Origin of the sequence: Streptomyces albiflavescens, assembly GCF_014645835.1 — a bacterium.
GTDB classification, from domain to species: Bacteria; Actinomycetota; Actinomycetes; order Streptomycetales; family Streptomycetaceae; genus Streptomyces; species Streptomyces albiflavescens.
Map to the genome: position 1 here is coordinate 115,344 of NZ_BMMM01000016.1, position 56,423 is coordinate 171,766.

A 56,423-nucleotide genomic window follows, 5' to 3' on the forward strand; every position below is an offset into this window, starting at 1 on the left:
CCAGCTCCTCCTGCTCGTCGACCTCGAACCCGTCACGGGCCCTGATCACCGGCTTCCTGGCGGGCGCCGGCGGGGCCGTCAGCGGCGTCCTGGCCAGTCCCCAGCGCTTGGCCGCGGCGGCCCGCCGGGCCTGTGCGAGGCGGAGCTTGGCGGCGTACGAGTAGAGGGCGCGGGCCTGGGGCGCCTTCAGCACCTGCTGACCCGGGGCCGGCCGGACGCCCTCACCGTCGGAGCAGCCTGAGACGAGGGCCGCGAGGGCGAGCACGGCGACCGCACCGCGGGAAGCGACTCCACCGCGGAGACCGGCTCGACCAGGGCGAAGCCCCATCCCCTTCGCCCTGTTTTTGTAATTTTGTCGTACGGGTCGCATGGTGCCGGATCCTCCCAGGTCACGCCCTCACCAGGCCCCGACACCGCCGCCGGAAAGCGCACCATCCACCGACTGGCCCACAATGGCCCGGTGAACGACCTCTCCTTCGCCTCCCTGCTCACGCCCGAGGGCCGCGCCCTGCTCGACGAGGTGCGCGGCACCGAACCGGCGCAGGAGCTGGCCGTCGCCACCCGGCTGCGCCGCGAGCACCCGGCCGAGCTGGTTTCGGCGGCCCTCGGGCAGGCGCGGCTGCGGCAGCGGGCGGCGGCGAAGTTCGGGGCCGAGGACGCGGAGCGGATGTTCTTCACCCCGCACGGGGTCGAGCAGTCGACGCGGACCAGCGTGGCGACCCACCGCGCGGAGCGGTTCCGGGCGCTGGGTGTGCGTTCCGTCGCGGACCTCTGCTGCGGCATCGGCGGCGACGCGATCGCGATCGCCCGCGCGGGGATCCGGGTCCTCGCCGTCGACCGCGACCCGCTGACGGCGGCGGTCGCCCGCGCGAACGCCGACGCGCTCGGTCTCGCCGGCCTCATCGAGGTGCGCGAGGCGGATGTCGCGGAGGTGGACACCGCGGCGTACGACGCGGTCTTCGTGGACCCGGCCCGGCGCGGCGGCCGTGGCCGGATCTTCGACCCGGAGGCGTACTCGCCCCCGCTGTCCTGGGCGGTCGGAACGGCTCTGCAGGCGCCGCTCGCCGCGCTGAAGATCGCCCCCGGCATCCCCCACGAGGCGGTCCCCGCCGAGGCGGAGGCGGAGTGGATCTCGGACGGCGGGGATGTGAAGGAGGCCGTGCTGTGGTTCGGCACGGAACCCGGTCTGGTGCGGGCCACGCTGCTGCCGGGACCGCGCGAGCTGCGCGGGCGCGGACTCCCGAACCCCCGAGTCCGGCCAGTGGGGCGCTACTTGTACGAGCCCGACGGCGCCGTCATCCGCGCCCATCTGGTCGCGGAGGTGGCCGAGGAGCTCGACGGCGGGCTGATCGACGAGACCATCGCGTACATCACGGCGGACGAGCTGCGCCCGACGCCGTACGCGACCGCGTACGAGATCACCGATCAACTCCCCTTCAACGTGAAGAAGTTGAAGGCGCTGCTGCGGGAGCGGGAGGTCGGCGTCCTGACGGTGAAGAAGCGCGGGTCGCCCGTGGAGCCGGAGGAGCTGCGGCGCAAGGCCCTGCCCAAGGCGCACGGTCCCGGATCCGCGACGGTGTTTCTCACCCGGGTGGCGGGTGCCCCGACCATGCTGGTGGGGGCACCCGCGACACCGCCTACTGACGGTGGTCGGTCTTGAGCGGGACCAGGTCCGGCTCCGCGGCGGGCCGGAGCCCGGTGCCGGCGTGCGCCGACGGGGCCCCCGCGACCGGGCCGGCCGAGGAGTACGAACTCGTCGCCGCCGGTACGCCGTTGTAGTACGGCGTGTACGTCCACTGGCTGCTGCTCGCGCTGATCGCCGCGCCCGCGGAGTTCATCGCCGTCGTCGAGACCGAGCCGGTGCCGCCGAAGACCGCCAGGCCGTTGATGCTCGCGGCGTCCCACGAGTGGGCCGTTCACGGCCCCTCCAGCTCGCGCGCCCGGGCCGTCAGCAGCTCCCGCTCCCGCTCGTTCCGCGCCAGCGAGGCCGCGCGCTCGAACTCCGCCCGCGCCTCCGCCGTACGCCCGAGTCGGGCGAGCAGGTCCCCCCGGACGCTGGGCAACAGGTGGTAGTCGCGGAGCGCCGGTTCGTCGGCGAGGCCGTCGACGATGGTGAGCGCGGGCTCCGGGCCCTGCGCCATCGACACCGCGACGGCGCGGTTCAGCTCGACCACGGGGGAAGGAGAGCGGGCCGCCAGCAGGCCGTACAGGGTGGCGATCCGGCCCCAGTCCGTGTCCTCGTACGCGTACGCCTGCGCGTGGCACGCGGCGATGGCCGCCTGGAGGGCGTACGGGCCGGGAGCGCCCGTGGCGACGGCATTCGCCCGGCCGAGGGCGGCGAAGCCCCGGCGGATCAGCAAGCGGTTCCAGCGGCGGCGGTCCTGGTCCTTGAGGAGGACCGGCTCGCCGGACGGTCCGGTGCGGGCGGCCGCGCGGGACTCCTGCAGCTCCAACAGGGCGGCCAGCCCGTGCACTTCGGGTTCCTTGGGCATCAACTCGCCGAGCACACGCGCCAGTCGGAGCGCATCCTCGCACAGCGCGGGACGCAGCAGGTCGTCGCCCGCCGTGGCCGCGTAACCCTCGTTGAAGATCAGGTAGATGACCTCCAGTACGGACCCGAGGCGGGCTTCGCGCTCCGGGCCGTACGGGACCTCGAAGGCGACCCCCTTCGTCGCCAGCGTCCGCTTGGCCCGCACGATGCGCTGGGCGATCGTCGGCTCCGGGGCGAGGAAGGCACGGGCGATCTCGGGGGTGGTCAGGCCGCCCAGCAGACGCAGCGTGAGCGCGATGCGGGCCTCGGCGGACAGGACGGGGTGGCAGGCGGTGAAGACGAGCCGCAGCAGGTCGTCGTCGATGTCGTCCGGGTCGGCGGGTTCCTCGAACGGGGTGGTCGTGTCCAGGTCCCGTCCGATCTCCTCCAGCTTGCGCGCGTACCGCTCCCGGCGGCGCACGAGGTCGATCGCGCGGTGCTTGGCGGCGGCCGTCAGCCAGGCGCCCGGGTTGTCCGGCACACCGTCCCGCGGCCACTGTTCGAGGGCCGCGACCAGGGCGTCCTGCGCGAGCTCCTCGGCGATGCCGACGTCCCGGACGATCCGGGCCACGGCGGCGATGATGCGGGGCGACTCCATCCGGAACACGGTTTCGATGGTTCGGGCTGCGGCGACGGTGGGCTGCTGTTCCACAGCCCACCATCAGACACCCGGGGAGCCGCGAGGCCAAGCCGCGACTCAGCCCTCCGCGATCTCCCGCACCTCGGACGTGACCGTCCAGTGCTCCTCGTGGATCTTCAGGAAGCGCTTGGTCCACTCGATGGCCTCGGCCTTGTCCTTGGCCTGAATGATCGCGTAGCCGCCGACGACCTCCTTGGACTCGGTGAACGGGCCGTCGGTGACGCTCAGTTCACCCTTCTCCCAGTGGACACGGGTGCCCTGCGAGGAGGGGGTGAGCCCGGCGGTGTCGAGCAGCACGCCCGCCTTCGTCATCTCCTCGATCAGCTCACCCATCCGCTGCATCAGCTCGGGGCTGGGCCCCTCGGCGGGGGCGTTGCTCTCGTCGATCTGGACCAGCGACAGGTAGCGCGGCATGGTGGCTCCTTCGGTACGGCGGCCGGGTCGTTCCGGCCGTTCCGGGCGGAGTCTCTCCCCGCCTCTCACCCTTGCGTCGAACGGGCGACGCCTGTTTCGACACTGTCCCCGGATTTCTTCGAAGTTTCTTCCGGGAGGGTCGTTTCCGCAGGTCGGAGTGGTGATCCGGACAGCACGGCCGCCGCCGGGGCCGCCGTCGCCGGCCTCAGCAGCGCGAAGAGGTTCGCGGCGAGGACGGGCCCGGCAAGGACGTCCATCGGTCCCAGGTGCGCCGGCACCCGGAGAGGGTGAGTCGCTGTGGGGGAACCGACCACACCACCCTTGCCGTCCCGCTCACTTCAGCGACGCCCACAGCTCGCTCGCCTCCGGCTCGTTCGCCACCACCCGGTTGGGGTCCGACGGAGCCGTCACGACGGGCATCATCACCGTCTTGACGTCCTCGGACGACAGTCCCTTCAGGCTCTGGCCGAGCTTCATGAGTTCACCCAGCGAGTCGAGACCCGTGTCCGTCGTCAGGCTGCCCGTGACCGCGTTCGCGACCTGGTAGAGCTTGGCGGGGTCGGTGAGCAGATCGGTCGACGAGATCTGCCTCAACAGGGCCTTCACCAGCTTCTGTTGGAGGCCTATGCGCCCCAGATCACTGCCGTCGCCTATGCCGTGACGGGTGCGGGCCAGCGCCAGCGCCTTCGTGCCGTCGAGGTGGTGTTCGCCTGCCGTGAGGTGCAGGTGGCTCTTGTCGTCGTCGATGTCCTCGTCCGTCGTGACGGTGACGCCGCCGAGCGCGTCGACCAGATCCGCGAAGCCGGAGAAGTCGATCTCGATGTAGTGGTCCATGCGGACGTCGGTCAGGGACTCGACCGTCTTCACCGCACAGACCGGGCCGCCCACCGAGTACGCGCTGTTGAACATCGCGTGGTACGCCACCGAGGTCGTCCCGCCCGAGGACGTCGGGCACGACGGGCGGGTCACCAGGGTGTCCCGGGGAATGCTCACCACGGTCGCCTTCGTACGGCCCTCGTCGATGTGGACGACCATCGCCGTGTCCGAGCGGGCGCCGGAGCTGCTGCCGCCGCCGAGCTTCGCGTTCGCCTTGCCGCTGCGCGAGTCGGAGCCGAGGACCAGGATGTTCAGGGCGCCGCTGGGCAGCGGAGAGGCAGCGGCGGACGCGGACACCGACGGAGTCGACACGGCCCGCGCCGGGCGGTCGTCGCCCAGCGCGCTGTTGATGTCGACGCTCTTGATGTTGTGGTTCAGGTGCCAGTAGGCCCAGCCCGCCCCCGCAGCGGAGAGCACGAGGACGCCGGCGAGCGCGATGCCGGCGGCCTTCAGCAGGCCTCGCCGCCGCCGGCCACCGCGTCTCGCGGCGTCCTCCTTGCCGTCCCCGTGCTCGTCTTCAGCAGTCACGCGGAGGAACGTAAGTCCGAATTATGACGAGCAGGAACCTCTTCTCGTGTTTCCTTCGGAAAATCTCAGACTTCTCAGGCAGACCTCAGCCCAGCGTCACCGTGGGCACCGGATTGCTTCCGCTCCATGACGCGTTGAACCCGAACGTCACCGATCCGCCGTCCGGAACCGTTCCGTTGTAGGAGGCGTTCACGCACGTCACCGCGGCTCCGGACTGGGTGCAGGTGGCGTTCCAGGCCTGGGTGATCCGCTGGCTCGCGCCGTACGTCCAGCTCACCTTCCAGGAGGAGAGCGCCGCCCCCGAACAGGCGATCTTCACCTGCCCGGTGAACCCCGTGTTCCATTGACTGCCGACCTCGTACGTCGCCGCGCACCCGCCCGTGGAAGGAGGCGTCGAGGTACCCCCGAGCGAGGTCGCGATCGCGTAGTACGCCGGTTTCGGCGCGTAGTTCTCGTCGTACGGTGTCGCCGCGCCGTATCCCGAGAAGACGTCCGGGATCCAGGAGTCGGAGTCCGTGAAGCCCCAGACGGTGACGCCGTAGCACCTGGACACGGCCACGCACGCGTCGAACACGGCCTTGTAGTCGGCCGCCTGCTGGGTCGACTTCGCGCTGTCGGACGGGAGTTGCATACGAATGTCCAGCTCGCTGATCGCGACATCGACGCCGAGGTCGGCGAACCGCTGGATGTTCTGCCGGAGCGTGGCGGGGACCTGGCCGAGGATCAGATGGGCCTGGAGGCCGACGCCGTCGATGGGGACGCCGCGGTCCTTCAGCGACTTGACCAGGTTGTACAGGGCGGTCAACTTCGCGCCACTCTCGCCCCAGGACTCACGCTGGGGGCGCCCCCGTACTGCTGCGCACCACCAGACTCGTGGCCAGCTCCACCCTCGTGGCCGCCGACGCCCCCTGCGCCCGCCCCAGTTCGAGCACCAGCTTCGCCGCCGCCTCCGCCATCTCCGTGAGCGGCTGCCGCACGGTCGTCAGCGGCGGCCCGACCCAGCGCGCCACCGGCAGATCGTCGAACCCGACGACGCTCAGGTCCTCGGGGATGCGCAGCCCCAGCTCGCGCGCGGCCTCGTACAGGCCGAGCGCCTGCAGGTCGTTGCCCGCGAAGACGGCGGTGGGCCGGTCGGGCAGGCGGAGCAGCTCGAGTCCCGCCCGGTACCCGCTGTCGTGGTGGAAGTTCCCCGGCCGGATCAGCCCCGGGTCGACCGGCAGCCCCGCCGTCTCCAGCGCGGCGCGGTAGCCGTCGACCCGGGCACGGCTGCACATCATCCGCGAAGGCCCGCTGATCGCGCCGATCCGGGTGTGCCCCAGCTCGACGAGATGGCGGGTCGCGGCCAGCCCGCCGTGCCAGTTGGTGGCGCCGATGGACGGCACGTCGTCGCCGGGGTCGCCGGCCGGGTCCATCACCACGAACGGGATGGATCTGCTGGTCAGCAGCGCCCGTCCGGACTCGTCGAGCCCGGACAGCACCAGGATCACGCCGTGCGGGCGGCGCGCGGCGACCTGGTCGGCCCAGGTGCGGCCGGGGGTCAGCCGGCCCGCGCTCTCGGAGAGGACCACGCTCAGACCCTCGTCCCGGGCGACGTTCTCGACGCCCCGGATGACCTCCATCGCCCAGGCGCTCTCCAGCTCGTGGAAGACCAGGTCGATGACGGGCGAACGGGTCGCCTCGGCCCGGCGCCGCCGGTAGCCGTACGCACGCAGCAGCTCCTCGACACGGGTGCGGGTCGCCGGGGCCACATCGGCGCGGCCGTTGAGGACCTTCGAAACAGTCGGAGCCGACACGCCTGCCTCGCGGGCGATCTCGGCGAGCGTCGCGGTCTGCGTCGACCGCGCGGTCGAGCGCGCTGCCGTGCGTGTTCCCTGTGTTCCCATGGGTTTTGACGGCTTCGCGGGATTCATGGGCGTGATCGTAGCCCTGCGTCTGCACGCGTCGAACCCCCTTCGACGCCACATTCCTTCCAGAAGATTCGTCGGGCGGATCGAAACATTCGAGCCGCCGAGCCGCCCTTCGCCCGGGTTGAGGCTCCCTGCCCCCTGGAGCGGCCAAGCTCTGTCCTGGGGGCAGGGTCGTCTCACTTCAGCCGCACCTCGCAACGCATCCGCCGCTCCCGCCCCACCACCCGCTCCGCCCCGGTCAGCGTCACCGGCACCGCGTACCGGGCGTCACCCTCTGCGCTGGACACCGCCAGCCTCAGCTCCAGCTCCCCCGGTTCGACGATCCGGTCGCCGTCGGGTCCGGTGTACGCGGCCAGGTCAGCCGGGAACGTGAAGTGCACCTCCGCCGACGCCCCCGCCTCCAGCGGCACCCGTGCGTAGCCGACCAGACGGGCCACCGGGCGCGCCACCTTGCCCACCGGATCGTGGAGATAGAGCTGGACGACCTCGGTGCCGGCCCGCTCCCCCGTATTGCGGACGGTCAGCCGCAGTGTCGTCTCGCCGTCCGTCGGGAACGCGCTGTCGTCGACAGACGGCGGCTGCCAGGCGTACGACGTGTAGGACAGTCCGTGCCCGAACGGGAACAGCGGCGTCGGGTCGAGGGTGCTCGCCTCATGGCGCCGCCCGAGGGGTGGGGCGAGGTACGTCCACGGCTGCCCGGCGGGCTCGCGCGGCACGCTCACCGGGAGCCGCCCCGACGGGTTGACCCGGCCCGACAGGACCCCGGCCACCGCGGGGCCGCCCTCCTGGCCCGGGAAGAACGCCTGCAGTACCGCCGCGCACCGGTCCGCCCAGCGCCCGAGCGCGTACGGGCGGCCGGAGAGCAGCACCAGCACCACCGGTGTCCCGGAGGCCAGCGCCCTGTCCACCAACTCGCCCTGGCCTTCGGGCAGTTCCAGGTCGGCCGCGTCGCAGCCCTCGCCCGACGTACCGCGTCCGAACAGTCCCGAGCGATCGCCGACCGCGACCACGCACACGTCGCCCGCCGCCGGGTCGGCCGTGAAGTCCACGTCCGGCAGCTCCGTGCGCAGCGCGTCGAGCAGCGTCGGTATGGCGACTCCCGCCGGGACCTCGGGGTAGTCCAGCAGGACATGGCGGGGGAAGGTGTAGCAGCCGAGCATGGCCGCCGGGTCGTCGGCGAGGGGGCCGAGAACGGCGATCCGGCGCACATCGGGCGCGAGCGGCAGCGTGTCCCCGGGGTTGGCCAGCAGCACGACGGATTCCTCGGCCAACTGGCGTGCCAGCGCCCGCATAGGGGGCGGGTCGAGGTCGACAGGGGCGACTGCGGAGCCGGTGGCGGTCGCGGCGGACGCGGTCGCGGGCGGTGCCCAGTCCGGATCCAACAGGCCGAGTTCGCACTTCTGGGTGAGGACCCGCAGGGCGGCCCGGTTCACGAGTTCCTCGTCGAGGGGGCCGGCACCGTAGCAGCGCACCGCGGGGAGTTCGACGTCCACTCCCGCCGCGAGGGCGAGCGCGGCCGCTCCCGACGGGGAGTCCGTGAGTCCGTGCGCCGACTCCAGCAAGGACACGCCGAAGTAATCGGCGACAACTGTACCGGTGAACCCCCATTCCTCTCGCAGGAGTTGGGTGAGGAGCGGGTGATGCGCATGGGCGGGCAGACCGTCGAGGTCGTTGTAGGCGGCCATCACCGAGCGTGCGCCGCCCTCCCGGACGGCCATCTCGAACGGCGGCAGGATGACGTCCGCCAGTTCGCGCGGGCCGATCGACGCGGGCGCGTGGTTGCGGGCGCCGCGCGAGGCCGAATACCCGGCGAAGTGTTTGAGGGTGGCGACGACGCCCGCCGACTCCAGCCCCTGGACGTAGGCGGTGCCGACGGTCCCCACGAGGTAGGGGTCCTCGCCGATCGACTCCTCCGTGCGGCCCCAGCGGGGATCGCGTACGACGTCGAGGACGGGGGCGAGCCCTTGATGCACGCCGACCGATCGCATCGAGGCGCCGATCGCCGACGCCATCTCCTTCACCAGGGCCGGGTCGAAACTCGCGCCCCAGGCGAGCGGGGTCGGGAAGACGGTCGCCTGCCAGGCCGTGAAGCCGGTGAGGCATTCCTCGTGGGCGAGGGCGGGCAACCGGAAGCGGTTGGCGGAGCGGATGCGTTCCTGGAGGGAGGCCAGGCGGGCGGCGCCCTCGGCGGGGTCGACGGGCGCCGTGCCGAAGGGGCGGGTGAGCTGGCCGAGGCCGTGCGGGAGCAGTTCGGTGAGATCCACTTCCTCGGACAGGGCGTGCTGCAGCGGGGCCATGTCGCCGCCCGGGGTCTCGTTCGAGCCGGGCCAGACGCTGTAGAGCTGAGCGATCTTCTCCTGCGGTGTCATCCGGGCGAGCAGATCGGCGGCGCGGACGCCTGCGGGCAGAGCGGGGTCCTGCCAGGGGTGGGTCATGTAACTCCTCAAGTGGAGAGGGGGATCGGTCCCCGGAGATCGGTCAGCCCTTGGTCGCGCCGAGCGTGATGCCGCCGATCAGCTGCCGCTCGGCGACCACGTAGAAGGCGAGGGCGGGCACCATGGCGAGCACCAGGTAGGCGAAGATGCGAGCCACGTCGGAGGCGTACTGGCCTTGGAACTGCTGGATGCCGACCGGGATCGTCCACCAGGTGGGTTCGCTGAAGACGAGCAGCGGCAGCAGGAACTGGTTCCAGCTGCTCACGATCGCGAGGACGGAGACCGTGCCCAGCGCGGGCCGGGCCAGCGGCAGCAGGATGCGCCAGAAGAACCCGAAGCGGGTGCAGCCGTCGAGGGTCGCCGCCTCCTCCAACTCCCCCGGAATCTCCCGGAAGAAGCCGCGCAGGATGATGATCGTCACCGGCAGTCCGAAGGCCGCCTCGGGCAGGATCACACCCCACGGGTTGTCCAGCAGCCCGAAGGTGCGCAGCAGGATGAACAGCGGCAGGATCGCCACCGCGAACGGGAACATCAGCCCCATCGTGAACAGGGTGAACATCAACTCCCGCCCGCGGAAGGCGAACCGGGCGAGCGCGAACGCCGCCAGGGCGGCCGTCGCCACCGTCAGCGCGGTGGCGCCCACCGCGATGACCGTGCTGCTGCCGATGGACCGCCAGAACGAGCCCGAGCCGAGCAGCGAGGTGTAGTTCGAGGTCACCCACGGCGAGGGCAGCCCGAACGGGTTGGAGGAGAGCTGGTCGGTGGACTTGAAGCCGGAGATCAGGGCGTAGAGCAGCGGGGTGACCATGAAGACGCCGACCACCCAGAGGGTCACGTACACGGGGAGGCTGCGCAGCCGTCGCCGCCGCAGCCTGCTCTTCCGCAGCTCCGCCGCGGCGCCCTCCCGCGTCTCCGTCTCCGTCGTGGCGCTCATCGTTTTCCTCGCATGGTGGTGATGGCTCCTTCGGTGTCCCGGCGCAGCACGAAGCGCTGGTAGGCGAGGGCGAAGACCAGGCTGATCAAGAACATCACGACGCTGAGGGCGCTCGCGTAGCCCATCTGATAGCGCTTGAAGCCGTACTGGACCATGCTGATCGCCATGGTTTCTGAGGCGTGGTCAGGGCCGCCGGTGGTGATGACCCAGACCAGGTCGAAGAGCTGGATGGAGTAGACAACGGAGAGGAACGCGCTGATCCGGAGGGTCGGCGCGAGCAGCGGCAGCGTGATGTGCCAGAAGCGCTGCCAGGTGCCGGCGCCGTCGATGCGCGCCGCCTCCTGCAGTTCGGCCGGGATACCCTGCAGGCCCGCCAGGTAGAGCATCATGTGGAAGCCGAAGTACTTCCAGGTCATGACGATGAAGAGGGTCGGCAGGACGCTGTGCTGACCGGCGAACCAGTCGCCGCCCAGCCCGCCGAGCCCGAGCTTGTCGAGGACCTTGTCGGCGAGCCCCTCCCCCGGCGCGAAGATCATGCTGAACAGCACGCCGGTGATGACCTCGGACAGGATGTACGGGGCGAAGAACAGCATCCGGTACACGGCCCGGCCGCGCAGCTTCTGGTTGAGCAGCACGGCCATGGCGAGCGCGAACGGCAGCTGCACGAGGATGGAGAAGCCGATGAGCAGCGCGCCGCGCCCCAAGTCCCCCAGGAACACCGGGTCCTTGAAGAGCCGCGTGTAGTTGTTGAGGCCGACGCTGTCCGAGGGCGAGCCGAACCCGCCCCAGTTGAAGAAGCTGACGTAGATCGCGTAGCCCATCGGCACCAGCACGAGCATGCCGAACAGGACGAGGGCTGGGACCGTGAACACGACGGCCGACAGCCAGTCGCGCACCCGGCGCAGCGGCGACCTGCGGCGCCCCGGGCCGGCGGCGGCGAAGTCCTGGTCGTCACACTTGCCGACCTCGGGCACATACGGCGCCGAGCCCGCCGAAGAGGTCGCGGAGGTCGAAGTCGAGTGGGTCATCGGTGGCGCTAGCTCTTCTCGCTCTTGGCGACCTGGGTGACCGAACGCGTCACCTGCTCGGGCGACTTGGAGCCCGCGATGAGCGCGGCGACGCTGTCGTTGATCTCCTGGCCGACAGCGGGGGCGTACGCCTGGTCGAGGTAGAGCTGGAAGCCGGTGGACTTGTTCAGCATCTCGGAGACGGCGGTGAGGTTGGGGTCGGTGAGCGCGTCGGCCGTGTCCTTGGACACCGGTATCAGGCCGGTCTGCTTGATGAGCTTCTCCGCGAACTCCTTCTCGGCGAAGAACTTCAGGAAGTCCAGCGCCTCCTGCGGCGCACCCTTGCGCAGTGCGTGGCCGCCGCCTCCGCCGAACACCTCGGTGAGCGCGCCCTTTCCGCCCTCGACCGCGGGGAAGGAGAAGAAGCCGAGATCCTTGCCGATGCCCTTGCCGGAGTCGGCCTCGACGATCGGCGCCCACTGACCCATCAGCTCCATGGCCGCCTTGCCGTTGCCCATCAGGGCCGCCTCACCGTTGGGGTCGGAGTAGGCACCGCCGAGGAACCCCTTCTGGAAGGGCTGCAGCGCGACGAGGTCCTTGAGGTGCTGGCCGGCCTTGACGAAGTCGTCGCCGGTGAAGTCGGCGTCGTCGGAGGCCTTCTGCATCGCGTCGAGACCGGCGACGCGCATCGAGAGGTACGCCCAGTAGTACATGCCGGGCCACTTCTCCTTGCCGGCCAGGGCGATGGGCGTGACGCCCGCCTTCTTGAGGGCCCTGATGGCGTCGAGGTAGCCGGACCAGGTGGTGGGCGGTGCGGTGATGCCGGCCTTCTTGAAGAGCGCCTTGTTGTACCAGAAGCCGACCGCGCCGATGTCGAAGGGGACGGCGTACAGCTTGTCGTCGAACTTGTAGGCCGCCATCGAGGCGGGTACGTAGTTGCCGGTCCACGAGGAGACCCGGTCCGTCAGGTCCTCGACCAGTCCCGCGTCGAGCTGCTGCTTGAGGACGCCGCCGCCCCAGGTGTGGAAGATGTCCGGCAGCTTGCCCGAGGCGATCTGCGCGGTCATCTTCGACTTGTACGCCTCGTTCTCCAGCGTCACGACCTTGATCTTCACATCCGGGTGCGCGGCCTCGAACTCCTTGGCGCGCTGGGCCCACAGCTTCTTCGCGGGCTGGGTCGTGGTGATGTTCCACCACTCGATCGTCTTCTTGCCCGAGCCGCTGTCGTCCGAGGAGCCGCACGCGCTCAGCCCGGCCGCGCCGAGGCCGGTCGCCGCGGAGGCCGCCAGGAACCCACGGCGAGAGAAGTTGGAGGTCGTACCGAACGGTCGCATCGCACACCTTCCGGAAGGGAGCCGAAAATTATCGGTCAAGTGCGCACGGAAGTTACGGCCCGATGATGGGTATGTCAACGCTCCTGACAAATACGGGAGGCAGAGAGATCCGCGCGACGGCGACCGGACGGCGAAAGGACAGGTGGGGCGCGTAAGCAGCGCCCGGGCGTCAGACGAGCGGAGCCGTACTCGCCCGCACGACCAACTCGGTGGCGAGCTCGATCCGGGGGGAGGCGGGCTCCTCGCCGAGCGCGAGGCGCAGCACCGTACGCGTGGCCAGTTTGCCCATGTCCGCCAGGGGCTGGCGCACGGTCGTCAGCGGCGGGGCCGACCAGCGGACCTCGGGCAGATCATCGAAGCCGACGACGCTCAGGTCCTCCGGCACCCTGAGGCCCCGGCGGCGCAGCGCCTCGATCGCCCCCAGCGCCATCTGGTCGCTGGCGGCGAACAGTGCGGTCGGCGGTTCGGCCAGGTCGAGCAGGGTATTGCAGCCGTCGAAGCCGGCGGAGTGGTAGAAGTCGCCGGGCACGATCAGCGCGTCGTCGACGGCGATGTCCGCGCCTTCCAGCGCCGCCCGGTAGCCGTCGAGCCGCGCCCGCGAGCAGAGCAGCCGGGGCGGCCCCGCGATGAACCCGATCCGCCGGTGCCCGAGGCCGAGCAGGTGCTCCGTAGCGGCCATGCCGCCGGCCCAGTTGGTCGCACCGACGGTCGGCATGTCGAGGGAGGGCGAGCCCGCCGGGTCGACGACGACGAGCGGCACACCGAGCCGCCGCAACTCGTCGTGCAGGCGCGGTTCGAGCACCGAGGTCACCAGGATCACGCCGTCCGAGGCCCGCGCCCGCAGGTTGGTCATCCACTGCCGGGCCGACCCCGACGCCCCGTGGATGGCCGAGACGACCGTGCCCACCCCGGAGGCGTGCGCGACCTCCTCGACACCCCGGATGATCTCCACGGCCCAGGGGCTGTCGAGGTCGTTGAAGACCAGGTCGATGAGGGCGGCCCGGTCGCCCGACGGATTCGATTTCCGCTGGTAGCCGTGGTGGCGCAGCAGGTCCTCGACACGGGCCCTGGTCTGTGGCGACACGTCGGAGCGGCCGTTGACCACCCGGGACACGGTGGGCACCGAGACCCCGGCCTGCCGGGCGATCTCGGTGATCGTCACCTTGTTCTTGATGCTCTCCCGGGCCACTGCGCCCACCTCCGTCGACGTGTCCAAGACTCCCTCAACAGTTCCGATCTCACCAGCGAAACTTTGCAGGAGTCTTCCGGAAAACCGAGGTCGGCGGGAAGCCCGACCGGAAACGCGGCCGTCAGGAGACCGACTCGAAGCGCCACCGGTGCACCGCCCGGGTCACCAACTCACCGTCCGGCTCCGGAAGTTCGGGCAGTTCGGCGTCGTACGCGGCGTCCCACCACGTGATGACGAGGACGCGGTCCTGGGGGGCCCGCAGGATCTCCAGCCGAAGCGGCTGACCCGGCAGCTGTTTCGACCGCTCCCGCACCCAGTCGAGCAGCTCCCCGCCCCGCCCGGCGACCGCCCGCGCCTCCCACATCAGCGCGACGGTCACGAGTACAGGTTCTCCTTGCTGACCTCATGCACATGATCATGCGAGTGCTCGTGAGCAGGCCCGCGTCCCGGCACATGCGGGTCCGTCACCGGCAGCGACGAGTCCGCCGAGAGGTCCCAGTCGGAGGCCGCCCGGTTCCGCGCGACCATCTCCGCGCCCAACGCGGCCACCATCGCCCCGTTGTCCGTGCACAGCTTCGGCCGCGGCACCCGCAGCCGGATCCCGGCGGCCTCGCAGCGTTCCAGGGCCAGCGCGCGCAGCCGCGAGTTGGCGGCCACGCCGCCGCCGATCATGAGGTGGTCGACGCCCTGGTCCTTGCAGGCCCGTACGGCCTTGCGGGTCAGCACGTCCACCACGGCCTCCTGGAAGGACGCGGCCACATCGCGCACCGGCACCTCCTCCCCCGCCGCCCGCTTGGCCTCGATCCAACGGGCCACGGCGGTCTTCAGACCGGAGAAGGAGAAGTCGTACGCCGGGTCGCGCGGCCCGGTGAGCCCGCGCGGGAACGCGATCGCGCTCGGGTCGCCCTCCTTGGCGTACCGGTCGATGACCGGGCCGCCGGGGAAGCCGAGGTTCAGCACGCGCGCGATCTTGTCGAAGGCCTCGCCCGCCGCGTCGTCGATGGTCGCGCCCATCGGCCGTACGTCGGACGTGATGTCCGTGGAGAGGAGGAGCGAGGAGTGCCCACCCGATACCAGGAGCGCCATCGTCGGCTCCGGCAGCGCCCCGTGCTCCAGCTGGTCCACACAGATGTGGGAGGCGAGGTGGTTGACGCCGTAGAGCGGCTTGCCCAGCGCGTACGCGTACGCCTTCGCGGCCGAGACCCCGACCAGCAGCGCGCCGGCGAGCCCGGGCCCGGCGGTGACCGCGATCCCGTCCAGGTCCCTCGCGCTCACCCCCGCCTCCTTCAGCGCCCGGTCGATGGTCGGCACCATCGCCTCCAGATGGGCGCGGGAGGCGACCTCGGGCACGACCCCGCCGAAGCGCGCGTGCTCGTCGACGCTGGAGGCGATCGCGTCCGCGAGCAGGGTGGTGCCGCGGACGATGCCGACGCCGGTCTCGTCGCAGGAGGTCTCGATGCCGAGGACGAGAGGTTCGTCAGCCATGGGTCTCGTTTCCTTGTACCGATGTGGAGCCCGCGGCGGAGCCGCTGTCGGATGCCATGTGCAGTCGCATGACCAGGGCGTCGATGTTCCCCGGCTGGTAGTAGCCGCGTCTGAAGCCGATGGGTTCGAAGCCGAAGCGCTCGTACAGCTTCTGTGCCCGGACGTTGTCGACGCGGCATTCGAGCATCACCTCTGCGCACTCGAACGCGGTCGCCGCCCGCAGCAGGTCGGTCAGCAGCCGGGCGCCGAGTCCGGTGCTCCACTGGTCGCGGGCGACGGCGATCGTCTGTACGTCGCCGAGGTCGCCGGAGGCGGCGAGTCCCGCGTACCCGACGATCCGATCGCCGTCGATGGCGACGACATACCGTCGCGTCGCCTCCGCCCCGCGGGAATGGGCCAGCTCGGACCAGAACATCCCCCGCGACCAGGTGTCCTCGGGGAAGAGGTCCTTCTCCAGCTCCAGTACGGGATCGATGTCCCACCAGCGCATTTCGCGCAGTTCGGCCGTCACTTGGGGGTGACCACCTTGTAGTTCTTGGGCACCTGGGCGTCCGGGCGCCTCAGATACAGCGGCCGGGGTGCCTCCAGCTCCTGGCCGGCGGCGAGCTTCTCCGCGGCCAGGGAGGCCAGCGCGGCCGCCGAGACGTGCTCGGGCGCGCGGGCGTCCGGGAACGTGTCGGGGTAGAGCAGCGCACCCGCGCCGACGGCGGGCAGGCCGCCGAGGTCCAGGTCGCCGGGGCGGTCCACGGCGGGGTCCGACACACGTGTCCGGGGGTCGGCGTAGCGCGCCCAGTAGACCTCCTTGCGCCGGGCGTCCGTCGCCGCGACGAAGGGGCCCTCGATGTCGGCCGCGTACGCGAGCGCGTCGAGGGTGCACAGGCCGTGCACAGGCACGCCGAGCACGAGCCCGAAGGTGTCGGCGGTCATGAGGCCGACGCGCAGCCCCGTGTACGGGCCGGGGCCGACGCCCACGACGATGCCGGTGACGGCGTCCAGTTCGAGGCCTGCCTCGGCGAGCACCCGGTCGACGGCCGGCAGCAGCAGCTCTCCGTGCCGGCGCGCGTCCACCTGGCTCGACGCGGCGATGGCGGACGTGCCGTCGTGCAGGGCGACGGTCACAGCGGGGGTGGCGGTATCCAGAGCGAGCAAGAGCACGCAAACAGCCTACGGCGCCCGAGCCGGACGTACGGCCGCCCAGGTCTCGCGCTCCCCTGCTGCTACCGTCACAGCAAGAACGTGCGAAGGACGAGAGGTGGGCACACAAGGTGGCTAGGAGCAGCTCGGGATTCGTGGCCGGGCTCACCGTGGCGGCGATCGCCGCAGTCAGCTTCCTCGCCTACCAGGCGTCCGCGAACGTGCCGGACACCTTGGGCAAACCGCACACGAGCGCGTCGCCCAAGGCCTCCGTCTCGAAGGCCCCCCGGGACAAGAAGAACCCGGTGGCACTGCCCGCCCAGTCCGGCATCGGTGAGCGGGTCGTCTACTCGACCGGCGACGACCGCGTGTGGCTGGTCGGCGCGGACAACAAGGTCCAGCGCACCTTCAAGATCACCCCCGGCACGGTCGACCCGGCCGTCGGCTCCTACGCGGTCACGTCGCGCAACCGCGCGGTCACCGGATCGGACGGCACGCAGATCGAGCACGTCGTACGGTTCACCCTGGTCGACGGCGTCGCGATCGGCTTCAGCGCTGCGGTGAACGGCTCGACGGCCGCGCCGGACTCTTCCAAGAAGCTCGGCGGCATCCGCGAGTCCCGCGCGGACGGCAACGCGATGTGGGCGTTCGCGACGATCGGCGTGAAGGTCGTCGTCATCCAGTAGCGGTCACGCCGCCTTCTGGCGCCGTACGCGCCGTGCCTTCACGGGCTCCGCCGCACGCGGCGCGGGCTCGCGCGGCGGCCTCGACACCGCCTCGGCCGCGGCGCACGACGCCAGCAGATCCCGCATCGACACCCCGGCCACCACGCACGGCGGCGCCGGCACGTCACGTTCTGAAGCCGACATGGACGCCTCCTGGGGCTTCGGGGGCAAGCGCGGTTAGGTAGACCTAACTACGTACTGATGTCCATGTGACCACGGCCGGGATGCCGAACGCAATATCTTGCCGACGTCTTGTCGGAACCTTCATGAAGAACTGGCCGGAACCCACGTCGGAACCTTCATGAAGAACTGGCCGGAACCCACGAAGGCCCAGGCCGGGAGGCGGTGGCCGGGCAGCCGAGTGGCGCGCCAAACCGGTCAGGCCGACAGGACGCTCAGATCGGCCGTCGCCCAGCGCTCGCCGAACCCCGTCAGCGTGACGTGCCGTACCTCGTCCGTGGTGTCCCCGACGGCCCGGTGGATGACGACGAGCAGCCGGTCGTCGGTCAGCTCCTCGACCTTGCCCTCGCCCCACTCCACGACGATCACCGAGTCGGAGAGCGACACGTCGAGGTCAAGGTCCTCCATCTCGTCGAGCCCGCCGCCCAGGCGGTACGCGTCCACGTGGACGAGCGGAGGACCGCCCCCGAGGGAGGGGTGCACACGCGCGATGACGAAGGTCGGCGAGGTGACCGCGCCCCGGACGCCGAGCCCCTCGCCGAGCCCACGGGTCAGCGTGGTCTTGCCCGCGCCGAGCTCCCCGTTCAGCATCACGAGGTCGCCCGCGCGCAGCAGCTTGGCGAGTCGGCGGCCCAACTCCTGCATCTGTTCGGGGGAGTTGACGGTGATCTGCACGCTGACGCCGTCCTGCGCGGGCTCAGCCGGGTTGTGCGGTGCTGCTGGTGCTTCCATAGCCACCCACGGTAGCCCCTGCCGGGACGGCACCCGCGCGCATGAGCAGGTCGGCGAGACGGTCTATGACGACCTCGGGGTGCTCCAGCATCACCAGGTGTCCGGCGTCGGGTACGAGCACCAGCTCGGCGTCCGGCAGCAGGTCGGCGATCGCCTCGCTGTGCTCGCTCGGAGTCACCAGGTCCTTGACCCCGGCGAGGACGAGGACGGGCATCTCGGTGAAGTGCGCGAGCGCGGCGGTCTTGTCGTGCTCGGTGAACGCCGGATAGAACTCGGCGACCACGTCGATCGGCGTGCTCTCGATCATCCGCTCGGCGAACCGCTCGACCGCGGGATCCACGTCCCGGGTGGCGAACGAGTACCGCTTGATGACCCCGGCGAACAGATCGGCCGTGGCCCGCCGCCCCCGCTCCACCAGGGCGGCCTGCTGCCCGAGCGCCTTCAGTACGCCGGGGAGCACGCGTCGCACCGCGTTGACGCCCGCGAGGGGCAGCCCGAAGTTGACCTCGCCGAGCCGCCCCGACGACGTGCCGACGAGGGCGACGGCGACCACCCGGTCGCGGATCAGCTCGGGGAACTGGTCGGCGAGGGCCATGACGGTCATGCCGCCCATGGAGTGCCCGACCAGCACGATCGGCCCGTCGGGCACGGCCGCGTCGATGACGGCCTTCAGGTCACGTCCGAGCTGGTCGATGGTGACCGGCGTCCCGTCCTCCGTCTGGGCGACGCCCCGCCCCGACCGCCCGTGGCTGCGCTGGTCCCAGTGCACAGTGCGCACCACACCGCGCAGCGCGGCGCGCTGGAAGTGCCAGGAGTCCTGGTTGAGGCAGTAGCCGTGGCTGAAGACGACGGTGACGGGGACCGGGGCCTTGCGGCCGAAGAGCCGGCGGCGGCGCGGGGCGAGCGGAGCCTCCGGCTCGGCGTCGTCGACCTCGTAGTACAGCTCGCTGCCGTCATCGGCGTACGCCTTGCCGGGGGTGCCCCGCAGCGAGCCGTACGGGCCCGCCGAGTCGAGGGCGAGGCGGGCCTTCTGGCGCATGCCGCGGCCGACCGTGAGCCGCTCTATGGCGACGCCGGCGGCGGCGCCCGCCGCGACCACGCCTATCGCGGCGCCCACGACACCGGCCTTGCGCCAGTTCCCGGCGGAGGCGGCGGCCGCCGAGGCCGCACTCGCGACGACCTCCGCGCTGCTCTCGCTCACGTCCCGCTCCTCTTCGTTCTTCGCTCGCCGCCGGGTTCTGCTCTGCCAGGGGGGTGTTACCCGTCTTGTTCCTCGTTCACATTGACGTAGACGCGCGGAACGCGGGTTCCGATCCGGGTGACGATTTCGTAGGCGATCGTGCCCGCCGCCCGGGCCCAGTCCTCGGCGGTCGGCTCGCCGCGGTCGCCCGGGCCGAACAGGACCGCCTCCGCGCCGGGCGCCGGTTCGTCCCCGCCGAGATCGACGACGAACTGGTCCATCGCGACCCGGCCGGCGACCGTACGCCATTTGCCGCCGACCAGCACCGGACCGGTGCCGGAGGCATGGCGCGGGATGCCGTCCGCGTAGCCGACGGGCACGAGGCCGAGGGTGGTGTCGCCGGGCGTGGTGTAGTGATGTCCGTAACTGACGCCGTGGCCACCCGGCGCGTGCTTCACCAGCGCGAGCGACGCGCTCAGCGTCATCACCGGGCGCAGCCCGAAGTCGGCAGGAGTGCCGAGCTCGGGGCTCGGCGAGATGCCGTAGACCGCGATGCCCGTGCGGACGAGGTCGAAGTGGCTCTCGGGAAGGGTCAGCGTGGCAGGCGAGTTGGCGATGTGCCGCACCTCGGGGCGGACGCCCTGCTCCTCGGCGTACCTCACCATCTCGCGAAAATGCCTGAGTTGGGCCTGGATGGAGGGGTGACCGGGCTCGTCGGCACAGGCGAGGTGCGACCAGAGACCGGTGACGGTGATGAGCCCTTGGGCCTCGGCGCTCAGCGCCTCCCGGACGAGCTCGGGCCAGTCGGCGGGCTGACAGCCGCTCCGTCCGAGGCCGGTGTCGGCCTTGAGCTGGACACGGGCGGGCGCGGAGGCGTCCCGGGCCGCCCGCACCACCTCCCGCAGCGCCCACATGCCACTCACCGACACGTCGAGGTCGGCCTCGATGGCCTGCTTCCAGGGGCCGCCGGGTGTCCAGAGCCAGCACATGATCCGCCCTTCGAGTCCGGCCGCTCGCAGGGCGAGGGCCTCCTCGGGGGTTGCGGTGCCGAGCCAGGTGGCGCCCGCCTCACGCGCCGCGCGGGCACACGGCACCGCCCCGTGGCCATACGCGTCGGACTTGACCACGGCCATCACGGCCGCGGACGGCGCGTGGGCGCGCAGGGTCCGCACATTGGCCCGAAGGGCTGCCAGGTCGATCTCGGCGCGGGCGCGCAGGGGTGCTGTCTCGTTCATCGCGCCCCCAGTGTCTCAGAGGGGGCTGACAGCGCCTCGGCGCCGGTACCGGTAGGGGGCCGTCTGGCCGTCCGGCATCAGGTGCCGGCCCTGTGTCCCCACACGTACACGTGGTCGCCCGTCTTCGTGACGCTCCACAGTTTGCGGGCGTCGGCGAGGCGCAGATTGACGCAGCCCCACGAGCCGTTGGGGTCGTAGATGCTGCCGTAGATGGCGTGGAAGGCCTGTCCGCCGCTGAAGAACTGGCTGTACGGCATGGGGCTGTTGTACAGCGTCGACCAGTGGTTCTTGTGCTTCCAGTAGACCTTGAACCAGCCCGTACGGGTCCGGTATCCGGCCCGCCCGCTGCGCATCGGCGTCGGCCCCCACAGCACCTTCTTCCCCTTCTGTACCCAGGTCAGCTGGCGGGTCAGGTCCACGCAGGCGACGCGGTACGACCGGACGGGGCACTTCTTGGCCGCGTTCGGGTTCTTCCTCGCCGAGAGCAGTTGCATATGGGCCCAGGTGACGGATCCGGCGAACCCGGAGTTCGGCTTGATCTTGTATCGCGTCTGAAATGCCCGAATCGCCACACAATCGGCGGCGGACTGCTTCCCGTCCGCCTCCAGCTTCAGCCACCGCTCGACCTGCCGTTGATACGGCCCCGTCCGTTTGCTGCACGTCACGGCTTTGCCTGCGGCGGCGTCGCCGAGCGGTACGTACTCGATGAGCGCGTCCGTTCCGGGCGGTGCGTTCCGTGGCTCGACGGCGTCCTCCGCGGCGGTGGGGGTGTACACCTTCGGCGCGAGCATCTGGTCCGGCGTATCGATCTGCCACGGCTGATGGGGGCCCGGGGGCACACCGGGCACCAGCTCGCTCCCCGGCCCGGGAGCGGGGGGTCCGCTGTCCGCGACGGCACTCTCCATGGGCAAAACGGCCAGCAGCGCGAGCACCATCGCCGCGCCCCGGCACCGCATATGTCTGATCATCATGCAATCAGCCATACGCAACGAATCGCCGCCCCCGCCTGAGCCGCGCCGACCGAGTCCCCCATTCGGCCAGACCTTTGTTTCCTCGGGAGACTGCCGCCCCCTTCAGGGGCGCGGGGAACTGCGCGACAAGCCCCCACCGACCCGCACAAAAAGAACAAACCAGGGGGTCTGGGGGCGCAGCCCCCAGGTACGGGAATGGGTAGGGGCGGCGGGGGCGAAAACCCTCCCGGCGCTCAGTCGCGAACGTCCCGCCAGGCATCCGGGATGGCGGCAGCCACGTCGTGGGCCCCGGCAGGCGCCCCGTCCGCGGCAAAACGCCCCGCAAGCCCATGGAGATACGCGGCCGCACTCCCCGCATCCAACGCGGACAACCCCGCCGCGAGCAGCGAGCCGGCGAGCCCGGACAGCACGTCCCCACTCCCCGCGGTGGCCAGCCAGGCCGTCCCCGTGGAATTCACCCGCGCAGCCCCACCCCTCGCATCGGCCACCAGCGTCGTCGCCCCCTTGAGCAACACCGTCGCCTCGTACAGCCCCGCCAATTCCCGCACGGAAGCCAGCCGAGCCCCCTCCACGGCCTCCCGCGAAACCCCGAGCAGTGCGGCGGCCTCCCCGGCGTGCGGGGTCATCAACGTGGGCGCACTCCGCGCCCGTACGGCGTCCCGGTCCGCGAGCCGCAACCCGTCCGCGTCCACCAGCACGGGCACCTCCGCCGCGAGCACCTCCGCGACGGCCGACGCGTCGTCCCCGGCCCCGGGCCCCACGACCCACGCCTGGACCCGTCCGGCCCGCGCGGGCCCCTGGCCGGAGACGAGGGTCTCCGGGAAACGCGCGATCACCGCGTCCGCCGCGGGTCCGACGTACCGCACGGCCCCCGCCCCACCCCGCAGCGCTCCGGACACGGCGAGCACCGCCGCACCGGGATAGCGCGCGGACCCGGCGGCGATCCCGACGACACCGCGCCGGTACTTGTCGCTCGCCGCCCCGGGCACCGGCAGCCGAGCCGCGACGTCCGTGTGCTGCAGGGCCTCCAGCTCGGCCTCGGCGGGCAGTTCGAGCCCGATGTCGACGAGGCGTACGGAACCGGCGTACTCGCGTGCCGGATCGATGAGCAGCCCCGGTTTGTGCGTCCCGAAGGTCACGGTGAGGTCGGCGCGCACCGCCGCGCCGAGGACCTCCCCGGTGTCCGCCTCGATGCCGCTCGGCAGATCGACGGCGACCACGGCGGCACGGGAGTCCGCGGCGAGCTCGGCCAGCGGCGCGGCGTCGGGCCTCAGCCCGCCCTTGCCGCCGATCCCGACGATGCCGTCGACGACGAGGTCGGCGCGCCGGATGAGCCGCTCGGCGGCAGCGGGGGCGGCCGAGGTGCCCCCCGCCCGCCGCAGCGCCGCCAGCCCTCCGGCGTGCGTCCGTTCAGGGGCGAGCAGCACCGCGGTGACACCCGCGCCGCGGCGGGCGAGGCGCGCCCCCGCATAGAGGGCGTCGCCCCCGTTGTCGCCGCTGCCGATCAGCAGCACGACCCGGCTGCCGTACACCCGTCCCAGCAACTCCGCGCAGGCCGCGGCCAGTCCCGCGGCCGCGCGCTGCATCAACGCCCCCTCGGGAAGCCGCGCCATCAGCTCCCGCTCGGCGGTTCTTACGGTCTCCACGCTGTACGCAGTACGCATACCGCCGAGTCTCCCGTACCGACGCCCGCCGTGCGCTCAAAGCCCGGGCACGGCGCCGCGGGGCGACCTACCCCTCGGCCACCACCACCGCCGAAGCCACACCCGCGTCATGACTCAGCGACACATGCCACGACTTCACGCCCAGTTCAGCCGCCCGGGCCGCCACCGTGCCCTTCACCCGCAGCCGCGGCTGGCCGCTGTCCTCGACATAGACCTCGGCGTCGGTCCAGTACAGGCCCGCCGGGGCGCCCAGCGCCTTGGCCAGCGCCTCCTTCGCGGCGAAGCGTGCGGCCAGGGACGCGATGCCCCGGCGCTCACCGCTCGGCAGGTACAACTCCTCTTCGATGAAAACCCGGTCGGCCAGTCCGGGCGTACGCTCCAGCGACGCCCGGAACCGGTCGATCTCGGCCACGTCGATACCGACCCCGATGATGCTCATGTCGGGCAGCCTACGGCTGACGCACTGTCCGAACCTGCTGCTAGCCTGCTGCGACCTCAGCAATACGGCCTGTACACGTCAGCGCGCCCTGGAGGGCCGGGAACGCCAGGGGGCGGAGACATGACCAGTGCGACCAGCGGCGAGGCCGGCAGATCCGGCACCTCGCCGGTACCGTCTTTCGACCCGTTCGACACGCTGCCCGAACTCGCTCCGCTACGCACCGCCGCGGCGAACGGCGACTGGGCCGCCACCCGGACGTTCTTCACGGGACTCGACTCCGCAGAGAAGGTCACCTTCGCGGCGGACGTCCTCGGCGACATCGCCGGGGTCGAGACGTATCTGGAACAGGCCGCGGCCGATGCCCCCGCAGATCCGCTGCCGCGCACGCTGCTCGCCGAGCGGTACATCCATCTGGGCTGGGAGACCCGCGGCCGCGCCCCGGCCACGCACGTCTCGCTGGAGCAGTTCGACCGGTTCCACGCTTGGCTGCGAAAGGCCGAGCGGATCCTGATCGAGGTGTGCGCCGAGCAGCCCGAGAACGCCCCCGCCTGGACCGCCCGGCTGCTGACCGCGCGTGGCCTGGGGCTGGGACTGTCCGAGGCCCGCCGCCGCTACGACCGTCTCTCCTCCCACCATCCGCACCACTACGCGGCACAGATGCAGCTGCTGCAGCAGGTGTGTCCGAAGTGGGGCGGCTCCTGGGAGGCGGCGCACGGTCTGGCCCGGGAGTGCACGAGCGCCGCGCCCGACGGCTCGCACGCGGGGGCGCTGGTCGCCCTGGCTCATCTGGAGCACTGGATGGACCTCGACGGCGCCGCGCACAAGGCGTACCTGCGGGACGTGTCGGTCCGCAACGATCTGCGCTCCGCTGCCCGGGTGTCCGTGCTGCACCACGACTACCGGCCGGGCTGGCAATGGATCGACGCGCACAGCGCGTTCGCGATGGCCTTCTCCCTCGGTGGCCACTTCGAGGACGCGGCCCCTCACTTCGCCGCCTTGGGCGACCGGGCCGCCGAGTTCCCGTGGCGCTATCTGAACGATCCGAAGGCCGCCTTCGTCAAGTACCGCACATCCGCGCTGGCGACGCTCTGAGGGGGACCGATCCATGACCACCGACCTGCACGGCTCGGGCCTCGACGCCCTCTCCGACCTGGTCTCCCACACCACCACCCAGGGCATTCCCACTCTCTACGCACCCGGCGCGGGCGAGGTCACCGCCGGGCTGCTCTTCCGCGTGGGCCGTGCCGACGAAACCCTACCCACGGCCGGGATCACGCATCTCGTCGAGCACCTCGCGCTGCACCGCCTGGGCCTGTCCGACCTGCACTACAACGGCACCACGTCGATGACGTACACCCACTTCCAGGTCACGGGCGACGAGGACGAGGTGGTCGAGTACCTCAACAGCGTCTGCGCAGCGCTGCGCGACCTGCCGCTGGACCGGCTGGAGACCGAGAAGGAGATCCTGCGGACCGAGGCCGCGGGCCGGGGCGGCGGGCCCGACTCCCAGTTGCCGCTGTGGCGTTACGGCGCCCAGGGCTACGGTCTGACCAGCTGCAACGAGCTCGGCACCCGGACCCTCACCGCCGACCAGGTCCGGCAGTGGGCCGAGGCCCGGTTCACCCGCGACAACGCGGTGCTGTGGATCACCAGCGACCACGTGCCGGACGGCCTGGACCTGACCCTGCCCGCCGGGACCCGCATCTCCGCGCCCGCCCCGACCAGCGCGCTACCGGTCACGCCCGCCTACATCCGGGGCGACGACGGCCGCGTCGTGTTCAACGCGGTCGTACGCCGCTCCACCGCCGCGGCGGTCTTCGCCGACGTCCTCGGCCGTGCCCTCTACCGGGACCTGCGCCAGGAGGGCGGCTACTCGTACTCGGCGGAGGCCGACTACTCCCCGCGCGACGCCGACTTCGCCACCCTCACCGGGTACGCCGACGCGCTGCCGCAGAAGCAGGACGCGGTCGTCGGCGGCTTCGTCGACACGCTCGCCCGGCTGCGGGCGGGCAGGATCGAACAGGCCGAACTGGACTCGGCGCGCGCCAAGGCGCTGAAGGCGTACAACACTCCGGACCTCTCCGCCGCCCTGCTGCCGTCGTTCGCGCTCAGCCTGCTCCTCGGCCATCGCCTCCTCACCCCCGAGCAGGGCCGGGCAGAGCTGCACGCGGTGACCGTCGCCGATCTGCGCGAGGTCGCCCGGGAGGCGTGGGCCGACGGGCTGCTCCAGGTGCCGGGCCGGGACGCCGACTGGGCGGGCTTCACCCCGGCGCCGCAGTACTCCGAGGCCGCTCTGACCGGCACCCGGCACCAGTCCCTGGGGGACGAGCGAGTCACCTTGTCGATCGGCACCGAAGGCGTCAGCCTGCTGACCCCGGGAGGCCCGGTCAGCGTGCGGTACGACGCCTGCGCGGCGATGACCGCCCGCCCCGACGGGGCCCGCTCCCTCACCGGCAACGACGGCTTCTCCGTGACCATCGAGCCGACGCTGTTCCGGGGCGTCACACCGGAGCGGATCGCGGCCGTAGACGCGGCGGTTTCGGCCGCTGTGGTGGTGCGGATGCCGGCGCGGGACCCAGAGCGGATCCCGCAGCCGCCGGAGTCGGAGCCGGAGCCGGAGCGCGCCAGGCAGCGGCGAGGCCAGGGTGGGACGGCGGGGCGGGGCTGGACGGCCGCGCTCTGGTTCTTCGGTGTGCTCGCGATCGCCTGGGCCATGCTCGGCACGGCCGTCACCGTGGACGAGACCGGCTCCGCGCACACGGACGGCGCGCGCATCTTCCTCTTCTGGTTCCTGGAACTGCCGCTGCTGTGGCAAATACGGGCCATGCGCCAACGGCGGGCCCGGGCCCGCGCGGACTGCTGACCCTGCGGCGCGCCACTCCCCCGTTGGGGCAACGCCCGGTACGCGGTCAAGCGGCAGCGAGCTCGCACCACACGTATTTGCCCCGGTTGCCGAACCTGGACAGCGGCTGCCACCCCCACAGGTCCGAGCACGCCCGGACCAGCGCCAGCCCCCGACCTTCCTCGGCCTCACTGAGCTGCTCCAGCTTCCCCGGTGGTCCGGGCGGCTCGGGGTCGGCGTCCCACGCGCCGATCCGCAGGACACCGGCCGACCAGCGGACGCGGAGCGCCGCGGGCCCTTTCGTATGGCGTACGGCATTGGAGACCAACTCCGTCGCGAGAAGTTCGGCGGTGTCGGCCAGGCGGATCAGTCCGTGCACGGTGAGGATCAGACGAAGGGTGCGGCGGCTCACGGTGACGGCGCGCGGGTCGTTCGGGATGTACAGCCAGTACTCCCACGGTTCGGTTTCGGGCATGCGTCAACTCCGGTTCGATGGTGGGGGTTTCGGAGAACTGCGCCTGGCGCGGGGGTGGCATTGCCGCAGCCGTCGTGGCAGGACGGGGCGGTGCGCTTCCGGGGTCCCGGCAATCCGCAGCGTGTGCGTCGCGTCACCGACGGTAGGTCTAATCATTCATACCTTGCAAGGGAATCGCGTAATCTGCCCCCGAACGAGTCGCGCCCATAGGCGCGTTGGACCACCGAGGAGCAGTACATGGCGCTGAGGCGCGAACCAACGGCACGTCAAACGCGCCTGGGGGTCGAACTGCGCAGGCTCCGCGACGCAGCAGGCCTCGCCGCCCGCGAGGCAGCAGCGCTGCTCGGAGTGAGCCCTGTCCAGATCAGCCACATCGAGTCCGCCCTCGCGGGTGTGAGCGAGGCGCGACTGCGCCGCCTCGCCTCCCACTACTCGTGCACGGACGGCGAGTTCATCGACGCCCTGGTAGCGCTGGCCACCGATCGGACACGCGGTTGGTGGGAGGAGTACCGCGGCTTGCTACCGACTCCGTTTCTCGACCTCGCCGAGTTGGAGCACCATGCCGCATTCCTGCGTGAGGTTCAGTTCCTGTTCATCCCCGGCCCGCTCCAGACGGAGGACTACGCCCGCGCCGTCTACTCCTACCGGGTTCCTGAACTCCCGCACGAGGACGTCGAGTTGCGCGTTCTGCACCGGATGCGACGCAAGGTGATCCTGGAAGGCCCCACCCCCACGCCGTATGAGGCGGTCATCCACGAGGCGGCGCTGCGCATCACGGTCACCGACCGAGCCGCCTCACGAACCCAACTCGCCCGGCTCCTCGAACTCTCCGAGGCGGGCCACATCACCGTGCGCGTCATCCCCTTCGATCTGGAGGGATTCGCCGGTGCCGCAAGCGCCATGACGCACACAGGCGGTCGCGTACCCAGGCTGGACACCGTCGTACGCGATGCACCCCATGGCGCGGCTTTCATCGACTCCGAAGCCCAGCTCGGCGCCTTTCGAACACTCTTCCGTAAAGTGGAGGCGGTCTCGCTCGACCCGGAACGGTCGCGCGACTTCATCCACAGGCTGACGAAAGAGCTGTGAGGCATTCGATGGACACCCCCAACACCTGGCGGAAGTCGTCCTACTCAGGCCCTGGGGACGGCGACTCCTGCGTCGAAATCGCGACCACCCCCACCCACATATCCATCCGCGACTCCAAGACCCCGGCCAGGACCCCCCTCACCTTCCCGGCCGGAGCCTTCACCACCTTCATCGACGCCCTGAAGGCGACTCACTCCACCGTGACCGACTTCGCCAGGTTCCGAGGCTGATCCACCTCGTTCCCCCGAGCCGTCGCCAGCTCGCAGGCGAACACCTGCAGGGGGACCGTCGACACCAGCGGCTGGAGGAGGGTGGGCGTCGCGGGGATGCGGATCAGGTGGTCGGCGTAGGGCACGACCGCCTCGTCGCCCTCCTCCGCGATGACGATCGTGCGCGCGCCCCGCGCCCGGATCTCCTGGATGTTGGACACGATCTTGTCGTGCAGGACCGAGCGGCCGCGCGGGGACGGCACCACGACCACCACCGGCAGGTCCTCCTCGATCAGCGCGATCGGGCCGTGCTTCAGCTCGCCCGCCGCGAAGCCCTCGGCGTGCATGTACGCCAGTTCCTTCAGCTTGAGGGCGCCTTCGAGCGCGACCGGGTACCCCACGTGCCGCCCCAGGAACAGCACGGTGTTCTTGTCGGCCAGGGAGCGCGCCAGCTCCCGTACCGGTTCCATGGTTTCCAGGACCCGCTCGACCTCGCGGGAGATCCGGGAGAGCTCGCGGACGAGGGCCTGGATCTCGTCGCCCCACTTGGTGCCGCGGACCTGGCCCAGATACAGGGCGACCAGGTAGCAGGCGACCAGCTGCGTCAGGAACGCCTTCGTGGACGCGACCGCGACCTCCGGGCCCGCATGCGTGTACAGGACGGCGTCCGACTCGCGCGGGATCGTCGAGCCGTTCGTGTTGCAGATCGCCAGCACCTTGGAGCCCTGCTCGCGGGCGTGCCGCAGCGCCATCAGCGTGTCCATGGTCTCGCCGGACTGCGAGATGGCGATGACGAGGGTGCGCGGGTCGAGGATCGGGTCGCGATAGCGGAACTCGCTCGCCAGCTCCACCTCGCACGGAATCCGCGTCCAGTGCTCGATGGCGTACTTGGCGATCAGCCCGGCGTGGAAAGCCGTACCGCACGCCACGATGACGACCTTGTCGATCTCGCGCAGCACCGACGCCGGGATGCGCACCTCGTCCAGCGTCAGCGAGCCGGCCGCGTCGATACGGCCGAGGAGCGTATCGGCCACGGCCTTGGGCTGCTCGGCGATCTCCTTGAGCATGAAGTAGTCATAACCCCCCTTCTCGGCCGCCGAGGCGTCCCAGTCGACGTGGTACGAGCGCACGTCGGCGGGGCGGCCGTCGAAGCCGGTGACCGTCACGCCGTCCCGGCGCAGTTCCACCACCTGGTCCTGCCCCAGCTCGATCGCCGACCGCGTATGGGCGATGAACGCGGCGACGTCCGAGGCGAGAAAGGCCTCGCCCTCCCCGACGCCCACCACGAGCGGTGAGTTGCGGCGCGCTCCGACCACCACGTCCGGCTCGTCGGCGTGCACCGCGACCAGCGTGAACGCGCCCTCCAGCCGACGGCACACCAGCCGCATCGCCTCCGCCAGATCGGCGCAGGACGAGAACTCCTCGGCGAGCAGATGCGCGACCACCTCGGTGTCCGTCTCGGAGACCAGGTCGTGTCCCCGCTCGGCCAACTCGGCGCGCAGCAGGGCGAAGTTCTCGATGATTCCGTTGTGGACGACGGCGACCCGGCCCGCGTTGTCCAGATGCGGATGCGCGTTGGCGTCCGTGGGGCCGCCGTGGGTGGCCCAGCGGGTGTGCCCGATGGCCGTCGTTCCCGTCGGCAGCGGCCGTTCGACCAGCTCCTTCTCCAGGTTGACGAGCTTGCCGGCCTTCTTCGCGGCGGCGAGCCCGCCGTCCGCCGGCACGGCGACGCCCGCCGAGTCGTATCCCCGGTATTCCAGCCGCTTCAGTCCGGCCATCACCACGTCAAGCGCCGGCTGCGACCCCACGTATCCCACGATTCCGCACATGGCCGCAGCCTAAGGGCCCACACCCGCCCGATCCCGGCACTGCGTGCCCGATATCGGAAATTCCAGCCGCCCTCGGCGCCGGCCCAGGGCCCCGACGCCACCCTGTGTAACCCGGCGTGACGGACCCCACCCCCCATCCCGTCCATACTCCCGTAACAATGGACTGTGATCTCTCCGGTCTCCTCGATATCCCGGAGCGCCCACCGGTCCAGGCCGGAGGCGACTCCCTACGTCGACCTCACCCGTGCCGAGTGGAGCGCGCTGCGCGAAAAGACGCCGCTCCCGCTGAACGCCGAGGAGGTCGAGAAGCTGCGCGGTCTGGGCGACGTCATCGACCTCGACGAGGTCCGCGACATCTATCTGCCGCTGTCCAGACTGCTCAATCTGTACATCGGCAACACGGACGGACTCAGAGGCGCCCTGAACACCTTCCTCGGCGAGAAGGGCTCCCAGTCGGGCACCCCGTTCGTCATTGGGGTCGCCGGTTCGGTGGCCGTCGGCAAGTCCACCGTCGCCCGGCTCCTGCAGGCCCTGCTCTCCCGCTGGCCCGAGCACCCGCGCGTCGAGCTGGTCACCACGGACGGCTTCCTGCTGCCCACCAAGGAGCTGGAAGCCCGTGGCCTGATGTCACGGAAAGGCTTCCCCGAGTCGTACGACCGCCGCGCTCTGACCCGGTTCGTCGCCGACATCAAAGCGGGCAAGGACGAGGTCACCGCCCCCGTCTACTCGCACCTCATCTACGACATCGTGCCCGGCCAGAAGCTCACGGTCCGTCGCCCCGACATCCTCATCGTCGAAGGCCTGAACGTGCTGCAGCCGGCCCTGCCCGGCAAGGACGGCCGCACCCGCGTCGGCCTCGCGGACTACTTCGACTTCAGCGTGTACGTGGACGCCCGGCCCGAGGACATCGAGGCCTGGTACCTCAACCGCTTCCGCAAGCTGCGCGCGACCGCCTTCCAGAACCCCCACTCGTACTTCCGCAAGTACACCCAGGTCTCCGAGGAGGAGGCGCTCGACTACGCCCGCACGACCTGGCGGACCATCAACAAGCCCAACCTGCTGGAGAATGTGGCCCCGACGCGCGGCCGGGCGACCCTCGTCGTGCGCAAGGGCCCCGACCACAAGGTGCAGCGCCTGAGCCTGCGCAAACTCTGACCATGACATGGACGCGGTCGGCCTGTTCAGTGCCGAGCAGCCGGCCGCCGCGAACGCCGCCGTCGCCTTCAGCTACGCCGAGTACCACCAGGCGTGGGGCTCCACCGAGCAGCTGCTGCTGAACCTGCTGGGCATCGTGCCGGCCTGCACGCTCACGCTGCCGGCCCAGAAGTGGCTCTGGGCCCGGCAGCGCGAACGCACGGCGGAACTGAGCCGGTTCTAGCCGAGCGCCGACTTCACCGCGTCGGCGAGCCGCTCGGCCACCGACCGCGCATGGTCGATGTCGGCGGCCTCGACCATCACCCGTACGAGTGGCTCGGTGCCCGACGGACGGAGCAACACCCGGCCGGTGGTTCCGAGTTCGCGCTCGGCGTCGGCCACCGCGGCGGCCAGCTCGGCCGAGGTCTTCACCCGCGACTTGTCCACGTCGGGCACATTGATCAGCACCTGCGGCAGCCGCTCCATGACCGAGGCGAGGTCCCGGAGCGTACGGCCCGTCTGTGCGACCCGGGCCGCCAGCAGCAGACCGGTCAGCGTGCCGTCGCCGGTGGTGGCGTGGTCGAGGATGATGACGTGCCCGGACTGCTCGCCGCCGAGCGCGTAGCCGTGCTCCTTCATCTCCTCCAGGACATAGCGGTCACCGACCGCCGTCTGGACGAGCGAGAGACCCTCGCGCTCCATGGCGAGCTTGAAGCCCAGGTTGGACATGACGGTCGCGACGACGGTGTCGGAGCGCAGTGCGGAACGCTCCCGCATCGCCAGCGCGAGTACGGCCAGGATCTGGTCGCCGTCCACCTCGGCGCCCGTGTGGTCCACGGCGAGGCAGCGGTCGGCGTCGCCGTCGTGCGCGATGCCGAGGTCGGCGCCGTGTTCGAGGACGGCGGCCTGGAGTTTGGCCAGGTGGGTGGAGCCGCAGCCGTCGTTGATGTTGAGCCCGTCCGGCTCGGCGCCGATCGTGATGATCTCGGCGCCGGCCCGTGTGAAGGCCTCCGGCGACACCCGGGCGGCGGCACCGTGCGCCTCGTCGAGGACGACCTTCACTCCGTCGAGGCGGTTCGGCAGTACGCCGACGAGGTGGGCGACGTACTGGTCGAACCCTTCCTCGTACGCGCGCACGCGCCCGACCCCGGCTCCGGTGGGCCGGTCCCAGGGAGCGCCGGTGCGGTGCTCCTCGTAGACGCCCTCGATCCGGTCCTCCAGCTCGTCGGCGAGCTTGTGGCCGCCGCGGGCGAAGAACTTGATCCCGTTGTCGGGCATGGCGTTGTGGCTGGCGGAGAGCATCACGCCGAGGTCGGCGCCCAGCGCACCGGTGAGGTACGCCACCGCGGGGGTGGGCAGCACACCGACGAGCAGGACGTCCACGCCGGCGCTGGCCAGGCCCGCGACCACGGCGGCCTCCAGGAACTCCCCGGACGCGCGCGGGTCCCGCCCGACCACCGCGACCGGCCGGTGGCCCTCGAACGTGCCCGCCTCGGCCAGTACGTGCGCCGCTGCCACGGAGAGCCCGAGCGCGAGCTCGGCCGTCAGATCCGCGTTGGCGACACCGCGCACGCCGTCCGTGCCGAAGAGTCGTCCCACTTGTCCTCCTGAGGAAGCTTCAGAGTTCGGAAGTCATCCGATCACACGAGCCTTTGAGCGCCTTGTGCCGTTATACGCCCAAGGCCAGTGATAAACGAACGCCCCGACGGCACTGTGGCGTGCCGCCGGGGCGTTCGGACGTACTACGCGTACTACGCGTACGAGCAGGCAGCGAAGATTAACGCTTGCTGTACTGCGGAGCCTTGCGGGCCTTCTTGAGACCGGCCTTCTTGCGCTCGACCGCACGGTCGTCGCGCTTGAGGAAGCCGGCCTTCTTGAGGGCGCCGCGGTTGTTGTCCACGTCGGCCTCGTTCAGGGCGCGGGCCACGCCGAGGCGCAGGGCACCGGCCTGACCGGAGACGCCGCCACCCGAGATGCGGGCGATGACGTCGTAGCGGCCGTCGAGCTCGAGCACCTTGAAGGGCTCGTTGACTTCCTGCTGGTGCACCTTGTTGGGGAAGTAGTCCTCAAGGGTGCGACCGTTGATCTTCCACTTGCCGGAGCCCGGGACGATCCGGACGCGGGCAATGGCGTTCTTACGACGGCCCAGGCCGGCGGCCGGCTGCGGCTCGCCGAAGCGGCCGGCGAGGGACTCCGAGGTGTACTCGCCCTCGACGGGGACCTCGGACTCGGTGGTGTACTGGTCGATGTCGACGAGCTCAGTCTCTTCGACCGGCTGCTCAACGGTGGTCTCGGCCACGATTCTCCTCAGATTTCTTTTCGTCTTAGGGGGTGGCCGGAACTACTGCGCGACCTGGGTGATCTCGAACGGCACCGGCTGCTGGGCAGCGTGCGGGTGCTGGTCGCCCGAGTAGACCTTCAGCTTCGAGAGCACCTGACGGCCCAGAGAGTTCTTGGGGATCATGCCCTTGATGGCCTTCTCGACGGCCTTCTCGGGGTTCTTGGCCAGCAGCTCGTCGTAACGGACGGAGCGCAGACCACCCGGGTAGCCGGAGTGGCGGTAAGCCATCTTCTGGGTCTTCTTGTTGCCGGACAGGTGCACCTTGTCCGCGTTGATGATGATGACGAAGTCACCAGCGTCGACGTGGGGGGCAAAGATCGGCTTGTGCTTGCCCCGCAGGATGTTCGCGGCAGTGGTCGCCAGACGGCCCAGGACGACATCCTGGGCGTCGATGACGTACCACTGGCGAGTGATGTCGCCGGGCTTGGGGCTGTACGTACGCACGGTCGTAGCCTTCGCTTCTTCAGTGAGTGGGTCCTGACATGGCCACCACGGACGATCACGACAGCCCTGACCGCATGGCGGTGACGCATACCGCACGCTGGTCGCTGGTCATCGGCCCCGGTGGACCGGTGTAAGGGCCCCTCACGTGAGAATGAGCAAGCCAATACACATAACGAACTGCAAGCCTACCTGCGCTGCCCCGCAAGGGTCAAAACGCGGGTCGAGCGCGTACGGCTGCCGCTACCGACGCCGCTATCGCTGCGAGCAGTCGTCCCGCAGGGCGACGGGCGTCCCCCCTGCCCGAGCGGAGTCGAGAGCTTGGGAGCGCGGAGGCACAGCCTGCGGCGACCGGCGCATCGGTGCCCGCGCCGAGGACCGCTTCGGCCGCACGGCCACCGCGGCGAACAGCACACACAAGGTAAGGCAGTCCCGGAACGCCCGTCGGGTCACCGGCTCCAGCCAGGGCCAGGTGAACCCCGGCACCTGCGGCACCAGCGCGAGCCAGAACCACGGGCCGCGGGCCACCGAGCCCGGAAACGGCACCCCCGCGAGCAGCAGCGGCACCACCACCAGCAGATAGTGGTCGTACGACGGCCGGGACACCAAGAACGCCGAGAGCATCAGCAGCACGGCGGTCTCGACCAGCCGCAGCGCCCCGGCCTCCGCACGACACCAGCGCCGGTACGCGCACCACACCCCGCACCCCGCGGCGGCCACGGCGAACAGACTCGCCACCGATGGCGGCACCCCGAGCCGCGCCAGCACCGCCCCCGGCGACGCCTCGTACAGTCGCACGAATCTGTCGTGCCCCCGCAGCAGGAACGGCAGCGTCCGTGTGACAAACCCCGCAGGATCGGGCATCAGCAGCGCCGCCCCACCGGAGACCACCGCGGGCACCAGCGCGAGGGCGCCGAGCCCCCGCCACTCCCGGGCGAAGACGAAGAGCAGCGCCACCGGCGCGAGCAGCGGCTTCAGGACGATCGCGGCGCCGATCACCACCCCCGCCGCGACCCACCGCCCCCGCACCGCGCACAGCAACCCCAGCGGCAGCGCGACCGCCGCCGTCACGGTCCAGTTGCCGAGCGTCACCAGATGACCGAAGGGCGCGAAGCCCAGCGCGAGCCCGGTGAGCCCGAGCACGGCGAAGCGGCTGCGCCACGCGATCCCGTGGATGCGCAGCGCGCAGCCCCAGCCCGCCGCCAGCAGCCCGGTCACCCCCAGCGGCACGAGCACCCGCAGAGCGGCGAGCGGTAGCAGCGCCTGCGGCACCGCCGCGAGCACCGCGCCGGGCAGATAGAGGAAGTGCGGGTCGGCGTACGGCGAGCCGCCGTCCAGCCAGGTCCTGGCCGCCCGGACGACGATCGCGTTGTCCATCCCGCCGTCCGAGCTCCTCCGGGCGACGTTGACGACCGGGACGCACAGCACCACGGCCAGCACCGCCCACGCATGCCAGGACGCCCGCCGCACCAACCACCCGGAGATGTCACTTTTGCCCTCGTTCATGCAGGTCACGCTAGGGGCTCAAGTGCGCTCTGATGCGGAACGGCACCCCCCAACGCCCGTCTAAGATGCGGCGCATGAGTTATGGGCAGGGTGGGCAGGGGCAGCCCCCGTGGGATCCCTGGAAGCCGGGTTCTCAGCAGTCTCAATGGGGCAACCAGACCGTCGATCGGACGCCTGACTGGGCGGCACTCGCCGAGGCGTCCGAGTCGCGCAACAAACGCCGCAGGCTGCTGTTCATCGGCGGCGGAGCGCTCGCCACGGTCGCGGTCGGCGCGGCCGTCGCCGTGGCCGTGGTGTCCGCGAACGGGGACAACCAGGCCTCGAACGAGCCCTCCAATCTGCCCGCCACCGCGACCATCCCGAGCGACACCACCGCGCCGGCGCCGTCGTTCGCGCCGACCTCGGCCCCTCCCCCGCTGGACCCCAGGGACTTCATATCCAGCGCGAAGAAGGACACGGCACCGCTCAGCCCGGACATCCTCTTCCCGGGTACGCAGCTGACGATGGGCGACCGCGTCTACCGCAAGGGTCCGACGGCCGACACGAAGAACTGCGCCTCGGCCGCGAAGAACACCCTCCTTGCGGTCCTCAGAAAGAACGACTGCACGCGCTTCCTGCGCGTCACCTACACCAAGGACGGTGTCGCGGTGACGGTCGGCGTGGCCGTCTTCGACACCGAGGCGCAGGCGACCAAGGCCAAGGGCCAGGCGGACAAGAAGAGCATCGTCGCCTCCCTGTCCGGCAACGGCGTCAAGCCCTTCTGCGACTCCGCAGTCTGCCGCTCGACCACCAACTCCTACGGCCGCTACGCCTACTTCACGCTCGCCGGGTTCACCAACGGCAAGGACGTGACGCCGAAGGACACCAAGGTCTTCACGAACGGCGACGACATCGCCGAGTTCACCTTCCGGCAGATCCACAGGCGCGGCGAGGCCCAGGCGTCGGCGGCGGCAAACGAGTAACCAGGCCGCCGCCGCCCGAGGGACTGCGCCACTACTTGTGCTTCAACCGCAGCCGGATCGGCACCACCGCCGACTCCAGCTGCGTACGCAGCGTCATCTTGGAGACCCCCTCGGTCCGCTCCTCGAAGCGGATCGGGATCTCCACGGCGCTGTGTCCGGCGCGTACGGCCTTGTACTTGAGCTCGACCTGGAAGCTGTAGCCGGCGCTGTCCAGCGTGGCCAGGTCGACATCGCGCAGGGTCGTGGCCGACCAGAGGTTGAACCCGGCCGTGATGTCCCGGATCTTGGTGCCGAGCACGGCTCGGGCGTAGCCGTTCGCGAAGCGCGAGAGCAGCACCCGGTGCACGCCCCAGTCCTCGTCGAGCGAGCCGCCCTCGACGTACCGGCTGCCGATGACGAGCCCCACGCCGGTGGCCACGGCCGTGCCGAGCATCCGGGGCACCGCGTCCACGGGGTGGCTGCCGTCCGCGTCCATCTGCACGACGTACGCGGCTCCCTCGTCGAGCGCGGCGCTCATCCCGGCCGTGTACGCCCGCCCCAGACCGTCCTTCTCGGTCCGGTGCAGCACGCTCATCCGGCGCTGCCCGTCGGCGTTGTACTTCTCGGCGAGCTCCTCGGCGATCCGCCCGGTGCCGTCCGGGCTGGAGTCGTCCACGATCTTCAAGTGCAGTCCGGTGAGCGGCAGTTGAAGGACCGCCTCGGCCATCCGGGGCAGATTCGCCGCCTCGTTGTACGTGGGCATCACCACGGTGACCGCGGTGTCGGCCCCCACGTCGTACGTCATGTCCTACTTCCCCTCCCCTACGGGCGCGGGCCGTCCCAGCGCCCGGAAATGCCAGCCCGCCGCGGTCCAGCGGTCCGCGTCGAGCACCCCCCTGCCGTCCACGATCCGCGGACGGGAGACCAGTGACACGAGCCGCCCGGGGTCCAGTTCACGAAACCGCGGCCACTCGGTCAGATGCAGCACGAGATCGGCGCCGCGCAGCGCTTCCTCGGGCGAGACCGCGTACCCGAGGAGCGGATACGCCTTGCGGGCGTTGTCCATCGCCTCGGGGTCGTAGACCGTGACGTCGGCGCCGTCGAGCCCGAGGCGCGCGGCCACGTTCAGCGCGGGCGAGTCGCGGATGTCGTCCGAGTCCGGCTTGAAGGCGGCGCCCAGGACGGCGATCCGCGCGCCGAGCACTCCTCCCCCGCACAGCTCGCGCGCGAGGTCGACGACCTTGTCCCGGCGCCGCATGTTGATCGCGTCGACCTCGCGCAGGAAGCCGAGCGAGACGCCGAGTTCGTCGGCGCGGTGCGCGAAGGCACGGATGTCCTTGGGCAGACAGCCGCCCCCGAAGCCGACGCCCGCACGCAGGAACGTGCGTCCGATCCGCTCGTCGTGGCCGATGGCCTCGGCCAGTACGGATACATCGCCGCCCGCCGCCTCGCACACCTCCGCCATCGCGTTGATGAACGAGATCTTGGTGGCGAGAAAGGCATTGGCGGCCGTCTTGACCAGCTCGGCGGTCGGGAAGTCGGCGGTGACGAGCGGGGTCCCGGCGGCGAGGACGGGGGCGTACACCGCACGGAGGATTGTTTCCGCGCGCTCCGACTCGACGCCGAACACCAGCCGGTCGGGCCGCAGCGTGTCCTCGACGGCGAAGCCCTCGCGCAGGAACTCGGGGTTCCAGGCAATCTCCACGGGGTGCGTGTCCGCGAGCCGCCGGGCCGTCCCCACCGGCACGGTCGACTTGCCGACGAGCAGCGCGCCGGCCGAGGCGTGCCCTGCGATCGCCGCGAACGCCGCGTCGACGTACGTGAGGTCGGCGCCCTCGGAGTCCTTCAGCTGTGGCGTTCCGACACACACGAAGTGCACCTGGGCGAACGCCGCCGCCTCCTCGTAGGAAGTGGTGAAGCGCAGCCGCCCGGAGGCGAGGTGCTTCCGGACGAGCTCGCCGAGCCCCGGCTCGTGGAACGGCACCCGCCCGGCGCCCAGCGCGGCCACCTTGTCGGGGTCGACGTCGACGCCGAGCACCTCGTGCCCGAGCTCCGCCATGCAGGCGGCGTGGGTGGCACCGAGATAGCCGGTGCCGATGACTGTGAGCCGCATACGGGCGGCCTCCTTAACCTTCATGTTCCGGTCGGGCCGTTACGTGCGTTCCAGCACCTGGACGACGACGTGGTGCAGCTTCACCGTGCGCGCGGCCTTGAAGTCCTTCTCGATCGCCGCGGCCGTCCTGTCGTCGGCGCCCGTCAGCAGCGGGCGGCCGTCGCTGATCGTGGAGACCAGCCAGATCCGGTCGACGCCCTTGAGACAGCGGGCCGGCTGCTTGCACTCACTGGCGCCGTACGAGCCGTTCTGCTGCGGGGTCCACTCCATGAGGACGTCCCTGGGGGCCTCGCGGTCCCGCAGTTCGTACGCCATGGCGCGGCGTTCCGACATCCCGCCGTTGAAGATCATTCCGTCGCCGGACCGCTCGCCGGACGCGATCACATCGGCCGCACCCGCGTAGTCCGGCTCGTCCGGCAGGTCCTTCTTGGCGTCGCCGATCGCGGGCCACGCCACGAAGGCGTACCCGGCGACGACGGCCGCCACCAGCAGCCCGCCGAAGGCCTTCGCACCGGCGCCCGGACGGGCCTCCGGGTCGAGCCGCCCGGCGATCCGGGTGACCGCGGCGGCCACCAGAAGCGTCCATGCCGGAATGGTGAAGAGGAGGTAGCGCGGCAGGAAGAGGTGCAGCTGATCGGCCGTCAGGAAGGTCAGCACGGGCGGCAGTACGGCCCAGGCTCCGAGCAGCAGCGCGTAGCGGCGGGCCACCAGCAGTCCGAGCAGGCCGAGGCCCATCACGGCTCCGCCGGTGATCCACGACCCGAACAGCTTCTCCGGGAAGTCGATCAGGTCATCGGCTGTGGTGTCGTTCCACGCTATCTGCCCGCTCTGTCCCGATCCTTGCGCCACCATCGGCAAGGTGATCGACAGCCCGAGCAGCGCGGCGCCCGCGAAGGCGTAGTGCGCGATCCGGTCGCCGCGCTTCTTCGCCAGTACGACCAGGCCCAGATGCCCGGCGATCACGGACATCGCGACCAGGTGGCCGAATCCGGTCGCCGCGATCGCCAGCGCGTACAGGGTCCAGTCCCGCAGGCTCGGCTTCTCCAGAGCGCGCAGCAGGAGCAGCGTGGCGAGCAGCGCGAAGAGGGTCGCGAAGGCGTAGGGCCGTGTCTCCTGCCCGTACCGCGTGATCGCCGGAACCAGCGCGAACAGCAGCCCGGCCAGCAGCCCGGTCCGCACGGCGAACATCCGCCGCCCGAGGAGCCCGACCAGACCGGCCGAGACCCCCATGGCCAGTGCCTCGGGCAGCCGCAGCATGGCAGGTGAGTCACCGGCCACCGCGATCCACAGATGCATGCCCGCGTAGTACGGAGTGAAGACGACGTCGATGTTCTCGATGAGCCGCCCGAGGAAGTGCCACGACAGCGAGGAGGCCCACCAGGTGGCGTGCTCGTCGCGCCAGAGCTGGCGCTTGCCGAGACCCGGCAGCACACAGGCGAGCGCGACCAGTGCCGGCACCGCGAAGACGAGCAGCGCGGCGCCCTTTCCGCCCCTCTCGGCACGGCGTCTGGCCGCGCGCCCCTCGGTCTCGGGCTCCGCGCGATCAGCCCCCGGAGCCTGCGCGTGCGCCGTCATCGCCTCGCCCGGTGGGTACCCCGCCGTCATCGCCTCGTCCGGTGTGTACGCCGCCGTCATCGCTTCACCCAGATCCGGTACGGTGCCTGCCCGCCGGCGCTGTCCTTGTCGGCGGGCCGCAGCACGGCCAGCAGCCGGTAGTGCGCGTTGCCGCGCAGCTCGTCGGGCACGGAGGCGGCCCGCAGCACGATCGCGTCGTACGAGCCCTTCTTCACGGCGGCCGTCAGCGCGGTCCCGCGCCCGGCCAGGTGCCACTGGCCCGGGTCGGTGTGGGCCCGCAGGTAGTACGCGGAGATCTCGGGCTCGTCGCTGAGATAGCTCCCCTTGGCGCCCTTTTCGGCCACGACCTCACGCAGTGCACCGATCATGGCGGCCGAGTCCGGCGGCCGGTACAGCTCCCGCGTCTGCGCCATGCCCACGACCAGCGCGGCGACGTAGATCATGATGCCGATCTGCGGGTACCGGAAGTGGGCGCCCATCATCCGGGAGATGCCGAGGCCCGCCATGGGTACCGCGAAGAGCAGTCCGAAGCCGATGTGGAGGTGCAGCGAGCTGCCGTTGCCCAGGTAGGCCTGGTAGAGCGGGGCGAGCAGCGCGGTGGCGCACATGGTCAGGCCCAGCGCCGACCGACGGATCGTCCCCGGCGCCGAACCCTCGGCCCAGGGCATCTCGCCCATCCGGGCCCGGCGGGCAAAGCCCACGGCGCCGATCACGGCGACGGACAGGACGACGCCGCCCCACTCGGCACTCTCCTTGAGCAGGCTCGCCGCGCTGTCGGTGGCGTGCGCGTTCCAGCCGTGCGGCATGCCGTGCAGTGCGACGCCGACGAAGCACAGGGCTCCGGTCGCCGCCGCGAAGAGCCCGCCGCGCACGAACGCGCCGGCGCCGCGGAAGCGGTAGGCGGTCAGTACCGCGAGCACCGTCAGCGAGGGCAGGTACAGCGCCGCCGAGTACGCGGCGAACGGCGCGAGCGCGGCGAAGGGCGCCGCCACCAGCACGGCCGCGGGGCTCGACTGCCGGGTCCTGGCCAGCAGCCACAGGGCCGCGGCGAGCAAGAACAGCGACAGGGAATGCAGAGAGGCGTACCGACCGGTGAAGGCGGTCGACTCCAGTACGGAGTACATCGCGGCGGCCGCGAGACCGGCCCGCACGTTGAACAGCAGCCGGGTCGCGCCGAACAGCAGGGCCGTCGCGCCCAGCGCCCAGGCCAGGCTCAGCGTCCGGGCGCCGGTCAGCCCCGCGTCCGACAGCAGCCCGGAGAGGGTGCCGTCGGACATCAGGAACTTCGCCTCCTGCGCGAAGGCGCTCCCGTCCAGCCGGTAGGACAGGCCCGCCTGCACCAGGAGGATCAGCACCAGCACACCGCGGCTGATCCACGCCGAGCGGCTGTTGTCGACCGACCAGGCGGAGACGGGTACCTCCGGAAGCACATAGCCCGGTTCGGGCTCGGGCTCCGGTTCGAGGACCGTGTAGTGCGGCACGTAGTAGTCGGCGTCGGCATCGGGCTCGGCGCCGGGGACCTGCTGGGCCGTATACGGCGGGTACTGCTGCTGCCAGGCGCCTTGGCCCGGCTGCTGCTGGCCCGGCTGCTGGTAGCCCGACTGCTGCTGGCCCGGCTGCTGCTGGCCCGGCTGCTGGTAGCCCGACTGCTGCTGGCCCGGCTGCTGCTGGCCCGGCTGCTGCTGGTAGCCCGACTGCTGCCCGCCCGGATATTGCAGAAACGATTCTTGAGATTGCGGGGCGGGCGCGGCCTGCTGCGCCTGCGCACCCCGCTCCTGCCAGTACTCCTGTCCGTGCCGCAGCCCGTACTCCTGCTCACCACTCATGACCGCGGCACCTCGAATCCAAAGGCGTCGTCGGCGATCAGGCGCTTGAACTCGGCCAGGGCCAGCGGACTGCTCTGGATCCGCCAGTCGGCCCGCTTGGGAATGTTGAACCAGAGGAAGCCGATGACGTCCTCGTTCTCCTCGACCCCGCCGAGCAGCCCGCGCACATCGGCGCGCCGCCGCTCCCCGGGCTCCGCCGCGGTCTCGCTGATCAGCACCGGCTTGTCGGTGAACGTGGCCACCTGCCGCCTCGTCGGCCCGTACAGGGTGTCGAAGGTGTGGGCGCCGGTCGTCGTCCAGTAGCCGACGATCCCGACCCAGTCGACATACGCGTCACCGGGCCAGTACGGCTTGAGCTGGACGGTCGGCACGGGGTTGACGACATTCGGGCTCCACACCCAGACGACGTTGGTCGCGCCCTCCTCCTGGAAGAGGTCGTGGATGTGCCGCCACGCCTTCACAAAGGTCCGGGGCGTCGTGTCCTTGGTCCCCCACGGGTACCAGTGACCGTTCATCTCGTGCCCGAAGCTGATCGCGACGGGCACATCGGTCTTACGGACACTCGCCGCGAACTTCTTGATGTACGAGTCCTGCGAGCCGTCCGCGATCTTGTCGAGGCCGGGCTTGAACGGCTCCCACGAGACGTACAGCAGCCCGCCGTCCTCGAAGACGTTCTGCGCGCCTTCGGCGTTGAAGCCGTCGCCCCACGACGAGTACGACCCGACCATGTTCGGCTGCTTGCCGACGGTCTTGGCGAAGGCGTCCACGGGCTTCATCGAGCTGGGCGCGCCGTCCACGGCGACCCCGAAGTACTTCTTGGCGGGGTGCAGCAACGGCTTGACGTCGTACGGCAGCTGCTGCGCGGCCCGCGCGGAGGAGTCGGCGGACGGCTCGCGGGCGGCGTCGGCGGCGGGGTCGCCGTCGCCCCCGAACAGGCCGCAGCCGGAGACCCCCGTCAGGGCCATCAGCACCAGTGCCAGCGGGAGCAGCGTCTTGCGGATCATGCGGTGTCACCTGCGGTGGCGGTGTGATGCTCCTTGGGCTGGATCAGCGCACGGGCGACGACCAGCGCGTAGAACAGCCCGGAGGACAGGACGAGGGCGAAGTCGGGCGGGTAGCCGGTGAACAGCCGGTACACGGCGGTGCCGACCCAGATCACGGCGGTCCCGCCGCTCCAGATCCACAGCCCCAGCCAGAACCGCCGGGTCTTGTTCTTCTTCGCGCCCTTGGACCCGGTCGGCTGCCAGCCCATGCGCTGCTTGCGCAGGATGTCCCAGATGGCGAAGACGTGCGCCCAGCCGTACATCATCCGCGCCGACCAGGCCTCCAGCCGGTAGGGCGCCTTGTGCCACATCGGGAAGATCATGGTCGTGTAGACGATGCTGGGCAGCACCCACACCAGGTGCTTGACCTGGAGCATCTCCGGGCTGGCGAGCAGCAGGACGATCGGCACCAGCGGCGCCACGAAGGTGAACAGCGCGGTGTGGATGTAGTAGAAGAACCCGGACATGTAGCAGAGCCGGCTGGAGAAACGGATGGGCGCGTCCCAGAACTTCTTGCTGCCGAGCAGCGACATCGAGCCCGAGCACCAGCGGTACTGCTGGTTGAAGAAGGCGCCCGCGGTGTCCGGGCACACCCCGGTCGACAGCGCTACGGGCACGTACTTCAGGTCCCATCCGAGCCCGCGCAGGTCGAACCCGGTGTGCACGTCCTCGGAGTGCTCGATCAGCGTCGTACCGCCGTTGGTGTCGAGGGCGGCCCGCCGGTAGATGGCACAGGAGCCGACGCATATCGCGCCGTCGCTCCCCTGCCGCGACACCTGCACGGAACGGTAGAAGAGCTCCTGTACGGCCCCCGCGCCCCGCTCGATCCAGTTCTGCGAGTCGAGCACCCGGAAGTACTGCGGCGACTGGATGATGCCGACGCGCTCGTCCGCCTCCATGTACGGCAGCAGCTCCTCCAGGAGGTCGGAGCGCGGCGTGAAGTCGGCGTCGAGGATGAGGATGTACTTGCCGTCCGACTGACCGAAGCCGTAGTGCAGATTGCCGGCCTTCTTGAACCAGCCGCGGTTCTCCCGGGTGCCGTAGCGGAACCCGAAGGCGGCGGCCATCGCGGCCAGTTCCGGGCTCGCCCCGTCGTCGAGGACGAAGGGCACGCACCGCCCGGGATAGCGGTCGGCCAGCTGCCGTACGTGCGTCCAGGTGTTGTGCAGCACCTCGATGGGCTCGCCGCACACCGGCAGGAAGACGTCGACGGTCGGGTAGACCGCCGGGCGCCAGCCGCGTACCAGCTCCTGGTGGTACGCGAAGTCGAAGTCCCGCGTGAAGCCGTTCACGCGCAGCGACACCAGGTAATAGACCACCGTGAAGGCGAGCGGCGGCGCGAAGACCCACATCAGCGGGCTGGCCTGCGTGAGCGCGATCTGACTGACGGTCAGACAGCCGAAGCTGACGACCGACGCCAGCGTCAGCACCCACAGGCGCCGCTTCACGTACGAGTACTTCTCCGCATGCGAGGGCGGCGCGGGCAGCAGCCCGAGCGGTGCCTGGTCGGCACCGCCACGCCGTCCTCCGTGCCGTGCGGCCCTGCGCCCCCCAGCGCCTGCCGCTCCAGCCATGCGGGCAGAGTCAATTGATGACATTCCCACCCTCCGGGCCGATGACCCGTGTAACCCCCACCCCTGACGACCCCGCACAGAACGCGGGGTCGAGAGACGAAAGGCTATCCGAGGGGCAAGAATGATGTAAGGCTCAACAAGTGACGTACGCCGGGTAAGTCCCGACATGAGAGTAATCTGCGTGGAAATTACAGGTAACTAACGGGTTTCACGCCACGCACACCGGACGAGCGCGAAATTTCCCTGGTCAGCTGCTTCGTCGCTCCAGGAGCTGGACCGTCACGTTGTGCAGCCGCTGGGTGCGCACCACCGTGTACCGCGCGGCCAGCACGGCGGCCGTGCTCTTCCTCATCCGGAAGCGCGGGTCGCCCTTCGCCGTCGACACCAGCCACAGGCGCCGACCGTCGGCCAGGCACGTCCCGGGCTCGCCGCACTCGGACGCCGCATACCAACCGATCTGCTGAGGCGTCAGCCTCATCAGGACATCCTTGGGACGGGCGCCCCCACGAAGCTCGTATGCCATGGCCTTGCGCTCCCCGAGCTCTCCGTTGAAGACGATGCCGTCACCGGGGCGCTCCCCGGTCCTCACGATGCGTCCCGCGCCCGCGTAGTCGGGCTCGCCCAGGAGATCCTGACGGGCCGTCGCGACCGCGGGGAACACCTGGAACGCGAACCCGGCCACGGCCCCGGTCACCAGCACCCAGCCCGCCGTCCTCGCCCGGCACACGCGGATCAGCCTCTCCGCACACAGGTCGGCACCGGCCACCGCGAGCAGCAGCCAGGCCGGGACGGTGAACAGCAGATACCTGGGCAGGAAGAGATGGAGCCGGTCGGACGTGAGGAAGGTCACAGCAGGCGGCAGCACGGCCCAGACCGCCGGCATGACCGCTTTGTGACGGGTCATCAGCAGCCCGACGACTCCGAGCCCCATCACCACGGTGCCGGCGAACCAGGACCCGAACAGGTCCGTCGGGTACCTGGCCAGGTCCTGCACGGTCGCGTCGTTCCATGCGATCTGGCCGGCCTGACCCGAGCCCTTGACCATCGTCGGGACGAGCACGGAAGTGCCCATCACCATGGCGCAGCCGAACGCCCAGTAAACGAAGTGGTGGCCGCCGCGCCTGGCTCTCACCACCACCGCGGCGTGAGCCGCCACCACGCTGAGAGCCACCAGATGGCTGAGCCCGGTCAGGGCGATCGCCAGCGTGTAGAACGTCCAGATCTTGAGCGTCGGCCGCTCCAGGGCCCGCAGCAGCAGAAGCGTCGCGAGCAGGGAGAAGAGCATCGCGAAGGCGTAGGGGCGCGCCTCCTGACCGTACCGCGTGACCGTCGGGACCACGGCGAACAGCAGGCCCGCCAGCATCCCGGCGCGGGGGGTGAACAGCTGCCGCCCGAGAAGTCCCAGCAGCCCCGCCGACGCCGCCATGGCCAGCGCCTCGGGCAGCCGCAGGGCGGTCGGCGAGGAGCCGACAAGGGCGATCCAGATGTGCATCGCCGCGTAGAAGGGCGCGAAGACCACGTCGATGTGCTCGACCAGAAGGCCCAGGTCCGTATACCTGATCGAGGACGCCCACCAGGTGCAGTGTTCGTCGCGCCACAGTTGGCGATGTCCGATGCCGGGCACGACGCAGGCCCCCGCGGCGGCCGCGGGCAGCAGGAAGACGAGGAGCGGAGCCCACCGGTCGCGCGCCGACCGGTCGGTGGCTTCGGTCCCGGCTGTACGGGGCCGGCAGACGGCGAGATCCGTGGTCGAGGAGGTCATTGCTTCACCCAGATCCGAAAGCTGCCGCTGTTCCCGGCGTACGGCAAGGTGGCCAGCAGGCGGTAGTGGCCACTTCTGCGCACGGCCTCGGTGATCACGGGGTTCATGTCCGGCTTGGCGACCCCGTCGAGCACGACCAGATCGAACCAGCCGTCGGCCAGCGCCTTGCGATAGCCGTCCCGGCCCTGGTGGACGGTGCCGTGGGCGTCCTTGTAAGCGATGTAGTAGAGCGACGACCACTGGGTCGGCTTGGTGATGTCGCGCAGGTAGTACGCGGGCACGTCGGGCGTCTCGGCGAGGTAGTGGCCCGCGCCCGGGGTGACGTGCTGCCTGAGCAGCGCGTTGACCTGACTCATATCGGGTCGCGAGCTGAACCACTCGGCCGACTTGGTCAGCCCCACACAGAGCGTGGCGACCCACAGGACACAGGCGAGCTGGGGAAACCGGAAGTGCGCGCCCACGAGCCGGGTCAGTCCGACACCGGCCATGGGCGCGGCGAACAGCAGGCCGAATCCCACGTGCTTGTTGAGCGAGATGGCGGCGGCCAGGTGGATCTGGTAGAGCGGGGCGAGCAGCGCGGTGCCGCACAGCAGCAGACCCAGCAGGGTCCGCCAGACGCCGCCCGGCGCACCGAGGCGCGCTGCCTGCGGCGCTTCGCTCATCCTGCCCCGGCGGGCATACGCGATGGCGCCGAAGCACGCGGTCAGGAACATCAGCCCGCCCCAGACAGCGCTCAGCCAGAGCAGCTCCACCGGCCCGTCCTGGCCGTGCTGACGTGCGGTGGTGGTCTTGCGCACACCTGCGAGTACGTCGCTGTAGCAGAGCACGGCGATGATCGGAACGGCCACACCGATCAGGAGCCACCCGGCACGTACGAGGCTCGACCTGCCGCGGTGCGGCCAGGCGATGAGTACGGCGAGTGCGAAAAGCGTCGGCAGAAAGAGCCCGGCGGCGTACTTGGTGCCGACTGCGAGGACCGCGACGGGTGCGGCCGGGAGCACCGCCACAAGAGGTGCCCGGTCGGTCCGTACGACGATCCAGGCCGCCAGGGCGAGCAGGAAGATCGCCGCCGAGTCGTAGGTGGCGAAGTTCCCGAGCATCATCGTGGATGGGAGCACCGCGTAGAGCGCGGACGCGGCGAGCGCCGGCCGCTCACTGAAGATCCGCCGGGTCATCGCGTACACCAGGGTGTTGGCGCCGAGCATGAAGAAAAGGCTCAGCAGCCGGGCACCCGCCAGTCCGAACACGGCGTCGACCGCCGCGGCCAGAACCGGATAGAGGAGCGGGGAGCCCGAGAAGTAGCTCGCGTACCCCTTGTCCATGGGTGTGCCGTACAGCAGATGGTGGATCTGCACATGACCGGCGCTGAGGTAGAGCGCCTCGTCCTGGAAGGCGGAGTTGTGCAGCCGCAGCGACAGTGCCGCCTGGAACAGCAGGACGGACAGCAGGATCGCCCGGCTCACCCATGTGCGCCGAGGGCCGCCCACCGAACTCCAGGCCGCCTCCGGGACCGTCGGGACACGATAGGCAGGGGCGACCGGGGCGGACTGGTCGACGAGTTGCGCCGGGACCGGAGGGATCACCTGGGGGCCACGCTCTGCGGGCGTCATCCGACCTTCCGCACGTCGAAGCCGTAGAGGTCGTTCGCGGCGAGGCGCCTGAACTCGGCAAGGCCGTCCGGATTCACCGACAGTCGCCATTCGGCGCGTGCCTTGTAGTCGAACCAGGCGAATCCGATGATGTCCGGGGCGGCCGAGACGCCGTCGAAGAGAGCACGAACGTCGCCCGCCCGGTGCTCGCCCGGCATGGCCGCCGTCTCCAGGAGGAGCAGCGGCTTGTTGGTGAACCTGCGCACCTCCTGCACGGTCGGACCGAACAACCCCTCGAAGGTGTGCGGGTCCCAGTCGGTGAAGTACCCGATCAGGCCGACCCAGTCGACATAGCCCTCACCCGGGTAGAAGGGCTTCAGGGCCACGTGGTGGCGGCCGGTCGGATCGATGATGTTGGGCGACCAGGCCCAGATCACGTTGGTCGCGCCGACGTCCTCGAAGACGTCGTGGATGTGCCGCCAGGCCCTGACGTACTCCTTGGGGGTGGTCCCGGTGGTCCCCCACTTCTCCCAGTCGCCGTTCATCTCGTCCGCGAAGCTGATCGCGATCGGGACGTTCAGCAGGCGCGCCGCCGTCGCGTACTTCTTGATGTACGCGTCGGACACGCCGTCGGCGATCCTGGTGAGGGAAATCGTCTTTGGTTCCCAGGACACGACCGTCAGCGCGCCGGAGTTCCAGGCGTTGCGTACGCCCGTGGCGTCGAACCCGTCGCCCCAGGCGGCGTAGTACGCGATGAGGTTCGGCTTCTTGCCGACCATTCTGGCGTAGTCGTCCACCGGCTCCATGGAGTTGGGGGCCTTCTGCCGGGAGACCCCGAAGTATTTCTTCGGCGGCTGGAGCAACGGGCTTACGTCATAGGCCAGTTCCCCGGATGCCGCCGCGCCGGCGTGGGCGGTGGTGGCCGGCGTGCAGGCCGTCCCCCCGAACATGAGGACGAAGAGGGTCATGAACAGGGCGGTGGTGGCACGGGATACGCGCATCAGCGGGCTCCGATCGCACGAGGCTGCAGCAGGACCCGACCGACGATCAACGCGTAGAAGAGTCCGGAGGACAGAAGGAGGGCGAAATCGAGGGGGTTCAGGGTGACCATGCGCCAGGCCGCCGCGCTCACCCAGAGCACCGCCGTCCCGCCGCCCCACAGCCAGAAGCCGAGCCAGTGCCGCCTGTTGCCGATCCGCCTCGCGCCGCGGGAGCCGGTGGCCTGCCAGCCCATCCGCCGCCCCCGCACGATGTCCCAGATCGCAAAGACATGAGCCCAGCCGTACATCATGCGCACCGCCCACGCCTCCAGGCGGTAGGGAACCCGGTGCCACAGCGGGAACACGACCGTGGTGTAGACGACGCTGGGCAGGACCAGCCAGAGGCTCTCGACGCATGGCTTGTCCGGGAACGCCAGCAGCAGCACGATCGGGATCAAAGGCGCGGCGAAGGTGAACAGCGCCGTGTGCAGGTAGTAGAGGAAGCCCGACAGATAACACAGCCTGCTCGACAATCTCAGCCTGGTCTGCCAGAACTTCGCGCTGCCCAGCAGGCTCATCGAGCCGGCGCACCAGCGGTACTGCTGGTTGAAGAAGGCGTCGGCGCTGTCCGGGCACACCCCCGCCGACAGTGCGACCGGCACATAGCGCAGGTCCCAGCCCAGGCGTCGCAGGTCGAAGCCGGTGTGCACGTCCTCCGAGTGCTCGATGAGGGTGGTGCCGCCGTTCTCCTGCAGCGCCGAGCGCCGGTAGACGGCGCAACTGCCGACGCAGATCGCCCCGTCATGGTTCTGCCGAGAGACCTGTACGGCCCGGTAGAACAGCTCCTGGACCGCGCCGGCCCCGCGCTCGATCCAGTTCTGCGCGTCCAGCACCCGGAAGTACTGCGGAGACTGGACGATGGCGATCCGCTCGTCCGCCGCCATGTACGGAAGCAGTTCCTCCAGCAGATCCGCGCGCGGCGTGAAGTCGGCGTCGAGGATGAGGATGTACGTGCCGTCCGTGCGATCGAACCCGAAGTGCAGATTGCCGGCCTTCTTGAACCAGCCGCGGTTGGTACGGGTGTCGTAGCGGAAGCCGAAGTCGGCGGCCATGGCGCGCAGTTCGGGGCTGGCCGAGTCGTCCAGAACGAACGGCTCGCAGACGCCCGGGTAGCGGTCCGCGAGCGCCCGCACATGGGTCCAGGTGTTGTGCAGCACCTCGATCGGCTCACCGCACACCGGCAGGAAGACGTCGACCGAGGGGTAGGTGACGGGGCGCCAGTCATCCACGAGTCTTCGATGCTGTGCGAGGTCGAAATCGCGGCTGAACAGGTTCACCCGGAGCGAGATCACGTAGTAGAGCACCGTGAAGGTCAGCAGCGGGGAGAACACCCACAGCAGTGGGGTGGAAGAGGCCAGCCTGAACTGACTCAGCGCCAGGCAGCCGATGCTGACGAGCGAGGTGACGGTCAGCACCGCCAAGCGGCGTTCGGCGTAGGCGTACTTCTCGTCGTCCGACGGTGGCACGGGCAGCAGACCGGCCGACGCCGGCTTGCTCGCCGTAGGCCGAAGGGTTGGCTGCCGCCTCGTACCAGGGCTCACCACACGGGCGGCCTCAATTGAACTCATAGGGGTCTCCCAGACCGCCGTCCTCGCACCGGACGAGGCGGCGTGCCGGGAAATCTAGGCGGGGTTCCGTGTACCGCCGCGACGGCACGACCAGCCAGAATCCACACTTAACCCGAACTACTGGGAACTCTTACTCGAAATGCCGCATAATTATGGAAATCCCATGGCGCAGAGGGTGCTCAGCAGCAACCCGCTCCGGGCAGCGAACGCTTGTTCCGCGCCTCCTTGTTCCGCGCGGCCAGCAACTCGTCGGCGGGGTAACCGACTTCTTCCAGCGTGAGTCCATGCGGCCGTACGACATGAACGGCCGAATCCCGTACGCCGGCGGCCAGTACCTTCCCGGGCCAGTCGGACCCGCGATGCCCGTCCCCGACGAACAGCAACGCGCCGATCAGCGAGCGCACCATGTTGTGGCAGAAGGCGTCGGCGCGGACGGTGGCGGTGATGATCCCGTCGTCGCCGCGCACGAGGCTCAGCTTCTGGAGCGTACGAATGGTCGTCGCGCCCTCACGCTTCTTGCAGTAGGCGGCGAAGTCATGCTCCCCGACGAGCCGTTGAGCGGCCTCGTTCATGGCATCGAGGTCCAACGGCCAGTCGTGCCAGAGAACATGATTGCGCAGCAGCGGGTCCACACCGCCGGGGTTGTCGGTGACGCGGTAGGCGTACCGCCGCCAGATCGCCGAGAAGCGCGCGTTGAACCCGTCGGGCGCCTCGGTCAGGGACCACACCCGCACGTCCTTCGACAGCCGCCCGGCCAGCCGCTTCAGCAGCTTCTCCTGATGCTCGGCCCACAGCTCCACCGGCAGATCCACGTGCGCCACCTGCCCCCGCGCATGCACACCGGCATCGGTCCGCCCGGCCACGGTCAGCTCGTACGTCATCTCCTTCGACCGCGTCACCGTCCGCAGAGCGTCCTCGATCTCCGCCTGCACGGTCCGCTGCCCCCTGGCCTGCTTGGCCCATCCGGAGAACTCCGTCCCGTCATAGGAAAGGTCCATCCGCACACGCACAAAACCGGGCTGCACTTCGTCACTCACACCTAGATCCTCTCAACCGCACTCCATCAAGGCCGCGGACAATCGTCGTCATCGCCACAGGCCGCGGACAGACGCCACCGCTGCTGCGGACAGCCGCCACCAGCCGGCCCCGCGGCCGCGTACGGCACTCGACCCTCGCCGGGGAAACGCGAAAGCGGGCCCGCCCCGCAGGGGGCGGACCCGCTCACCGCAAGGCAGAGCCTCAGGCGTCCTTGGACTCGTCGCCCTCGGCAGCAGCCGGAGCCGCGTCCTCGACAACCTCGGCCGGGGCCTCGGTCTTGGCCTCGGCGTCCTTCGCGGCACGCTTGGTCGCCGCCTCGGCCTCACCGGTGGCCTGCTGGGCCACGGTCAGGGCCTCCACCAGCTCGATGACAGCCATGGGCGCGTTGTCGCCACGGCGGTTACCGATCTTGGTGATACGGGTGTAACCACCCGGGCGGTTCTCGTAGCGCGGGCCGATCTCGGTGAAGAGCGTGTGCACGATGCTCTTGTCCGTGATCACCGAGAGCACCTGACGGCGGTTGTGAAGGTCACCCTTCTTCGCCTTGGTGACCAGACGCTCCGCGTACGGGCGCAGGCGACGGGCCTTCGCCTCGGTGGTGGTGATGCGGCCGTGCTCGAAGAGCGACTTCGCGAGGTTCGCGAGGAGCAGCTTCTCGTGCGCGGCGCTGCCGCCCAGACGGGCACCCTTGGTGGGCTTCGGCATGGTGTTTCTCCTAGGTGTCTGCCCCGGCCGTATCAGGTACCGGGGTCAGTATCCGAGCAGGCGGTCGCCTGTCGGAGATCCAGGCTCCCGAAGGGGCCTGGAAGGGGCGCGGGGAACTGCGCGATCAGCCACAGCGCACCCGCGCCCGGGTACGGACCGGTGGTCCCGAGCTCAGTACTGCTCGGTCTCCACGAAGCCCGCGTCCGCGTCGTCGTCGGCGCCGAAGGCGTCGGCGGCGGCGGTCGGGTCGAATCCGGGCGGGCTGTCCTTGAGGGCCAGGCCCATGCCGGCCAGCTTCGCCTTGACCTCGTCGATGGACTTCGCACCGAAGTTGCGGATGTCCAGGAGGTCGGCCTCGGAGCGGGCGACGAGCTCACCCACGGAGTGGATGCCCTCACGCTTGAGGCAGTTGTAGGAGCGGACCGTGAGCTCCAGCTCCTCGATCGGCAGCGCGAGGTCGGCGGCAAGGGCGGCGTCCGTGGGGGACGGGCCCATGTCGATGCCCTCGGCGTCGATGTTGAGCTCGCGGGCCAGACCGAACAGCTCGACCAGGGTCTTACCCGCCGACGCCATGGCGTCACGCGGTCGCATGGCCTGCTTGGTCTCGACGTCGACGATCAGCTTGTCGAAGTCGGTGCGCTGCTCGACACGGGTCGCCTCGACCTTGTACGTGACCTTCAGCACCGGCGAGTAGATCGAGTCGACCGGGATGCGCCCGATCTCCTGACCGACCTGCTTGTTCTGAACGGCGGAGACGTAGCCGCGACCGCGCTCGACGGTCAGCTCCATCTCCAGCTTGCCCTTGCCGTTGAGCGTGGCGAGGACGAGGTCGGGGTTGTGCACCTCGACACCGGCCGGCGGCGCAATGTCGGCGGCGGTGACCAGGCCCGGACCCTGCTTGCGCAGGTACATCACGACAGGCTCGTCGTGCTCCGAGGAGACGACCAGCTGCTTGATGTTGAGGATCAGGTCGGTGACGTCCTCCTTGACGCCCGGCACGGTGGTGAACTCGTGCAGGACACCGTCGATACGGATGGACGTGACCGCCGCACCCGGGATCGAGGAGAGGAGCGTACGACGCAGGGAGTTGCCGAGGGTGTAGCCGAAGCCCGGCTCCAGCGGCTCGATCACGAACCGGGAGCGGAATTCGTCGACGACCTCTTCGGTCAACGAGGGACGCTGAGCGATCAGCATGTGTGGATCAGATCCTTCTTTCGTGGACGCCCGCTATTTGACGCCCGACGGAACCGCACCTTTCACAGTGCGGGTATTGCAAGGGTACGGGCGGCACCGCTCCGAAGAGCCGTACCGCCCGAAACCTCAAGACAACCGAGCCTCAGACGCGGCGGCGCTTGGGCGGACGGCAGCCGTTGTGCGGGGTGGGGGTGACGTCCTGGATGGAGCCGACCTCGAGGCCCGTGGCCTGGAGGGAGCGGATCGCGGTCTCGCGACCGGAGCCCGGGCCCTTCACGAAGACGTCAACCTTGCGCATGCCGTGCTCCTGCGCGCGGCGGGCGGCCGACTCGGCGGCCATCTGCGCGGCGAAGGGGGTGGACTTGCGCGAGCCCTTGAAGCCGACGTGGCCGGCGGAGGCCCAGGAGATCACGTTGCCCGAGGGGTCCGTGATCGAGACGATCGTGTTGTTGAACGTGCTCTTGATGTGAGCGTGCCCGTGAGCGACGTTCTTCTTTTCCTTGCGGCGCACCTTCTTGGCAGCGCCCTGACGACCCTTGGGGGGCATCTATTACTCCTACGGGGAGGTGGTCGGTCCTACAGCGAAGACCGCTGGTATGCGGCGCTCCGGGGCAGACCCGGAAAATCCGCAGCGTCCGCTGAGGACTACTTCTTGCCCGGCTTCTTCTTACCGGCGATGGCGCGACGCGGGCCCTTGCGGGTACGAGCGTTCGTGCTGGTGCGCTGACCGTGGACGGGCAGGCCACGGCGGTGACGCAGACCCTGGTAGCAGCCGATCTCGATCTTGCGGCGAATGTCGCCCTGGATCTCGCGACGGAGGTCACCCTCGGTCTTGAGGTTGGCGTCCACGTACTCGCGGATCTTGACCAGCTCCTCCTCGGAGAGGTCACGAACACGGGTGTTCGGGTTCACACCGGTCTCGGCCAGCGTCTGCTGGGAAAGGGTCCGGCCGATGCCGAACACGTAGGTGAGGGCGACCTCCACACGCTTGTCGCGCGGGATGTCAACACCGGAAACGCGTGCCATTCAATGGCTCCAGTTGTCGTTCGGAGGTCTTCCGCAGAACCGAATCCCGCCCGCCGTCCTCTTCTCTCCTGAAGATCGAAGATTCGGTACGAACCGGGTCCCCGGCCTCCGACCGGGGGTGTCAGGTCTGATGAGACTCAGCCCTGGATTCTGCGTATGAACATGTACTGCTTGCGTCGCGCGAATTTCTGCGGGTGCAGAAGGTTCGGTCGTGCGTCAGCCCTGGCGCTGCTTGTGGCGCGGGTTTTCGCAGATGACCATGACCCGGCCGTGACGGCGGATCACCCTGCACTTGTCGCAGATCTTCTTGACGCTCGGCTTGACCTTCATTAGGTGAGGTTCTCCGGGTCAGTGCCACCCCCCGCGTCCCGGAAACCGGGAGCACGGAGCAAAGGCAAGATCTACTTGTACCGGTAGACGATCCGGCCACGCGTCAGGTCGTACGGAGACAACTCCACCACGACCCGGTCGTCAGGGAGGATGCGGATGTAGTGCATACGCATCTTGCCGCTGATGTGTGCCAGGACCTGGTGGCCGTTCTGGAGCTCGACCTTGAACATGGCGTTCGGAAGAGACTCGACGACAGTGCCCTCGATCTCGATGGCACCTTGCTTCTTGGCCACGCTTCGCCCTTCGAATCGACTACCTTGATCGACTCCGCACGAGCGCATGCAGACATGCGGGTGCACGAGAGCCGACGAGTCAGTCTACGTCAGCGCACCCCGAAAGACGAATTCTCCCGGTCCTCTTCGCCACTCATGACGATGCCCCACCCATCGACGCGATATGCGCGATGGACGGGGCGGGCTGCCCACCGGGTCGGCCAGCTGTGATCGTCACATACGTCAGTGCGCCAGAGGATCGGGGGCCGCGGTGACCCCGTACTCGGCGAGCTTCGCCCTGCCGCCGTCCGGAGCCGTCAGCACCAGCGGGCCCTGTTCGGTCAGCGCGACCGAGTGCTCCCAGTGGGAGGACCAGGTGCCGTCCGTCGTGATGACCGTCCAGTCGTCCTCGAGGACCTCGGTCTTCGGGGTGCCCAGGGACACCATCGGCTCGATGGCCAGGCAGAAGCCGGGAACCAGCTTGGGCCCCTTGCCCCGCTTGCGCTCCACGTAGTTCAGCAGATGCGGGTCCATGTGCATCTCGGTGCCGATGCCGTGGCCGCCGTAGTCCTCGACGATCCCGTAGCGGCCGCCGCCGGGCTTCGGCTGACGGCGGATGTACGTCTCGATGGCACGGGAGACGTCGACCAGACGGCTGCCCTGCTTCATCGCGGCGATGCCGGCCCACATCGACTCCTCGGTCACCCGCGAGAGCTCGATCAGCTCCGGGGCGTGACCGGAGCCCACGAACGCCGTGTACGCCGCGTCCCCGTGCCAGCCGTCCACGATGGCGCCGCAGTCGATGGAGATGATGTCGCCGTCCTTCAGGACGACCTCGTCGCTCGGGATGCCGTGGACGACGACCTCGTTGGGCGAGGTGCAGATGGTCGCCGGGAAACCGCCGTACCCGAGGAAGTTCGACTTCGCCCCGTGCTCGGCGAGCACCTTGCGGGCGACCTCGTCCAGGTCCTTGGTCGTGGCACCGGGCACGGCCGCCTCACGCGTGGCCGCATGGATGGCGGCGACGACCAGTCCCGCCTCGCGCATCTTGGCGATCTGCTCGGGGGTCTTGATCTGCACCATGGCGGCTGCGGCCTTTCTGGACCGGAGAGGACGGACTTCTCCAACGATACGGGGGACGACACCGGCCCCGCGGCGCTGGACGGACACGCGGTCACGGGCGAGGGTGGCGGCACGGGCGGAGGGACCCGGCTCACACTTCGGCCGCGGCACCCTCCCTGGGTGCCGCGGCCGGAGCGACGTACAGCTACCGCTTACGCGGCCTGGCGCGACAGTGCCTCCATGGCGCGCGCCGTGACCTCTTCCACCTTGCCGAGTGCCGAGATCGTGACGACCAGGCCCTGGACCTTGTAGTAGTCGATGATCGGCTCGGTCTGCGTGTGGTAGACCTCCAGGCGCTTG

General features: G+C 70.2%; 55 protein-coding genes and 2 pseudogenes (2 of these 57 cut by a window edge). 9 read left to right on the forward strand and 48 right to left on the reverse strand.

The genetic code is table 11. The annotated features are described in order from the left end of the window. Window positions 1-370: the 5' portion of a polysaccharide deacetylase family protein gene (locus IEY95_RS35345; protein WP_189190285.1), read on the reverse strand. It extends 590 nt beyond the left edge of the window; only the first 370 of its 960 coding nucleotides appear in the window; its start codon is at window positions 368-370; its stop codon lies off the left edge, out of view. 90 nt (window positions 371-460) lie between these two features. On the opposite strand from IEY95_RS35345, the gene IEY95_RS35350 reads away from it, so the two are divergent. Beyond that, on the forward strand, window positions 461-1,660 hold the full coding sequence (locus tag IEY95_RS35350; protein WP_229703580.1) for a class I SAM-dependent methyltransferase: 1,200 nt from the start codon (window positions 461-463) through the stop codon (window positions 1,658-1,660). Here the strand turns inward: IEY95_RS35350 and IEY95_RS35355 are convergent. The 15 genes and pseudogenes from IEY95_RS35355 to tsaB all read right to left on the reverse strand — a co-directional run bounded on the left by IEY95_RS35355 (window position 1,638) and on the right by tsaB (window position 16,434). Next, window positions 1,638-1,838 carry a hypothetical protein gene (locus IEY95_RS35355; RefSeq protein ID WP_189190287.1) on the reverse strand — a complete coding sequence of 67 codons (201 nt, stop codon included), beginning with the start codon at window positions 1,836-1,838 and terminating at the stop codon, window positions 1,638-1,640. The two genes, IEY95_RS35350 and IEY95_RS35355, sit on opposite strands and share 23 nt — an antisense overlap. A gap of 78 nt (window positions 1,839-1,916) precedes the next feature. Continuing rightward, the gene (locus tag IEY95_RS35360) at window positions 1,917-3,128 is read right to left on the reverse strand and encodes an RNA polymerase sigma factor (protein WP_229703581.1); all 1,212 of its coding nucleotides are present in this window, start codon (window positions 3,126-3,128) and stop codon (window positions 1,917-1,919) included. A 99-nt stretch (window positions 3,129-3,227) separates the two neighbouring features. Further along, a complete protein-coding gene (locus tag IEY95_RS35365) occupies window positions 3,228-3,584 on the reverse strand; it encodes a YciI family protein (protein ID WP_189190289.1) in 357 nt (118 codons plus the stop codon). Between the two features lie 333 nt (window positions 3,585-3,917). Continuing rightward, complete coding sequence (locus IEY95_RS35370) at window positions 3,918-4,988, reverse strand: LCP family protein (RefSeq protein ID WP_189190290.1); 1,071 nt, start codon at window positions 4,986-4,988, stop codon at window positions 3,918-3,920. Between the two features lie 85 nt (window positions 4,989-5,073). Continuing rightward, window positions 5,074-5,799, reverse strand: a pseudogene (locus IEY95_RS35375) (endo-1,4-beta-xylanase); the annotation flags it as partial. Window positions 5,800-5,818: 19 nt separating this feature from the next. Beyond that, window positions 5,819-6,898: a LacI family DNA-binding transcriptional regulator gene (locus tag IEY95_RS35380; protein WP_373294615.1), complete on the reverse strand. Its 1,080-nt coding sequence runs from the start codon at window positions 6,896-6,898 to the stop codon at window positions 5,819-5,821. 173 nt (window positions 6,899-7,071) lie between these two features. Continuing rightward, entirely contained in the window at window positions 7,072-9,330 is a 2,259-nt protein-coding gene (locus IEY95_RS35385) for a beta-xylosidase/alpha-l-arabinosidase (protein ID WP_189190291.1), read from the reverse strand. 43 nt (window positions 9,331-9,373) lie between these two features. Then, window positions 9,374-10,264, reverse strand: coding sequence for a carbohydrate ABC transporter permease (locus IEY95_RS35390; protein ID WP_373294616.1), 891 nt, complete (start codon window positions 10,262-10,264; stop codon window positions 9,374-9,376). After that, the gene (locus tag IEY95_RS35395; protein WP_189190292.1) at window positions 10,261-11,292 is read right to left on the reverse strand and encodes a carbohydrate ABC transporter permease; all 1,032 of its coding nucleotides are present in this window, start codon (window positions 11,290-11,292) and stop codon (window positions 10,261-10,263) included. The genes IEY95_RS35390 and IEY95_RS35395 overlap by 4 nt, the downstream gene beginning before the upstream one ends. 8 nt (window positions 11,293-11,300) lie before the next feature. Then, entirely contained in the window at window positions 11,301-12,605 is a 1,305-nt protein-coding gene (locus IEY95_RS35400) for an extracellular solute-binding protein (protein WP_189190293.1), read from the reverse strand. Window positions 12,606-12,774: 169 nt separating this feature from the next. Beyond that, complete coding sequence (locus tag IEY95_RS35405) at window positions 12,775-13,821, reverse strand: LacI family DNA-binding transcriptional regulator (protein ID WP_373294617.1); 1,047 nt, start codon at window positions 13,819-13,821, stop codon at window positions 12,775-12,777. Between the two features lie 94 nt (window positions 13,822-13,915). Then, the gene (locus IEY95_RS35410) at window positions 13,916-14,173 is read right to left on the reverse strand and encodes a hypothetical protein (RefSeq protein WP_189190294.1); all 258 of its coding nucleotides are present in this window, start codon (window positions 14,171-14,173) and stop codon (window positions 13,916-13,918) included. After that, a complete protein-coding gene (tsaD, locus tag IEY95_RS35415) occupies window positions 14,170-15,279 on the reverse strand; it encodes a tRNA (adenosine(37)-N6)-threonylcarbamoyltransferase complex transferase subunit TsaD (protein ID WP_189190295.1) in 1,110 nt (369 codons plus the stop codon). Before tsaD ends, IEY95_RS35410 begins: the two co-directional genes overlap by 4 nt. Next, the gene (gene rimI / locus IEY95_RS35420) at window positions 15,272-15,769 is read right to left on the reverse strand and encodes a ribosomal protein S18-alanine N-acetyltransferase (RefSeq protein WP_189190408.1); all 498 of its coding nucleotides are present in this window, start codon (window positions 15,767-15,769) and stop codon (window positions 15,272-15,274) included. Before rimI ends, tsaD begins: the two co-directional genes overlap by 8 nt. Window positions 15,770-15,786: 17 nt before the next feature. Continuing rightward, on the reverse strand, window positions 15,787-16,434 hold the full coding sequence (tsaB, locus tag IEY95_RS35425) for a tRNA (adenosine(37)-N6)-threonylcarbamoyltransferase complex dimerization subunit type 1 TsaB (RefSeq protein ID WP_189190296.1): 648 nt from the start codon (window positions 16,432-16,434) through the stop codon (window positions 15,787-15,789). A 110-nt stretch (window positions 16,435-16,544) separates the two neighbouring features. Here tsaB and IEY95_RS35430 point away from each other — a divergent pair, with 110 nt between their 5' ends. Further along, complete coding sequence (locus tag IEY95_RS35430) at window positions 16,545-17,099, forward strand: hypothetical protein (RefSeq protein ID WP_189190297.1); 555 nt, start codon at window positions 16,545-16,547, stop codon at window positions 17,097-17,099. A 3-nt stretch (window positions 17,100-17,102) separates the two neighbouring features. Here IEY95_RS35430 and IEY95_RS35435 read toward each other — a convergent pair whose 3' ends face one another. From IEY95_RS35435 to IEY95_RS35465, 7 genes are all read right to left on the reverse strand, one after another. Then, window positions 17,103-17,282, reverse strand: a complete 180-nt coding sequence (locus IEY95_RS35435) for a hypothetical protein (protein WP_189190298.1) — start codon at window positions 17,280-17,282, stop codon at window positions 17,103-17,105. Window positions 17,283-17,516: 234 nt separating this feature from the next. Then, window positions 17,517-18,050 carry a tRNA (adenosine(37)-N6)-threonylcarbamoyltransferase complex ATPase subunit type 1 TsaE gene (tsaE, locus tag IEY95_RS35440; protein WP_189190299.1) on the reverse strand — a complete coding sequence of 178 codons (534 nt, stop codon included), beginning with the start codon at window positions 18,048-18,050 and terminating at the stop codon, window positions 17,517-17,519. Next, entirely contained in the window at window positions 18,016-19,251 is a 1,236-nt protein-coding gene (locus IEY95_RS35445; protein WP_189190300.1) for an alpha/beta fold hydrolase, read from the reverse strand. The genes tsaE and IEY95_RS35445 overlap by 35 nt, the downstream gene beginning before the upstream one ends. Window positions 19,252-19,307: 56 nt before the next feature. After that, complete coding sequence (gene alr / locus IEY95_RS35450) at window positions 19,308-20,465, reverse strand: alanine racemase (protein ID WP_189190301.1); 1,158 nt, start codon at window positions 20,463-20,465, stop codon at window positions 19,308-19,310. Between the two features lie 77 nt (window positions 20,466-20,542). Next, on the reverse strand, window positions 20,543-21,436 hold the full coding sequence (locus tag IEY95_RS35455; RefSeq protein ID WP_229703582.1) for a L,D-transpeptidase family protein: 894 nt from the start codon (window positions 21,434-21,436) through the stop codon (window positions 20,543-20,545). A gap of 233 nt (window positions 21,437-21,669) precedes the next feature. Continuing rightward, window positions 21,670-23,100 carry an NAD(P)H-hydrate dehydratase gene (locus IEY95_RS35460; protein WP_189190302.1) on the reverse strand — a complete coding sequence of 477 codons (1,431 nt, stop codon included), beginning with the start codon at window positions 23,098-23,100 and terminating at the stop codon, window positions 21,670-21,672. 67 nt (window positions 23,101-23,167) lie between these two features. Next, window positions 23,168-23,539 carry a holo-ACP synthase gene (locus IEY95_RS35465; protein ID WP_189190303.1) on the reverse strand — a complete coding sequence of 124 codons (372 nt, stop codon included), beginning with the start codon at window positions 23,537-23,539 and terminating at the stop codon, window positions 23,168-23,170. A 120-nt stretch (window positions 23,540-23,659) separates the two neighbouring features. Between IEY95_RS35465 and IEY95_RS35470 the strand changes: the two genes are divergently transcribed. Beyond that, window positions 23,660-24,631 carry a hypothetical protein gene (locus IEY95_RS35470; protein ID WP_189190304.1) on the forward strand — a complete coding sequence of 324 codons (972 nt, stop codon included), beginning with the start codon at window positions 23,660-23,662 and terminating at the stop codon, window positions 24,629-24,631. A 13-nt stretch (window positions 24,632-24,644) separates the two neighbouring features. Continuing rightward, the gene (locus IEY95_RS35475) at window positions 24,645-26,402 is read left to right on the forward strand and encodes a M16 family metallopeptidase (protein ID WP_189190305.1); all 1,758 of its coding nucleotides are present in this window, start codon (window positions 24,645-24,647) and stop codon (window positions 26,400-26,402) included. Between the two features lie 46 nt (window positions 26,403-26,448). Here the strand turns inward: IEY95_RS35475 and IEY95_RS35480 are convergent, their stop codons facing one another. Then, the gene (locus IEY95_RS35480; protein ID WP_189190306.1) at window positions 26,449-26,856 is read right to left on the reverse strand and encodes an ATP-binding protein; all 408 of its coding nucleotides are present in this window, start codon (window positions 26,854-26,856) and stop codon (window positions 26,449-26,451) included. 237 nt (window positions 26,857-27,093) lie between these two features. Here IEY95_RS35480 and IEY95_RS35485 point away from each other — a divergent pair, with 237 nt between their 5' ends. Then, complete coding sequence (locus IEY95_RS35485) at window positions 27,094-27,945, forward strand: DUF5753 domain-containing protein (RefSeq protein ID WP_189190307.1); 852 nt, start codon at window positions 27,094-27,096, stop codon at window positions 27,943-27,945. A gap of 8 nt (window positions 27,946-27,953) precedes the next feature. Beyond that, complete coding sequence (locus IEY95_RS35490; protein ID WP_189190308.1) at window positions 27,954-28,175, forward strand: DUF397 domain-containing protein; 222 nt, start codon at window positions 27,954-27,956, stop codon at window positions 28,173-28,175. Here the strand turns inward: IEY95_RS35490 and glmS are convergent. After that, window positions 28,136-29,983, reverse strand: a complete 1,848-nt coding sequence (gene glmS, locus IEY95_RS35495) for a glutamine--fructose-6-phosphate transaminase (isomerizing) (RefSeq protein ID WP_189190309.1) — start codon at window positions 29,981-29,983, stop codon at window positions 28,136-28,138. The genes IEY95_RS35490 and glmS overlap by 40 nt on opposite strands. A gap of 165 nt (window positions 29,984-30,148) precedes the next feature. On the opposite strand from glmS, the gene coaA reads away from it, so the two are divergent. Both coaA and IEY95_RS35505 read left to right on the forward strand, forming a co-directional pair. After that, on the forward strand, window positions 30,149-31,138 hold the full coding sequence (gene coaA, locus IEY95_RS35500) for a type I pantothenate kinase (protein WP_189190310.1): 990 nt from the start codon (window positions 30,149-30,151) through the stop codon (window positions 31,136-31,138). A gap of 40 nt (window positions 31,139-31,178) precedes the next feature. Beyond that, window positions 31,179-31,361, forward strand: a pseudogene (locus IEY95_RS35505) (DUF389 domain-containing protein); the annotation flags it as partial. Here IEY95_RS35505 and glmM read toward each other — a convergent pair. From glmM to IEY95_RS35525, 4 genes are all read right to left on the reverse strand, one after another. Beyond that, entirely contained in the window at window positions 31,358-32,716 is a 1,359-nt protein-coding gene (gene glmM / locus IEY95_RS35510) for a phosphoglucosamine mutase (RefSeq protein ID WP_189190311.1), read from the reverse strand. The pseudogene IEY95_RS35505 and the gene glmM overlap by 4 nt on opposite strands. A gap of 178 nt (window positions 32,717-32,894) precedes the next feature. Then, a complete protein-coding gene (gene rpsI / locus IEY95_RS35515; RefSeq protein WP_189190312.1) occupies window positions 32,895-33,416 on the reverse strand; it encodes a 30S ribosomal protein S9 in 522 nt (173 codons plus the stop codon). A 42-nt stretch (window positions 33,417-33,458) separates the two neighbouring features. Beyond that, entirely contained in the window at window positions 33,459-33,902 is a 444-nt protein-coding gene (gene rplM, locus IEY95_RS35520; RefSeq protein ID WP_189190313.1) for a 50S ribosomal protein L13, read from the reverse strand. Between the two features lie 252 nt (window positions 33,903-34,154). Beyond that, a complete protein-coding gene (locus IEY95_RS35525) occupies window positions 34,155-35,405 on the reverse strand; it encodes a glycosyltransferase family 87 protein (protein WP_189190314.1) in 1,251 nt (416 codons plus the stop codon). Between the two features lie 74 nt (window positions 35,406-35,479). On the opposite strand from IEY95_RS35525, the gene IEY95_RS35530 reads away from it, so the two are divergent. After that, on the forward strand, window positions 35,480-36,367 hold the full coding sequence (locus IEY95_RS35530; RefSeq protein ID WP_189190315.1) for a hypothetical protein: 888 nt from the start codon (window positions 35,480-35,482) through the stop codon (window positions 36,365-36,367). Window positions 36,368-36,398: 31 nt separating this feature from the next. On the opposite strand, the gene IEY95_RS35535 is transcribed toward IEY95_RS35530, so the two are convergent. From IEY95_RS35535 to IEY95_RS35625, 19 genes are all read right to left on the reverse strand, one after another. Continuing rightward, entirely contained in the window at window positions 36,399-37,151 is a 753-nt protein-coding gene (locus tag IEY95_RS35535; protein ID WP_189190316.1) for a polyprenol monophosphomannose synthase, read from the reverse strand. 3 nt (window positions 37,152-37,154) lie between these two features. Continuing rightward, entirely contained in the window at window positions 37,155-38,459 is a 1,305-nt protein-coding gene (locus IEY95_RS35540; RefSeq protein WP_189190317.1) for a UDP-glucose dehydrogenase family protein, read from the reverse strand. 39 nt (window positions 38,460-38,498) lie between these two features. After that, window positions 38,499-40,094 carry a glycosyltransferase family 39 protein gene (locus IEY95_RS35545; protein ID WP_229703583.1) on the reverse strand — a complete coding sequence of 532 codons (1,596 nt, stop codon included), beginning with the start codon at window positions 40,092-40,094 and terminating at the stop codon, window positions 38,499-38,501. Next, entirely contained in the window at window positions 40,091-41,860 is a 1,770-nt protein-coding gene (locus tag IEY95_RS35550) for a glycosyltransferase family 39 protein (protein WP_189190318.1), read from the reverse strand. Before IEY95_RS35550 ends, IEY95_RS35545 begins: the two co-directional genes overlap by 4 nt. Further along, window positions 41,857-42,864: a glycoside hydrolase family 26 protein gene (locus tag IEY95_RS35555; RefSeq protein WP_189190319.1), complete on the reverse strand. Its 1,008-nt coding sequence runs from the start codon at window positions 42,862-42,864 to the stop codon at window positions 41,857-41,859. Before IEY95_RS35555 ends, IEY95_RS35550 begins: the two co-directional genes overlap by 4 nt. Continuing rightward, window positions 42,861-44,477 (reverse strand): glycosyltransferase family 2 protein, encoded by a 1,617-nt coding sequence (locus IEY95_RS35560; RefSeq protein ID WP_229703584.1) that lies wholly within the window; start codon window positions 44,475-44,477, stop codon window positions 42,861-42,863. The genes IEY95_RS35555 and IEY95_RS35560 overlap by 4 nt, the downstream gene beginning before the upstream one ends. Before the next feature lie 247 nt (window positions 44,478-44,724). After that, entirely contained in the window at window positions 44,725-46,239 is a 1,515-nt protein-coding gene (locus IEY95_RS35565; protein ID WP_189190320.1) for a glycosyltransferase family 39 protein, read from the reverse strand. Next, a complete protein-coding gene (locus IEY95_RS35570) occupies window positions 46,236-47,849 on the reverse strand; it encodes an ArnT family glycosyltransferase (protein ID WP_229703585.1) in 1,614 nt (537 codons plus the stop codon). Before IEY95_RS35570 ends, IEY95_RS35565 begins: the two co-directional genes overlap by 4 nt. After that, window positions 47,846-48,829 (reverse strand): glycoside hydrolase family 26 protein, encoded by a 984-nt coding sequence (locus IEY95_RS35575; RefSeq protein WP_189190322.1) that lies wholly within the window; start codon window positions 48,827-48,829, stop codon window positions 47,846-47,848. The genes IEY95_RS35570 and IEY95_RS35575 overlap by 4 nt, the downstream gene beginning before the upstream one ends. Next, window positions 48,829-50,436, reverse strand: a complete 1,608-nt coding sequence (locus IEY95_RS35580) for a glycosyltransferase family 2 protein (protein WP_189190323.1) — start codon at window positions 50,434-50,436, stop codon at window positions 48,829-48,831. The genes IEY95_RS35575 and IEY95_RS35580 overlap by 1 nt, the downstream gene beginning before the upstream one ends. Before the next feature lie 179 nt (window positions 50,437-50,615). Beyond that, window positions 50,616-51,473: a tRNA pseudouridine(38-40) synthase TruA gene (gene truA, locus IEY95_RS35585; RefSeq protein WP_189190324.1), complete on the reverse strand. Its 858-nt coding sequence runs from the start codon at window positions 51,471-51,473 to the stop codon at window positions 50,616-50,618. A gap of 202 nt (window positions 51,474-51,675) precedes the next feature. After that, on the reverse strand, window positions 51,676-52,179 hold the full coding sequence (gene rplQ, locus IEY95_RS35590) for a 50S ribosomal protein L17 (protein ID WP_189190325.1): 504 nt from the start codon (window positions 52,177-52,179) through the stop codon (window positions 51,676-51,678). A 171-nt stretch (window positions 52,180-52,350) separates the two neighbouring features. Next, complete coding sequence (locus IEY95_RS35595; RefSeq protein ID WP_003966937.1) at window positions 52,351-53,373, reverse strand: DNA-directed RNA polymerase subunit alpha; 1,023 nt, start codon at window positions 53,371-53,373, stop codon at window positions 52,351-52,353. A gap of 142 nt (window positions 53,374-53,515) precedes the next feature. Continuing rightward, the gene (rpsK, locus tag IEY95_RS35600; RefSeq protein ID WP_003956432.1) at window positions 53,516-53,920 is read right to left on the reverse strand and encodes a 30S ribosomal protein S11; all 405 of its coding nucleotides are present in this window, start codon (window positions 53,918-53,920) and stop codon (window positions 53,516-53,518) included. A 98-nt stretch (window positions 53,921-54,018) separates the two neighbouring features. Beyond that, window positions 54,019-54,399 (reverse strand): 30S ribosomal protein S13, encoded by a 381-nt coding sequence (gene rpsM, locus IEY95_RS35605; protein WP_189190326.1) that lies wholly within the window; start codon window positions 54,397-54,399, stop codon window positions 54,019-54,021. Between the two features lie 216 nt (window positions 54,400-54,615). Beyond that, a complete protein-coding gene (gene rpmJ / locus IEY95_RS35610) occupies window positions 54,616-54,729 on the reverse strand; it encodes a 50S ribosomal protein L36 (protein ID WP_003998809.1) in 114 nt (37 codons plus the stop codon). 71 nt (window positions 54,730-54,800) lie between these two features. After that, on the reverse strand, window positions 54,801-55,022 hold the full coding sequence (gene infA, locus IEY95_RS35615) for a translation initiation factor IF-1 (protein WP_003948620.1): 222 nt from the start codon (window positions 55,020-55,022) through the stop codon (window positions 54,801-54,803). Window positions 55,023-55,244: 222 nt separating this feature from the next. Continuing rightward, window positions 55,245-56,084 carry a type I methionyl aminopeptidase gene (gene map, locus IEY95_RS35620; protein ID WP_189190327.1) on the reverse strand — a complete coding sequence of 280 codons (840 nt, stop codon included), beginning with the start codon at window positions 56,082-56,084 and terminating at the stop codon, window positions 55,245-55,247. Between the two features lie 191 nt (window positions 56,085-56,275). Next, window positions 56,276-56,423: the final stretch of an adenylate kinase gene (locus IEY95_RS35625; RefSeq protein ID WP_189190328.1), read on the reverse strand. It continues 509 nt past the right edge of the window; 148 of the gene's 657 nt are visible here — the last part of the coding sequence; its start codon lies off the right edge, out of view; the stop codon is at window positions 56,276-56,278.

Coding starts and splice junctions, on each gene's coding strand:
- IEY95_RS35355 (WP_189190287.1), bottom strand. CDS start 1,838: ATGAACTCCGCGGGCGCGGCGATCAGCGCGAGCAGCAGCCAGTGGACG.
- IEY95_RS35360 (WP_229703581.1), bottom strand. CDS start 3,128: ATGGAGTCGCCCCGCATCATCGCCGCCGTGGCCCGGATCGTCCGGGAC.
- IEY95_RS35365 (WP_189190289.1), bottom strand. CDS start 3,584: ATGCCGCGCTACCTGTCGCTGGTCCAGATCGACGAGAGCAACGCCCCC.
- IEY95_RS35380 (WP_373294615.1), bottom strand. CDS start 6,898: ATGAATCCCGCGAAGCCGTCAAAACCCATGGGAACACAGGGAACACGC.
- IEY95_RS35385 (WP_189190291.1), bottom strand. CDS start 9,330: ATGACCCACCCCTGGCAGGACCCCGCTCTGCCCGCAGGCGTCCGCGCC.
- IEY95_RS35390 (WP_373294616.1), bottom strand. CDS start 10,264: ATGAGCGCCACGACGGAGACGGAGACGCGGGAGGGCGCCGCGGCGGAG.
- IEY95_RS35395 (WP_189190292.1), bottom strand. CDS start 11,292: ATGACCCACTCGACTTCGACCTCCGCGACCTCTTCGGCGGGCTCGGCG.
- IEY95_RS35400 (WP_189190293.1), bottom strand. CDS start 12,605: ATGCGACCGTTCGGTACGACCTCCAACTTCTCTCGCCGTGGGTTCCTG.
- tsaD (WP_189190295.1), bottom strand. CDS start 15,279: ATGGCTGACGAACCTCTCGTCCTCGGCATCGAGACCTCCTGCGACGAG.
- rimI (WP_189190408.1), bottom strand. CDS start 15,769: ATGCGCTGGTGGGACATCGATCCCGTACTGGAGCTGGAGAAGGACCTC.
- IEY95_RS35435 (WP_189190298.1), bottom strand. CDS start 17,282: ATGTCGGCTTCAGAACGTGACGTGCCGGCGCCGCCGTGCGTGGTGGCC.
- tsaE (WP_189190299.1), bottom strand. CDS start 18,050: ATGGAAGCACCAGCAGCACCGCACAACCCGGCTGAGCCCGCGCAGGAC.
- alr (WP_189190301.1), bottom strand. CDS start 20,465: ATGAACGAGACAGCACCCCTGCGCGCCCGCGCCGAGATCGACCTGGCA.
- IEY95_RS35455 (WP_229703582.1), bottom strand. CDS start 21,436: ATGATGATCAGACATATGCGGTGCCGGGGCGCGGCGATGGTGCTCGCG.
- IEY95_RS35460 (WP_189190302.1), bottom strand. CDS start 23,100: ATGCGTACTGCGTACAGCGTGGAGACCGTAAGAACCGCCGAGCGGGAG.
- IEY95_RS35465 (WP_189190303.1), bottom strand. CDS start 23,539: ATGAGCATCATCGGGGTCGGTATCGACGTGGCCGAGATCGACCGGTTC.
- IEY95_RS35470 (WP_189190304.1), top strand. CDS start 23,660: ATGACCAGTGCGACCAGCGGCGAGGCCGGCAGATCCGGCACCTCGCCG.
- IEY95_RS35475 (WP_189190305.1), top strand. CDS start 24,645: ATGACCACCGACCTGCACGGCTCGGGCCTCGACGCCCTCTCCGACCTG.
- IEY95_RS35480 (WP_189190306.1), bottom strand. CDS start 26,856: ATGCCCGAAACCGAACCGTGGGAGTACTGGCTGTACATCCCGAACGAC.
- IEY95_RS35485 (WP_189190307.1), top strand. CDS start 27,094: ATGGCGCTGAGGCGCGAACCAACGGCACGTCAAACGCGCCTGGGGGTC.
- IEY95_RS35490 (WP_189190308.1), top strand. CDS start 27,954: ATGGACACCCCCAACACCTGGCGGAAGTCGTCCTACTCAGGCCCTGGG.
- glmS (WP_189190309.1), bottom strand. CDS start 29,983: ATGTGCGGAATCGTGGGATACGTGGGGTCGCAGCCGGCGCTTGACGTG.
- IEY95_RS35525 (WP_189190314.1), bottom strand. CDS start 35,405: ATGAACGAGGGCAAAAGTGACATCTCCGGGTGGTTGGTGCGGCGGGCG.
- IEY95_RS35530 (WP_189190315.1), top strand. CDS start 35,480: ATGAGTTATGGGCAGGGTGGGCAGGGGCAGCCCCCGTGGGATCCCTGG.
- IEY95_RS35535 (WP_189190316.1), bottom strand. CDS start 37,151: ATGACGTACGACGTGGGGGCCGACACCGCGGTCACCGTGGTGATGCCC.
- IEY95_RS35540 (WP_189190317.1), bottom strand. CDS start 38,459: ATGCGGCTCACAGTCATCGGCACCGGCTATCTCGGTGCCACCCACGCC.
- IEY95_RS35545 (WP_229703583.1), bottom strand. CDS start 40,094: ATGACGGCGGCGTACACACCGGACGAGGCGATGACGGCGGGGTACCCA.
- IEY95_RS35550 (WP_189190318.1), bottom strand. CDS start 41,860: ATGAGTGGTGAGCAGGAGTACGGGCTGCGGCACGGACAGGAGTACTGG.
- IEY95_RS35555 (WP_189190319.1), bottom strand. CDS start 42,864: ATGATCCGCAAGACGCTGCTCCCGCTGGCACTGGTGCTGATGGCCCTG.
- IEY95_RS35560 (WP_229703584.1), bottom strand. CDS start 44,477: ATGGCTGGAGCGGCAGGCGCTGGGGGGCGCAGGGCCGCACGGCACGGA.
- IEY95_RS35565 (WP_189190320.1), bottom strand. CDS start 46,239: ATGACCTCCTCGACCACGGATCTCGCCGTCTGCCGGCCCCGTACAGCC.
- IEY95_RS35570 (WP_229703585.1), bottom strand. CDS start 47,849: ATGACGCCCGCAGAGCGTGGCCCCCAGGTGATCCCTCCGGTCCCGGCG.
- IEY95_RS35575 (WP_189190322.1), bottom strand. CDS start 48,829: ATGCGCGTATCCCGTGCCACCACCGCCCTGTTCATGACCCTCTTCGTC.
- IEY95_RS35580 (WP_189190323.1), bottom strand. CDS start 50,436: ATGAGTTCAATTGAGGCCGCCCGTGTGGTGAGCCCTGGTACGAGGCGG.
- rplQ (WP_189190325.1), bottom strand. CDS start 52,179: ATGCCGAAGCCCACCAAGGGTGCCCGTCTGGGCGGCAGCGCCGCGCAC.
- IEY95_RS35595 (WP_003966937.1), bottom strand. CDS start 53,373: ATGCTGATCGCTCAGCGTCCCTCGTTGACCGAAGAGGTCGTCGACGAA.
- rpsK (WP_003956432.1), bottom strand. CDS start 53,920: ATGCCCCCCAAGGGTCGTCAGGGCGCTGCCAAGAAGGTGCGCCGCAAG.
- rpsM (WP_189190326.1), bottom strand. CDS start 54,399: ATGGCACGCGTTTCCGGTGTTGACATCCCGCGCGACAAGCGTGTGGAG.
- rpmJ (WP_003998809.1), bottom strand. CDS start 54,729: ATGAAGGTCAAGCCGAGCGTCAAGAAGATCTGCGACAAGTGCAGGGTG.
- map (WP_189190327.1), bottom strand. CDS start 56,084: ATGGTGCAGATCAAGACCCCCGAGCAGATCGCCAAGATGCGCGAGGCG.